52 protein-coding genes, 1 tRNA gene, 1 pseudogene and 1 riboswitch (1 of these 55 running past the window's edge) are annotated in these 57,671 nt (G+C 50.4%); of the genes and pseudogenes, 14 read left to right on the top strand and 40 right to left on the bottom strand.

The features are described from left to right. The 3 genes from AC0LWM_RS11920 to AC0LWM_RS11910 all read right to left on the bottom strand — a co-directional run. Positions 1-366, bottom strand: the 5' end (the start) of a protein-coding gene (locus tag AC0LWM_RS11920; RefSeq protein ID WP_474675163.1) for an N-acyl-D-glucosamine 2-epimerase. The gene continues 1,032 nt to the left of window position 1, outside the view; 366 of the gene's 1,398 nt are visible here — the first part of the coding sequence; the start codon lies at positions 364-366; the stop codon falls past the left edge of the window. 77 nt (positions 367-443) lie between these two features. After that, the gene (locus tag AC0LWM_RS11915) at positions 444-1,214 is read right to left on the bottom strand and encodes an endonuclease/exonuclease/phosphatase family protein (protein WP_474675162.1); all 771 of its coding nucleotides are present in this window, start codon (positions 1,212-1,214) and stop codon (positions 444-446) included. After that, a complete protein-coding gene (locus AC0LWM_RS11910; RefSeq protein ID WP_474675161.1) occupies positions 1,211-2,077 on the bottom strand; it encodes a metallophosphoesterase family protein in 867 nt (288 codons plus the stop codon). The genes AC0LWM_RS11915 and AC0LWM_RS11910 overlap by 4 nt, the downstream gene beginning before the upstream one ends. 187 nt (positions 2,078-2,264) lie before the next feature. On the opposite strand from AC0LWM_RS11910, the gene AC0LWM_RS11905 reads away from it, so the two are divergent. After that, entirely contained in the window at positions 2,265-3,839 is a 1,575-nt protein-coding gene (locus AC0LWM_RS11905; protein WP_474675160.1) for an FAD-dependent oxidoreductase, read from the top strand. 362 nt (positions 3,840-4,201) lie between these two features. Here AC0LWM_RS11905 and AC0LWM_RS11900 read toward each other — a convergent pair whose 3' ends face one another. From AC0LWM_RS11900 to AC0LWM_RS11830, 15 genes are all read right to left on the bottom strand, one after another. After that, the gene (locus tag AC0LWM_RS11900) at positions 4,202-5,167 is read right to left on the bottom strand and encodes a DUF4434 domain-containing protein (protein ID WP_474675159.1); all 966 of its coding nucleotides are present in this window, start codon (positions 5,165-5,167) and stop codon (positions 4,202-4,204) included. Positions 5,168-5,199: 32 nt separating this feature from the next. Then, positions 5,200-6,072 (bottom strand): metallophosphoesterase family protein, encoded by an 873-nt coding sequence (locus tag AC0LWM_RS11895; protein WP_474675158.1) that lies wholly within the window; start codon positions 6,070-6,072, stop codon positions 5,200-5,202. 26 nt (positions 6,073-6,098) lie between these two features. Then, positions 6,099-7,130, bottom strand: coding sequence for a phosphotransferase enzyme family protein (locus AC0LWM_RS11890; RefSeq protein WP_474675157.1), 1,032 nt, complete (start codon positions 7,128-7,130; stop codon positions 6,099-6,101). A 15-nt stretch (positions 7,131-7,145) separates the two neighbouring features. Next, positions 7,146-8,378: a right-handed parallel beta-helix repeat-containing protein gene (locus AC0LWM_RS11885; RefSeq protein WP_474675156.1), complete on the bottom strand. Its 1,233-nt coding sequence runs from the start codon at positions 8,376-8,378 to the stop codon at positions 7,146-7,148. A gap of 96 nt (positions 8,379-8,474) precedes the next feature. Next, complete coding sequence (locus tag AC0LWM_RS11880; RefSeq protein WP_474675155.1) at positions 8,475-9,455, bottom strand: carbohydrate ABC transporter permease; 981 nt, start codon at positions 9,453-9,455, stop codon at positions 8,475-8,477. A gap of 38 nt (positions 9,456-9,493) precedes the next feature. Further along, complete coding sequence (locus tag AC0LWM_RS11875) at positions 9,494-10,477, bottom strand: carbohydrate ABC transporter permease (protein ID WP_474675154.1); 984 nt, start codon at positions 10,475-10,477, stop codon at positions 9,494-9,496. A gap of 18 nt (positions 10,478-10,495) precedes the next feature. After that, positions 10,496-11,404: a carbohydrate ABC transporter permease gene (locus tag AC0LWM_RS11870; protein ID WP_474675153.1), complete on the bottom strand. Its 909-nt coding sequence runs from the start codon at positions 11,402-11,404 to the stop codon at positions 10,496-10,498. 5 nt (positions 11,405-11,409) lie between these two features. Then, a complete protein-coding gene (locus tag AC0LWM_RS11865) occupies positions 11,410-13,956 on the bottom strand; it encodes a DUF5696 domain-containing protein (RefSeq protein WP_474675152.1) in 2,547 nt (848 codons plus the stop codon). Between the two features lie 4 nt (positions 13,957-13,960). After that, a complete protein-coding gene (locus tag AC0LWM_RS11860; protein ID WP_474675151.1) occupies positions 13,961-16,021 on the bottom strand; it encodes a YIP1 family protein in 2,061 nt (686 codons plus the stop codon). 19 nt (positions 16,022-16,040) lie between these two features. After that, positions 16,041-16,913 (bottom strand): carbohydrate ABC transporter permease, encoded by an 873-nt coding sequence (locus AC0LWM_RS11855; RefSeq protein WP_474675403.1) that lies wholly within the window; start codon positions 16,911-16,913, stop codon positions 16,041-16,043. Between the two features lies 1 nt (position 16,914). Then, positions 16,915-17,787 carry a carbohydrate ABC transporter permease gene (locus AC0LWM_RS11850; RefSeq protein ID WP_474675402.1) on the bottom strand — a complete coding sequence of 291 codons (873 nt, stop codon included), beginning with the start codon at positions 17,785-17,787 and terminating at the stop codon, positions 16,915-16,917. Between the two features lie 96 nt (positions 17,788-17,883). Beyond that, positions 17,884-20,778, bottom strand: coding sequence for an extracellular solute-binding protein (locus tag AC0LWM_RS11845; RefSeq protein WP_474675150.1), 2,895 nt, complete (start codon positions 20,776-20,778; stop codon positions 17,884-17,886). A 172-nt stretch (positions 20,779-20,950) separates the two neighbouring features. Beyond that, positions 20,951-22,351, bottom strand: a complete 1,401-nt coding sequence (locus AC0LWM_RS11840) for an ABC transporter substrate-binding protein (RefSeq protein WP_474675149.1) — start codon at positions 22,349-22,351, stop codon at positions 20,951-20,953. 122 nt (positions 22,352-22,473) lie between these two features. Beyond that, positions 22,474-23,556, bottom strand: a complete 1,083-nt coding sequence (locus AC0LWM_RS11835; RefSeq protein WP_474675148.1) for a DUF4855 domain-containing protein — start codon at positions 23,554-23,556, stop codon at positions 22,474-22,476. Between the two features lie 90 nt (positions 23,557-23,646). Further along, entirely contained in the window at positions 23,647-24,363 is a 717-nt protein-coding gene (locus tag AC0LWM_RS11830; RefSeq protein WP_474675147.1) for an N-acetylmannosamine-6-phosphate 2-epimerase, read from the bottom strand. A 176-nt stretch (positions 24,364-24,539) separates the two neighbouring features. Between AC0LWM_RS11830 and AC0LWM_RS11825 the strand changes: the two genes are divergently transcribed. Together AC0LWM_RS11825 and AC0LWM_RS11820 are read left to right on the top strand one after the other, a co-directional pair. Beyond that, on the top strand, positions 24,540-25,976 hold the full coding sequence (locus tag AC0LWM_RS11825) for a DUF4127 family protein (protein WP_474675146.1): 1,437 nt from the start codon (positions 24,540-24,542) through the stop codon (positions 25,974-25,976). After that, positions 25,960-26,094, top strand: coding sequence for a hypothetical protein (locus AC0LWM_RS11820; RefSeq protein WP_474675145.1), 135 nt, complete (start codon positions 25,960-25,962; stop codon positions 26,092-26,094). The genes AC0LWM_RS11825 and AC0LWM_RS11820 overlap by 17 nt, the downstream gene beginning before the upstream one ends. On the opposite strand, the gene AC0LWM_RS11815 is transcribed toward AC0LWM_RS11820, so the two are convergent. The 6 genes from AC0LWM_RS11815 to AC0LWM_RS11790 form a co-directional block, all read right to left on the bottom strand. Next, complete coding sequence (locus tag AC0LWM_RS11815) at positions 26,084-26,245, bottom strand: hypothetical protein (RefSeq protein WP_474675144.1); 162 nt, start codon at positions 26,243-26,245, stop codon at positions 26,084-26,086. The genes AC0LWM_RS11820 and AC0LWM_RS11815 overlap by 11 nt on opposite strands. Positions 26,246-26,254: 9 nt before the next feature. Beyond that, complete coding sequence (locus tag AC0LWM_RS11810) at positions 26,255-26,713, bottom strand: cytidine deaminase (RefSeq protein ID WP_474675143.1); 459 nt, start codon at positions 26,711-26,713, stop codon at positions 26,255-26,257. A gap of 16 nt (positions 26,714-26,729) precedes the next feature. Next, positions 26,730-28,031, bottom strand: coding sequence for a pyrimidine-nucleoside phosphorylase (locus AC0LWM_RS11805; protein WP_474675142.1), 1,302 nt, complete (start codon positions 28,029-28,031; stop codon positions 26,730-26,732). Positions 28,032-28,044: 13 nt separating this feature from the next. Then, the gene (locus AC0LWM_RS11800; RefSeq protein ID WP_474675141.1) at positions 28,045-29,298 is read right to left on the bottom strand and encodes an outer membrane protein assembly factor BamB family protein; all 1,254 of its coding nucleotides are present in this window, start codon (positions 29,296-29,298) and stop codon (positions 28,045-28,047) included. Between the two features lie 155 nt (positions 29,299-29,453). Further along, complete coding sequence (locus AC0LWM_RS11795) at positions 29,454-30,197, bottom strand: DUF6612 family protein (RefSeq protein ID WP_474675140.1); 744 nt, start codon at positions 30,195-30,197, stop codon at positions 29,454-29,456. A gap of 90 nt (positions 30,198-30,287) precedes the next feature. Beyond that, complete coding sequence (locus AC0LWM_RS11790) at positions 30,288-31,226, bottom strand: hypothetical protein (RefSeq protein WP_474675139.1); 939 nt, start codon at positions 31,224-31,226, stop codon at positions 30,288-30,290. A 215-nt stretch (positions 31,227-31,441) separates the two neighbouring features. On the opposite strand from AC0LWM_RS11790, the gene AC0LWM_RS11785 reads away from it, so the two are divergent. The 4 genes from AC0LWM_RS11785 (at position 31,442) to AC0LWM_RS11770 (ending at position 34,731) form a co-directional block, all read left to right on the top strand. Continuing rightward, positions 31,442-32,317, top strand: a complete 876-nt coding sequence (locus AC0LWM_RS11785; protein WP_474675138.1) for an SMP-30/gluconolactonase/LRE family protein — start codon at positions 31,442-31,444, stop codon at positions 32,315-32,317. 247 nt (positions 32,318-32,564) lie between these two features. Further along, a complete protein-coding gene (locus AC0LWM_RS11780; RefSeq protein WP_474675137.1) occupies positions 32,565-33,002 on the top strand; it encodes an SRPBCC family protein in 438 nt (145 codons plus the stop codon). A gap of 1 nt (position 33,003) precedes the next feature. Further along, positions 33,004-33,369: an ArsR/SmtB family transcription factor gene (locus AC0LWM_RS11775; protein ID WP_474675136.1), complete on the top strand. Its 366-nt coding sequence runs from the start codon at positions 33,004-33,006 to the stop codon at positions 33,367-33,369. A gap of 111 nt (positions 33,370-33,480) precedes the next feature. Beyond that, on the top strand, positions 33,481-34,731 hold the full coding sequence (locus AC0LWM_RS11770; protein ID WP_474675135.1) for a M48 family metallopeptidase: 1,251 nt from the start codon (positions 33,481-33,483) through the stop codon (positions 34,729-34,731). Here the strand turns inward: AC0LWM_RS11770 and AC0LWM_RS11765 are convergent. Beyond that, positions 34,719-35,858: a cytochrome P450 gene (locus AC0LWM_RS11765; protein WP_474675134.1), complete on the bottom strand. Its 1,140-nt coding sequence runs from the start codon at positions 35,856-35,858 to the stop codon at positions 34,719-34,721. The genes AC0LWM_RS11770 and AC0LWM_RS11765 overlap by 13 nt on opposite strands. Before the next feature lie 170 nt (positions 35,859-36,028). On the opposite strand from AC0LWM_RS11765, the gene AC0LWM_RS11760 reads away from it, so the two are divergent. From AC0LWM_RS11760 to cdaS, 3 genes are all read left to right on the top strand, one after another. Next, entirely contained in the window at positions 36,029-36,163 is a 135-nt protein-coding gene (locus AC0LWM_RS11760; protein ID WP_474675133.1) for a hypothetical protein, read from the top strand. 172 nt (positions 36,164-36,335) lie between these two features. Beyond that, entirely contained in the window at positions 36,336-36,950 is a 615-nt protein-coding gene (wrbA, locus tag AC0LWM_RS11755) for an NAD(P)H:quinone oxidoreductase type IV (RefSeq protein ID WP_474675132.1), read from the top strand. A gap of 90 nt (positions 36,951-37,040) precedes the next feature. Beyond that, on the top strand, positions 37,041-37,724 hold the full coding sequence (gene cdaS / locus AC0LWM_RS11750) for a sporulation-specific diadenylate cyclase CdaS (protein ID WP_474675131.1): 684 nt from the start codon (positions 37,041-37,043) through the stop codon (positions 37,722-37,724). A gap of 65 nt (positions 37,725-37,789) precedes the next feature. On the opposite strand, the gene AC0LWM_RS11745 is transcribed toward cdaS, so the two are convergent. From AC0LWM_RS11745 to AC0LWM_RS11730, 4 genes are all read right to left on the bottom strand, one after another. Beyond that, positions 37,790-39,031, bottom strand: a complete 1,242-nt coding sequence (locus AC0LWM_RS11745; RefSeq protein ID WP_474675130.1) for an MFS transporter — start codon at positions 39,029-39,031, stop codon at positions 37,790-37,792. Positions 39,032-39,131: 100 nt separating this feature from the next. After that, complete coding sequence (locus tag AC0LWM_RS11740) at positions 39,132-40,562, bottom strand: NAD(P)/FAD-dependent oxidoreductase (protein ID WP_474675129.1); 1,431 nt, start codon at positions 40,560-40,562, stop codon at positions 39,132-39,134. Positions 40,563-40,668: 106 nt separating this feature from the next. After that, positions 40,669-40,768: riboswitch (purine riboswitch) on the bottom strand. A 173-nt stretch (positions 40,769-40,941) separates the two neighbouring features. Then, on the bottom strand, positions 40,942-41,484 hold the full coding sequence (locus AC0LWM_RS11735; RefSeq protein ID WP_474675128.1) for a hypothetical protein: 543 nt from the start codon (positions 41,482-41,484) through the stop codon (positions 40,942-40,944). Then, entirely contained in the window at positions 41,481-41,900 is a 420-nt protein-coding gene (locus AC0LWM_RS11730) for a MerR family transcriptional regulator (RefSeq protein WP_474675127.1), read from the bottom strand. The genes AC0LWM_RS11735 and AC0LWM_RS11730 overlap by 4 nt, the downstream gene beginning before the upstream one ends. Positions 41,901-42,106: 206 nt before the next feature. On the opposite strand from AC0LWM_RS11730, the gene AC0LWM_RS11725 reads away from it, so the two are divergent. The 3 genes from AC0LWM_RS11725 to AC0LWM_RS11715 all read left to right on the top strand — a co-directional run bounded on the left by AC0LWM_RS11725 (position 42,107) and on the right by AC0LWM_RS11715 (position 45,993). Continuing rightward, positions 42,107-43,891 (top strand): DEAD/DEAH box helicase, encoded by a 1,785-nt coding sequence (locus AC0LWM_RS11725; RefSeq protein ID WP_474675126.1) that lies wholly within the window; start codon positions 42,107-42,109, stop codon positions 43,889-43,891. Then, complete coding sequence (locus tag AC0LWM_RS11720; protein ID WP_474675125.1) at positions 43,888-44,892, top strand: YqhG family protein; 1,005 nt, start codon at positions 43,888-43,890, stop codon at positions 44,890-44,892. Before AC0LWM_RS11725 ends, AC0LWM_RS11720 begins: the two co-directional genes overlap by 4 nt. Before the next feature lie 150 nt (positions 44,893-45,042). Continuing rightward, positions 45,043-45,993 carry a hypothetical protein gene (locus AC0LWM_RS11715; protein WP_474675124.1) on the top strand — a complete coding sequence of 317 codons (951 nt, stop codon included), beginning with the start codon at positions 45,043-45,045 and terminating at the stop codon, positions 45,991-45,993. A gap of 14 nt (positions 45,994-46,007) precedes the next feature. Here AC0LWM_RS11715 and AC0LWM_RS11710 read toward each other — a convergent pair whose 3' ends face one another. Further along, positions 46,008-46,211: a YqzE family protein gene (locus AC0LWM_RS11710; RefSeq protein WP_474675123.1), complete on the bottom strand. Its 204-nt coding sequence runs from the start codon at positions 46,209-46,211 to the stop codon at positions 46,008-46,010. 119 nt (positions 46,212-46,330) lie between these two features. On the opposite strand from AC0LWM_RS11710, the gene AC0LWM_RS11705 reads away from it, so the two are divergent. After that, positions 46,331-47,023: an N-acetylmuramoyl-L-alanine amidase family protein gene (locus tag AC0LWM_RS11705; protein ID WP_474675122.1), complete on the top strand. Its 693-nt coding sequence runs from the start codon at positions 46,331-46,333 to the stop codon at positions 47,021-47,023. Here AC0LWM_RS11705 and AC0LWM_RS11700 read toward each other — a convergent pair. From AC0LWM_RS11700 to AC0LWM_RS11655, 10 genes and pseudogenes are all read right to left on the bottom strand, one after another. Beyond that, positions 47,006-47,836 carry a divergent polysaccharide deacetylase family protein gene (locus tag AC0LWM_RS11700; RefSeq protein ID WP_474675121.1) on the bottom strand — a complete coding sequence of 277 codons (831 nt, stop codon included), beginning with the start codon at positions 47,834-47,836 and terminating at the stop codon, positions 47,006-47,008. The genes AC0LWM_RS11705 and AC0LWM_RS11700 overlap by 18 nt on opposite strands. After that, the gene (locus AC0LWM_RS11695) at positions 47,833-49,035 is read right to left on the bottom strand and encodes a hypothetical protein (RefSeq protein ID WP_474675120.1); all 1,203 of its coding nucleotides are present in this window, start codon (positions 49,033-49,035) and stop codon (positions 47,833-47,835) included. Before AC0LWM_RS11695 ends, AC0LWM_RS11700 begins: the two co-directional genes overlap by 4 nt. Before the next feature lie 282 nt (positions 49,036-49,317). Next, positions 49,318-50,508 carry a Ger(x)C family spore germination protein gene (locus AC0LWM_RS11690; RefSeq protein WP_474675119.1) on the bottom strand — a complete coding sequence of 397 codons (1,191 nt, stop codon included), beginning with the start codon at positions 50,506-50,508 and terminating at the stop codon, positions 49,318-49,320. Next, positions 50,505-51,611 carry a GerAB/ArcD/ProY family transporter gene (locus tag AC0LWM_RS11685; protein ID WP_474675118.1) on the bottom strand — a complete coding sequence of 369 codons (1,107 nt, stop codon included), beginning with the start codon at positions 51,609-51,611 and terminating at the stop codon, positions 50,505-50,507. The genes AC0LWM_RS11690 and AC0LWM_RS11685 overlap by 4 nt, the downstream gene beginning before the upstream one ends. Then, positions 51,608-53,263, bottom strand: coding sequence for a spore germination protein (locus tag AC0LWM_RS11680; protein ID WP_474675117.1), 1,656 nt, complete (start codon positions 53,261-53,263; stop codon positions 51,608-51,610). Before AC0LWM_RS11680 ends, AC0LWM_RS11685 begins: the two co-directional genes overlap by 4 nt. 269 nt (positions 53,264-53,532) lie before the next feature. Beyond that, positions 53,533-53,619, bottom strand: a tRNA-Leu gene (locus tag AC0LWM_RS11675). An 86-nt stretch (positions 53,620-53,705) separates the two neighbouring features. Beyond that, positions 53,706-54,122 carry a hypothetical protein gene (locus AC0LWM_RS11670; RefSeq protein ID WP_474675116.1) on the bottom strand — a complete coding sequence of 139 codons (417 nt, stop codon included), beginning with the start codon at positions 54,120-54,122 and terminating at the stop codon, positions 53,706-53,708. Positions 54,123-54,242: 120 nt separating this feature from the next. Beyond that, positions 54,243-54,732 (bottom strand): annotated as a pseudogene (locus AC0LWM_RS11665) (methyltransferase). 3 nt (positions 54,733-54,735) lie between these two features. Next, the gene (locus AC0LWM_RS11660) at positions 54,736-56,130 is read right to left on the bottom strand and encodes an oligosaccharide flippase family protein (protein WP_474675115.1); all 1,395 of its coding nucleotides are present in this window, start codon (positions 56,128-56,130) and stop codon (positions 54,736-54,738) included. A 71-nt stretch (positions 56,131-56,201) separates the two neighbouring features. Then, a complete protein-coding gene (locus AC0LWM_RS11655; RefSeq protein ID WP_474675114.1) occupies positions 56,202-57,302 on the bottom strand; it encodes an amidase domain-containing protein in 1,101 nt (366 codons plus the stop codon). Between the last annotated feature and the right edge of the window lie 369 nt (positions 57,303-57,671).

The raw sequence follows: 57,671 nt of genomic DNA, 5'->3' as shown, positions 1-57,671 counted from the left end.
GAGGCGGGCAAGCGCAGCTTTTTTCCACGACACGTAACCCTCGCTGAATGGAGATAGCTTCCAAAATCCTTCATGCGTCGGCTTAATCAGCTCCATCTGCCATTCCGGCCATTCCTCGGGGAAACGGTCGACGGAATAGGTTCCGTTGCCTAGGACCATCGCCCACACCGCAATGCCTTTGGCTTGAAAGGCTTGGATCAGCTCTTTGTTCACGATGTTCTCGTTGACGACAAAATAACGTACGATCCGGTACCCGGCTAGTTCGATTTCTTCGACGATACTTTCAATCGACCGGTCCGAATAATAAGGGAATCCGGGATCAACCTGGATTGAAGGTCCAAGCAATGCGGAATTTCGAGTGATCATGTGCAATCTCACACCTCAAATTTATTGTTTAATCGGCAAGCCGTTGATTACGCTTTCATTTCGACGAGTTACTTTGTCTACGAACTCCATTCACACAGGATCGGATAATGGTCCGACAATCCTTCAACCTCGGCATCGCGAATGATGCGGGATTTAGCTCCTCTTTTCATAAGCGCGTCATTCACGAGAATATAGTCCAAACGAAGCTTAGCCGCGTGCATTGCATCTTGATTGAAAGCCGTAGGCACGGAATGCTCGAATCCGCCCGTACAGCTTGTATCGGCCAATCCCGCTCCAAGCAGAATATTCATCGGTGTATAATTGAAACTGCCGTTGTTCAAAAATTTGCGGGCCAGTTTTTCATTGCCGACCAGCGAATGATAAAGTCCGTCTTGCTCGTATACTGGGTGGTCGTAGGGCGATAAGGTGTTCAGATCCCCCATGACGACCAGCGGCTCGTCTATTCCCGCAACCCGCTGCGCAATCATCGCGGCTTCTTGCTCGCGTCTGACCGAATCGGCCGAAGACAGATGCGTAATCAAATAATGGATCCCGCCAATTCGCACATGCAGCAGTCCATGTTCAAACCCCGTATCCACATTGCCGAGCCATTCAATGGGTGAATCGGCCGTAACCCCGATTCGATATGGGCTTGTTTGCTTTTCGTATACAAAACAATACGAATGCCCCCACACCGCTGCTAGTTCAGCAAGCTGTTCCCCGCTCCAGCCGTTAAGTTCGTTAAATCCGGCGACGTTGCAGCTTTGCCCGGATAACCACTCGCCGATTCGCCTGAATCGGTCTTGGTCGTGGGCGCCATCCAACACGTTATATTGTATCGTTCTCAATTCCGGAACCTCCTGACGGCCTCCCGGTCTTGTTCCCTTCCCTGTACGAAAGATCGGCTGATATCGTACTTCGGTTCAAAGCTCAACGGTTCGCTTAAAGGGAAAGTTTGCAATCGAATCCCATCGTCCGTTACTTCGATCAGCTTATATTCGAAAGGGGTTTCCACGAACGAACTGCCGGAGACAAATATGCCTTCTTCGGTTTGCGCCATCGAATTGATATGGTTATGACCGGAAAGCACGCATTTTACCTGCGGATAGGCCCGTATCAATTCCAATACGTATTCCCGGAAATGTGCCGGCACATCATGGAAGACTCGTTCCAGCCCGGTTTGTTCGGTAGAGACGCCATAAATCGGATTATGGATAACGAGAATATGAACGCCTTCCGGGTCATTCTGCAATTCCTGTTCAATTCGCCGGAGCTGTCCCGGCGTCAAGTATGGCTCCTGGGAATGCCTCCAGACGTACTCGGCATCCGGCTCCCATTGATTCGGAACGACATGGACTCTGCACGAACCGCTTCGGATCGAGTATTGGGGCGAGTCACCGCCTGCGAAAAATCCAGGCGCTTGCTTCAGCCATATCTGCAAAGCGTCTTCCCGGTCCAAATCATGATTGCCGAGTGACAAATATACCGGAACGGGCAAGTTAAACAAACGTTTTGCTTCGTTAATCGATTCCGTGCAGCAACGGTCCACCATATCACCGCCGTGTATGACAAAGTCGATTTCGCCCTCTTGAATGATCCGTTTGATTCCTTCAAGCAGTTCCGCAATATGTTCCGGATAAGACGGCTGCTGATGAAACCCGACGGGATTTGCCCCGATATGAGTATCCGTTATGAATAAAAAACGAGTCATGTTCTCTCTCCTCCAACAAAGTTTGCCGTTTCGATATGAACATACAACCCCGGTATTCTAAATATAAATCAGTATTGAACAAATAGAAAGATATTTTTTTCTTTTTATACATCAAAAGTGGAGTAAATCATTTATTTGTGATACGATGATAGAAAACTAGAATCATAGTCGTAGAAAGGTGATGGGAATGGGCGAAAAGATGTTAACAGCGGACGTCATTATCGCAGGAGGGGGATTGGGTGGAAGCATGGCCGCTTTGGCCGCGGCTAAGATGGGTTTGCGCGTCATCATGACCGAAGAAACCGACTGGATTGGCGGACAAATGACGAGCCAGGCGGTACCTCCGGATGAACACCCATGGATCGAACAATTTGGATGCACGGCAACGTACCGCGAGTTCCGAGATCGTGTACGCCAATATTATAAAGATAATTATCCCTTGTTCGATGCGGCGAAGAACAACGAATTTCTGAATCCCGGAAACGGTTGGGTAAGCCGCTTGTGCCACGAGCCAAAAGTCGCGCTTCAAGTCATTGAAGACATGCTTGCGCCCTACATGAACAGCGGACGGATATCCGTACTCTATCACTGCAAGCCTCACTCAGCATCCACTAGCGGCGACCGGATAGAATCGATTGTCGTCAAGCATCTTCTAACTGGAGAACAGTTGACTTTAACGGGATCTTATTATTTGGATGCTACGGAATGCGGGGATTTATTGCCTCTGGCCGGAGCGGAATACGTAACGGGCGCGGAAGCCCGGAGCGAGACGGGCGAACCTCATGCGCTTGAACAAGCGGACCCGCTCGACATGCAATCGTTTACGCATGTTTTTGCACTGGAGTATTTAGAAAGCGGTTCCTTTACGATCGAGAAGCCGGAACAATACGATTATTGGCGGCAATTCGTCCCTGCATACACCACTCACCCGATCCTTAGCTGGTTTGTCGGCGATTCCAGCGGCAAAGTGCGCGAATTCATCTTTTTCCCGGACGGCAAGGATTGGATGGCTTTGTGGACGTATCGCAGAATTATCGATCGATCGCTCTTCGAGAACGGATTATATGAAGGTGATATTTCGCTCATCAACTGGGGTCAGAACGATTATTTCCTAGGGCCGATTTACGAGGTATCGGAGGAAGAAAGACAACGGCATTTGGAGGGTGCGAGACAACTCAGCTTATCGCTGGTTTACTGGCTCCAGACCGAAGCCCCTCGCCCTGACGGCGGACGAGGTTATCCGGGTTTGCGGCTCCGTAAAGACGTTCTCGGAACGGAAGACGGCCTTGCCAAGCATCCGTACATACGAGAATCGCGACGAATCAAAGCGGTGTATACCGTTACGGAAAACGACGTCAGCAAGGAAATTCGCGGAGACCAAGGGATTCGCGTGTACAATGACAGCGTAGGCGTGGGCAGTTATCATCTCGACCTCCATGTAACGACAAAGTCGAACCGGGGATTCTACATCCCGACCTATCCGTATGAAATCCCGCTTGGAGCGCTGCTGCCGGTTCGGATGAAAAACTTGCTTCCGGCTTGCAAAAACATCGGTACGACGCAAGTGACGAACGGTTGTTACCGGCTTCACCCGACGGAATGGAACATCGGCGAATCCGCCGGTTATTTGGCCGCCTATGCAATATTGAACAACGTAACGCCGCATGAGGTACGTGAAAATCCCGAACATCTCGAAGCCTATCAAGAAGTGCTGCAGCGTCAAGGCGTGCAAATTCATTGGCCCGAAGATTTGAATGTTTGATCTCATATGATTCGATAAGACACATAAGATACTTAAAATACACAAGATAAAGAACCGTAAGGAGCACGATGCTCTTTACGGTTTTTCTTTTAACTAAATATCATGAACTAAAAGAATGGAGTGAAAAGCAAAGCAAAAACGTTGAATCTGAATGAAAAATCATATAAAGTTGGCTCATTCCGCGTTCATTTCGGTGATTCTATACGAAAAATCATACGGATTACCAGGCGTGCCGTAAGATGACGCGGGCTGCATTTGAAGCTTGGCAGTAACCGGTCGGCGTTCATACGGCGTATTCACGACGGCATTCATACTGCTCACGATGAAAGTGCATTGAGCCTGGGAATGTTAGTTCACGACATTCAGTTATTGCTTATTAATCGTTTTTTCGCGCACGAAGTCAAATACTCCATGTATTGTGCATGATACTTGGGGTCCACTTGCTGCGGACTCGTATAATGGTTGTAGCTGAAACTGACGAATTTGCTTACAAAAGGTGCAACGTGCTGCATACAAGGGATAACGTCCGCAAAATCGGCCGGTACGAAACGTTTGCTGCCGTCAAGGCGGAAAGTTTCCGTATCGCTCCAGAATTGCATCTGCGGCCGCGCATTGCGAATCGCTTCGGCAGTTGCGTTGAACCAGGCATCAAGATGCTGCGGCTCCGCATGCCCGGCGCCTACTCCGTCCTGCAGCGCAAAGATATCGATCGGACTGCGGGAAAGGATATATTCCCACATCGCCTTCCACTCGGCAGGTTTTTGTCCGATTTCATTGTTGAAGAACGGGGCGATCATGATCGGCTTTCCGGGAGTCAGTGCCCGGATATGACCTCCCACCGTTTGGTAAAAGTCGACGGATCGCTGCCAATCGGTTTCCGTCAGCAAGTTGGCGTTATCCGCTTCGAAGCTTAAATACCAACCTGCAAAACAGTCGTACCCGCTATATTTGTCCCATAAATCGGTCGATAGGCGACAAGCGATGTCCGCCTCGTTCTTCATCCATTTCTCATCGGACGTATAGGTCACGAACCAATCGTGATTCAATTGCAGGCCGATGTAAATATCAAAGCCGTGCTTTTCCCCGAGCGTAAGCAGCTTCTGAACGACATCAATAGCAGCGGTTCGCCTGAAGCCGGGCAACCCTGTCGGATATGAGGCCGTAAAATGCTGACTATCGACGGACCATTGCAAAATGACGATGTGCATTCCAGCCGATTTCATCAGCTCGAATTCCCGCTCCCATTGTTCGTCCGCCCAACGTTCTCCAAGCCATGGCTGCAAAAACGTACCGGACAATACAGGTTGGGACTTTTGATCTTTGATCATGATACCACCTCCGCGATCATTATCTTTTATGATCAACTTGATGATCTCGATTGTCTTGATTGTCTAGGGTAATTCCGAACAAACTGTGCCTCTTCCAGCCACCTTTTCTCGTTATGCCTCCGGCCATACAGCTTCACTGCCGAATCCGATACTTCCACCAGCACGCTCTCGCTGATCGGTCCCGGCAGCGGCTCGTTGTTATCACTCCATGGGCTGCGAACCGAAGAACTGTTCATTGTCGCAAACCCTCTCTCGCAAAAAGTCGATTCGCTAAGCAGTTGAAAGTGCGAGTCGCCGGAAAATAAAATGACCTCCGGATATTCGTTAAGCAGCGATTCGAGCTCCTGATGCTGATAGACCGCCGGCAGCGTCTGGTGAATAAAAACAAAGATCGGCTTGGTTCCATCTCCGTCGCGCCGTTCTCGCAAAGCTTGACGCAGGAACGCAAACTGTTCGTCGCTGATCCAGGCATGCTCAACGACAAGAGGATTGGCATCGCGGTAATGCTCTCCGGCTAAGAAGATGAAATGATGATCATGAATCCATTCATCATAATAAGGGCGATCCAGATGAAACGCGTCCAGGAAAGTCCTTTTAGCTTGATCGGTTGACCATCCATTCGGGAACGAGTCTGTCGACCAGGCACGCCCCTCCTTATACCACATTTTATAATACTCGTGATTCCCGATCGTGACGTAGGTCGGCACTTTGGTATGTTCGGCGATTAAAGTCTTCAATAACGCATAGTCCTCCTCGAAGCCTTCGGTCAAATCGCCGTTGATCACGATCAAATCCGGTCCGTCAGACAAGCTCGCGTAATCTTGCAATGCGGCCACGAACCGCTCTATCGATTCTTCGTTCCACGTCTGCACGTGGATATCCGACATAACGGCAAAGCGAAACATGTACATAACACCTCTTTCCAATCATCTTATTGTATGCTTCTTAGCCAGCTGCACCATGTTCCGGCTTGGTCCGCCATCAATCGTAAGGCAGCAAGCGTCGCTTCCGTTTCGCGGATTCCTAGTTGCCGCTCCTCTTCATCCGATGCGACGATGCCGATCGAACGTTTCATGTTATATTCAAGCCATTCCAATCTTCCGGCAAAGTTTGCGTAGACCGCATCTTCCCAAGTCTCCGATATAGACCCGCCAGAGCCCAAATATCCTTGGATCACGGCTTCAAACGACTCGCGCTCAACTTGACCCGACGCAAGTCCACCCCAATTCAAGGCAAGGTCGACGAGATCCATCGCCGGATTCGTATAGCCGGCTGCTTCCCAATCGATGACTTGCGGAGTCCGTTCATCCCGCCACAACACGTTTTTCTGATCCATATCGCGATGACTCGCAACGAATCGGCCTTGAAGCGCTGCGATCGCTTCATTGCACCGCATCGTCCATTGTTCCAAATCCGGAACCGCCGCGGCAATCTCCTTGCTCCAAGAAACTCCCTCATCTGCACCTTGAGCGGCAAGGGATTCCCATGAGATGAGCGAGATTGCTCCCATCGAGCCTTTCGCTTCCGATGCTTCGACATCAAGCCGATGGATCCGAGCGACAAGCGAGCCGATTCGTCTGCATTGCTCCGGACTCGCGGCCACGGGCGGCAAGCTTATTCCTTCGACCCATTCGAAAACCATGAAGACGTCTCCGTCGATCGCATGCATGAACTCGCCATCTAGACGAATTGCGCAGACCGCAGGTATGCCCGCTTCATAAGCGGCCTGAGCGATCTTCTCCGACCGCCGGAAATTGTCGTAAACGCCCGGTCTGCTCATAATTTCCGGATTCATTCTTTTGACGGCATATTGGCCTTGCGTTGTGCCTACCCGGAACATCCGATGCAGCAGCCCGCCGAATACTTGCACAGGACCGGAAACCAAACTTCCAAGACCAAGCATGCTGCATAGTTCTTGAAACTTCCCTTCATCCGCGGAAGGTAAACCGTTTGTTTGGGTCATGATGCTAACTCTCCTTCAATTCATGATTTGATTGTCGTTTACGGTGACGGAGCCCCCATCGGACAACCGTAATAAATCCCCTCTCAGATGTCCGATCGTCGCCTGGTTGCCGGATATGTTCACCATGACCTTCTCTCTGCCGCCCGCGGACTCGGCACCGAAGCTGACGAGATGGTCGATGGAACCGGCTTGGATTATATTGTCGCGAATGATGACGCTGCCGTTCTGAAAATTGAAATAACAATGAATGGGATATGCATTCCCATGTTCCATGCCAAAATCTACGATTTGATTTCCCTCGATCAAATAATGATGGTAGAGCTCCGGAACGTTCGATTCTGCATACGGCCCAAAATCGATTCCGGTGATCCATGTATAAGGAGCCGGGAAGTTCGGCACTTCCCACTGCATGCCGGAAATGATGTTTCCGCGAATCGTGATGTTGCCCGTATTGCGTCCTTCGGCGTAAATACCGTACAACTTATTGGCGTGGCAAATGTTCCCCTCGATGATCGCGCCGATTCCGCTGTGAAGGTCGATCCCTTTACGACAGTTATACGACGCACGGTTTCCGATAATTTGAATTCGCAACGGCACTTCACTGCTGCTTCCGCAGCAGCCGTACCCTGTTCCGCCGTCCAGAGGGGATCCGTTATGTTCCAAGTCGCAATCCGTAATGCTGATTCCGTCGACGTTGCCGAAAGCGACGCCCGATACGCGGTTATGATGCAAGTAACATTGCCGAACCTTAAAACGTTTGGCATATTTCAGCGGCGAACCCGTAATCACTTCAATCCCGTTCGCGTTAAATCCGCTAATCTCCACATCTTCAACCAAGACGTCCTGGCAGAGCTGAAATCGCAAGGCGCTTATTTTGCCGGCGTAGCTTTCTCCCGGTTTCGGGAAGAACTGACCTTCATATTCCAGCTTGAGATGGCGAACCGCAATACCCGAAGCCCCTTCCCGGAAAACAAACAAGCTCGCCGATACTGAGCTGTCCTCTTCCCGTTGTTCGTAACGATAATGCAGCACCGATCCCCTGCCGCTGCCGATCAATTGAAAATTATCCTGCGGAATGTCCAAGCTTCCTGTAATCAGATACTTGCCCGGGGGGAAATAAAGCGTTCCGCCATGCGGCACGGAATGGATCGCAAGCTTGAACGCCTCCGTATCGTCCGATACCCCATTCCCCATGACCCCATAATCCCGGACATTCACGAACGAATGCCTCATCTTCTCATCATGCATCCTATTACCTCCTACCTGCAGTCAATAAATAAGTCCCTCCTGTGAAACAACGGGTCTTCCCGATGGTTGTTTATCACAAGAGGGACTTTAGTTCGATTAACCGACGATACCCGTCCGTTCCACGCTCTCGACAAAAAACCTTTGTGCGAACATATATAGAACGATGATCGGCGCGATCGCAAGCAGTGTCGCAGTTTGGACCAATATGGAAATGTAAGACATCTCGATCGTTACTCCGCTTCGGATGGACGGAATGAGAATGCTCAGCATTTTCGACAGCGTCGTCGAGTTCGCCATATACAAGTTCGTAAAGTAACTGTCATTCCATTGCCATACGAACGAAAATAACACGACCGTAACGACAGCAGGAATCGTACAGGGCAGAATCACTCGGAAAAATGTTTTCAAGATACCCGCCCCATCAACGTAGGCCGCTTCTTCCAATTCCTTCGGCAGCGCGCGGAAAAATTGCCTGAATATAAAAATGTACAATCCGTTTTTCATCCCCATCGCCAGTGCCGACGATAGGAAGAAGGGCCAGAACGTTTCCAGCAAGTTTACACCGTGTTGCCCGGTAAACAATTGGTACAAACCGAATACGTCAAAGAATCGGTAGTGCAAATACGTCGGCGCCATGATCGTTTGCGGCGGGATCACAATCGTAAATACGACAATCGCAAAGAATAGGCTCCTTCCTCTGAATTTCAGCCGGGCGAACCCGTAGCCGGCCAGCGCGCAGGAGATCAGCTGCAGGATCGTGGCGCCGGCGCTTAAGATGAACGTATTGGTAGCGGCCTCAACATATTGAAGCAGGTTCAGCGAAATTTTAATATTGTCCAGCGTAAAATGCCGCGGGATCCAGACGACCGAAGAATCGAATACGTCTTCGCGCGCTTTGAAAGCGATCGACAGCTTCAGCAGAAGCGGATACAGCACGATAAAACAGATGCCGATGACCAGTACGGCTCGGGTAATTACCCACAGCCATTCTTTCGCCCTATCTACCGGGCTGTGGCGTTCGCCCCAGCTCGAAAGCGCCGTAGACACCTTTTCCTCTATACCAAGACCGTTTTTCATAGCTATCCTCCTCTGGACGGCGTGTCCGGAAGGATACGTTATCCGACGACACCCGTCCGCTCGACGCTTTCGACGAAATATTTTTGTGCGAATAAATACAACAGGAATATCGGCGCGATCGCCAGGACGATGCCGGTATTCAGCAGCATGGAAGCATAGGAAAGGCCGCCGACATATTCCGGACGGACGAATGACGGCAGCATGGCCAGCATCCTAGACAGCGTCGTCGAATTGGACATGAAGATGTTGACGAAATAGCTGTCGTTCCATTGCCAGACGAACGAGAATAACAGAACGGTAACAATAGCCGGAACCGCATTCGGCAGCATGACCCGGGCGAACGATTTCAGAATGCCCGCGCCGTCGACATAAGCCGCTTCCTCCAATTCTTTCGGAAGGTTGCGGAAAAATTGGCGGAATATAAAGATGTAGAGACCGTTTTTCATCCCCATCGCTAGCGCGGATGATATAAAGGTCGGCCAATAGCTTTCGAGCAAATTAATGCCTCTCGTCCCGAACAACAGATTGATAATGCCAAATACGTCGAAGAAACGAAAATGCAAATAAGTGGAAGCCATAATCGTTTGCGGCGGTATGACGATCGTAAAGATGACAAGCCCAAAAAATATGCTGCTTCCCCTAAACTTTAATCGTGCAAATCCATAACCGGCGAGCGCGCATGAAATAAGCTGTAATATAGCCGCACCCGAGCTTAGAATAAGCGTGTTCGTGATTGCTTTGTAATAATCGAGTTTATCGATTACATAGATGAAATTATCCAGCGTCCAATTACGCGGGACGAAGATGACCGAGGAGTCGAAAATATCGATTTTATCTTTGAACGCGATCGATACTTTGGACATAATCGGATAGAGGATGATAAAACAAATTCCGAGAACTAGCACGGTGCGGACTATTAGCCATAACCAATGCTTCGCCTGTTCAACCGGACTGTTCTCTTCATACCATTTGCCCACGTAAAGAGCCGCATTCCGTCCGGCGGATTTAACATCCGTCTTCATTGGCTTCCCCTCCCCGTCCTAGTCATGATAAAATACCCGCTTGGATAATACATAGGTCGATACCGCAAGGATAATGGAAACGACGATGAAATAGATCCAGGACATCGCCGAGCTAAGACCAAAATTCAAATTCGTGAACGCAATGCTTTGCATGTACCCTGTCACTTTGTTGTTATAGAACGAATCGACGATGGAATAAATCGTATTCGTCAAGATGAGCGGCGTCATCAGCGGAAACGTAATTTTCCAGAACGCTTCGTAGCCGGTTGCGCCTTCCATCTTGGCCGCTTCGTAAAGCGAAGGCGATATCGATTGCAAGCCGGCCAAGAAAATAAGAATTTGTACGCCGGACGAGCTGATGATTTGGTAAATGCGATCGACGGCCCCGGTCAAATAATGAACGATATCAATGCTTAGCCCCGCCTCGATCAATAACGGCTCAAGCTCGATGCTTTTCATTCCCCCGAAGTTGCTTTCCACGTCCATGCTTGCGCCACCCATCATTTGCGCCAGGAAACTGCCGTTTCCGCTGCTGAGGTCGTTTATAATGCCGGAAGCAAGCACGACGGGAAGGAAGATGATCGCCCTTGCGATCATTCTTCCTCTGAACTTCTGCGTCAGCAGAGCCGCGGTGAATAAACTGAAGAAGATGATCAGCGGGACGTTAAGCACCATCTCCATAATCGCCTCGGTCATAATCCGGTTAAACCAAGGATCGATGAAAAATACGTTATTATAGTTTTCCCAGCCGATAAATTGCAGCTTGTAGCCATCGACCTCGATCGTCAGCTTGCTGAAGCTGAACCGGATCGATTGAAACAGCGGGACGGCCATCAGCAGAACGAAACCAAGAAACCATGGGGAGATGAATAAAAACCCAAACAGCTCTTTTTTCCGCTCCAAACTTACCGTGCGTTTTGTGGCCATTCGTTTCACCCTTCCACCTTGTAGTTTTCAGCTTCGATCGTAATCCCGTCAACGGTGGCCGATTCTTTGCTGTAATTGACATAAATCGTCTTTCCGTTCTCGAATGTCGTGCGATATACGCCTTCCGCCAATTTCTGATGCGAGGAAATCGTTTGCCCTTTCACTTGCTTAAGCACGCCGTTCACTTCCCGATATGCCTCAATGGCGTCTTTGTACCAGTACGTGTATTGGTTTGAATATAAGTCATCGAACTTCGTGTTTTTCAGCAGCTCCGCACCCGAGATAACCCAGCTGTAATATACGTTAGAGCCGGTTTCCAGCGATTTCAGCACGTTTCTTCTTAGGCCCTGGTCATCCTGGAGATTAAACGGCTTGCCCGCATATTCAACATAGCCATGCAGAACCATCTCGTAGAACGGGATAGATTCGTTAGCCAGTTGGAACTCGTTGCTGATTTGCGGTGCACCTAGCACATGTTTGGCATAAGGCAGCGCATATTCGTTGCCGCCGCTGACCATGACATTATTCGCTTGCTCTTGGATTCGCTTGAATTGGTCCCGAACGATCCGTTTAGCGTCCTCACGGGTGACTTCCTCGCCGTTGCGGAAATCGGACGAAAGATCTTCAGCCAGATCGCGGAGCGAAACCGCGCCGGGATTATATTTGGCATACGAATCCAGAAAATCTTCAACGACAGTGCCAAGCACGTTTGGCGATAAGGCATAGTGGGAAAATCGCTCGTAGTCCTTCACATACATGGCCGGATCGTAGCGATAGATCGCCGTATTCTTCCGAGAAAGCTGTTGCACCGAGTCCTTCGACGGATTGAACCGGCCACCGTATACGCGTTGAAAGGCGACATCAGGGTACAGTTGTCCGCCGGTTTTATTTAATCGCTCGGTTAAGGCAAGCCAATCGCTTTTGCTCCCCAATACGCCATCCAGACTCACGCCGGTCGGAATGTCGTGTCGCAGGCCGTCATTAAACCAGCCTTTATAGTTCAACTGAATATTGCTGATCTTGTCTTTGTTCAGATCGTCCAGCAGCTTGTTCGTTCCCTCGAAATCACTTAGCGGGATGAGCGCTTCGTACGGTACGCCGACAAAATTTTTCTGCTTCGTGACGCTGCCGGTCAATTCGAGATAAAACGGCGTGTCCCCTTCATGGGCTATCTTCTTCATGCCATAACGGCTCGCCAGATAATTCCGGTAAAGCTCCGCCATGCCGGAATAATTCGCCTTGTCGCCGTACAGGAACGAATAGCGGACCTGGAGTGGTCCCATATAACGCTGCTTTGGCGATTTAATCATCTGTTCTTCATTGGACAGCTTAACGCTGTCGCTAGGCACAATCGTAAACAAACCGTTGATCTGATTGTATTCGTTCTGTCTGCCGCTAATATCCGCGGAAATTTTGGCGAGCGCATCGCCTTCTTCGATAATCGAGAACATGGCGCGGTCGCCGTTCTTGATGCCGAATACCGGCAAACGCGACGTTTCATACGAAGTTTGCTTCAACTGCTTCGCAATGGCCTGATCTTCTCCGTATAGCGGAACTTGAATCGGCTGCGCCAGTTTTCTGCCGTTGTTCAAATAGACGAGGGAACCCGAACCGTCGGGCAGCAGCATGTATCCTTCATCCCGAGGACCTGCCGCGCCGAAATTTTCGAGCAGGCTGATCGTTTGAATCCGGTATGGCGCGTTCTCCTCGAGCTTCGTCGTATCGACCGAAGCGACCAGGCTTTCGCCGTCCAACGTATACTTCAAGCTCATCGTGAACTTCGCATTGCCGCTGCCGCTGCCTGCGACGCCGTTCTCTTTATTGTCGATCGCGAGATCCTCTTCCGTGTAGCCGGCTTTTTCGAACAGCTGGATTAACTGCTTTAACGCAGATTTAGGGATTTCCCGGCGCTCGTACAGATTCAAGGAATCAACCAGCTTATATCGGCTTTTAACCTTGCTCTTCTCATCGCCTTCCAGCTTGCTCAGCAGCTTTTCCTCGAACCTTTCTTTACTAATCTTTTCTGGAAGTACCTCGACGCCCTTCTCCGGATTACCGAAGTGGAAGGTGACGACAACGCTATCCTCGGTTTGCTGAACCTCGAATTGCTTGTAGACCACGCTGTCGTTGAAGCTGTCGTAATCCTTCGTATTCCCGTTCGGCAATAAGTAAACGAGCGAGAGCTGCGAAGCCAGCTTCCCTTTGATTTGCGCCGCGGCGATTTTGTCCTGATCACGGTCTTGCGGGTTGGAATGCCAGATTTGGCCGTTCCGTTTATCCAGAATCGCAAACTCGGCCGTATCGCGGTTCATGAAAAATAGCAGCTTCTCGTTTTCCATAAGCGCTTGCATTCCCGGAAGCCGTGCATCCGTTGTTGCGGACAGATTGCCGGTCGTTACTTTCAGGCCGGACATTTTGTCGCTAACCGGGACAAAGGCCGGGGCAGCCGACGGACTGAGCCCCAAATTGTTAATAAACAGCATCACGACGACGACTGCGGCGACCAGCATCAGGAATGAAACTATAAATTTGCGTTTTTTGTTACGAGTCATAGCGTCATCCCTCCCCGATCCGGAATATAATCTCTTTGTATATCGTCGAGCCGAACGAAATCATTTGCTGCAGCAGGCTGAAGAATAGCAAGCCGAGGAATAGGAATATCCCGATCACGACCATTGTGAGCAGCATCGTAAAGATCGTTTTCGAAACGGAATATTGATGCACGGTCTGCATGCCGACAAAGATTAACCAGCCTACCCAAATAAATGCGATGCTTTCGATCAAATTGTAAAAGGACGCTTCCTTGATCGTAAAAATGTTGGACAACACGATCAGAGGAACTTGCACGAGCACAAGTGGAATTAACGCATACGACGTGGCAATGATAATTTCCTTGAACTTGCCTTCGCCGTCCATCAATGTTGTAAGCGACCAGTTGGCGATGCACCAAAGGAAAAACGGCAGGACGATAAATTTCACTTCATCCAGGCTGTTAACCTCCAGATTGACGCTTGGGTTAAATATAAATCCGGACAACTGCTGCTTCAAAATATACAAAATACACAAGACGATCAAGATGAGCAAGGCAAGCGACAGCTTTCCCTTCTTCTCATACTTTACGTCCCAGAAGCCATTGAACGGATGGAAAATCGTCCCCCATGCCGTTCTTAACGCGCCCGGCTCCCCGCCTCTCGCCCGAACGAAACGGAACAAGGCGAACAAAGCGACGACGACGGCCAACGCGACAAGCGATATCGTCGTGAAATGACTCCACATAAAATCTTTGCGGTAACGTTCGAAGGCTCTGGAATAATAGTCGCGGTGCATGCCCAGCTCGAAGTCCGCCATCGCCGCAACGTTATCCCCGTTGCGCAGCTCCGCTTTCCCGACGCCTAGATAAGCGATCTCCAGATTGTTGTTCAGGCTCTTCGCCTCGAACCAAGCGGCGGTTGCTTTCTGCTCGTCGCCGAGATCGCTTTCGATGACCGCGGTGCGAATCGTTTCCCCGTAACGGGTCGGCTGAAAAACGACGAATTGGTTAAGCCCTTTATCCAGAACTAATATTTGATCTCCAAGCATATCGATTTCGGTCGGATTTTTGAAGTTGCCGACTTGTTCGCCGAGATGGCCGAACTGATACAGCAGCTTGCCGTCGCGATCGTACGTAAAGATGCGGCCGCGCTTGCTGTCGAGAATGCTGTACATGCCGTGCTGATCTACCGCGACGCTAATAATCATCGACGGTCCGCGGCGTGTCCCCGCGAATGTGAACCGGATGTCGCCCTTCGGCGGGAAATAACCTTCCCGTTTCAATACGTCCGCCCCCGAAGGATTCAGACGCCGAATCGGGGTATCGGAAAACTCTTCCGCGACCGTGGCATAGATGAAGCCGTCGGCATCGATATCGGCGTTACTGAATTCGATCGGAACGGTCAAATTCATTTGGTCCTTCTGGGCTTGCGTCGAAATTCGCTTCCAGAAGAGATCGATCGGGCTGATATGGACTTTATTGACGCCGATGAACCCGGTGAAATTGCCGCCGGAATCGAATTCCATAATGCCGTCGAACACGCCTTTGCCGACGACATAAATACGGCCGGCCGTATCTACGACGATTTTGGACGGCGTATATTTGAAATTGCTTCGCAGCGTATCCGATTTCGGCTCGCCGATTTCGCGAATGAATGTCCCGTCAAGCTGTAGGACGATTATTCGTTTGTTTCCCGTGTCGGCAATGTAGATATGATTATTTTTATCGATAAACATCCCTTGCGGGCCGTTTAGCGAATCTTCTTTGCCCTTGTTGCTGAACTTGCTGATCGTTCGAATGACGTTAAATTTGGAATCGAGACAGACGATCCGGTTATTCCCTGTGTCCACCACGTAAACGAAATTGTCCTTCGTCACGAAAATATCCTCGGGCGCGTTAAAGGACCCGATATTCAATTGCACCCCGTCGACTTGCCTTGCCGGCAAATACGGAAGCGGCGCCGGTTTCGTTTCGCTCCAGTACGAGTAGTTGTACCCTTCATAAGGTGCGGCTAACGCCGTATTTGCGGATCCGAATGCAATCGACAGGAGCAGGAAAAGCATAAGGGACTTCCATGTTTTTTTCACGATAGGCTTCTCCTTCCAATCAATCTTTCATGCCGGATGTGGACATCGTCTGGATGACTTTGCTTTGCGACAAGACAAATATCGTAATCGGCACCGAAATCATCAGTAATGTCGCCGCCATCGAAGGTCCGGTACGAATAATGCCGCCGGCCAGAATTTGGCTTAAGGCATAATCGATCGATTTCAGCTGTTCGCTGTAAATGAACATCGAACCTGCCGCCCCACCGGCGCTCCACAATCCTTGGAACGAAAAAATGATCAGCGTAAGCCAGGCGGGCTTGACGACAGGCATAACGATGCTCCAGAAGATGCGGAATTCGCCGCAGCCGTCGATTTGCGCCGCCTCCAGCAGCGCGTCCGGAATAACTTCCATGTATTGCTTCATCAAGTAAAGTCCCAAGGAAGAGCCAATGGCGGGTATGATGATCGCCATATATGTATCGACCATGCCAAGCCACGACATCGTCATGTAGTTCGTCACCTGCGTTACCGTAGCGGAGAACATAAGCGAGAGCATGACCATCGTGAACAGGATCAGCTTGCCCGGGAACTTCTTCTTGGCTAACGGGTAAGCCGCCAAGGAAGCGATAAGCACATGGCCTGTGGTGCCGATGATCGCAACAAAAAACGTGTTGAACAGATACCGAGAGAACGGTACCCAAGTACCCGACAGCAAGTAATATAGGTCGGTAAAGTTGCTGAGGGTGGGATTCTTCACCCAGAATTTCGGCGGAAACTGCAACAGTTCGTCAATTGGCTTAAACGCGTTGTTGATGACGAATATAAGCGGGAGCGCCATGAAAGATCCGATTGCCGCCAGAACAAGGATGAGCATCGCATCGCCCATAAAAGATCGGTTGATTCTGCGTTTCCGCAGCGCGAGCAGCTTCATGCTATTCACCGACCTTCCTGAGCAATTTCTGAACGACGAGGTTGGAGATCAGCATGATCGCGAAGAGCACGGTTGCAATCGACGAAGCGTAGCCCATCTCGAATCGAATCGTGCCGTAGTCCATCAGGTGGGTCACGATCGTATGGCCTGCATACGATATGCTCGGAAATCCGGCGAGTGTCGTCGCTACCTCGGACACGGCGAACGAGGCCGTGATCTGCATGACCGCGCCGAACATGAGCATCGGCCGCATCGAAGGGAGCGTAATAAACCACAGCTCCTGCCAACGGTTGCGGATGCCGTCGATCGCGCCTGCTTCGTACAGCGTTTTGTCCATACTCTGAAGTCCGGCGATGAAGGCCAGGAAACTTGTGCCGAGACTGAGCCACAGCTGGACGATGATGATAATCGGCATAATGTATTTTGTATCTTTCAGCCAAATGATCGGCTCCAAAATAAACCGCCATTTGATCAGGAACGAATTGACGTATCCATAGGAGTCGCCGCTGAACATCAACGTCCAGACGATGTAGGCGTTGCCCGATAACGCCGGAGCGTAAAAGACAAGCGTGGCAAATGCCCGCATTTTCGGCGACATTTCGTTGATGATCCAGGCGAGCACGAAACAAGCGATGTAACTGATCGGGCCGGTAATCGCGGCGAAGAGCAACGTGTTCTTCAAGGCGATCAGGAAGACGTCGTCGCGAACGAACAAACGAGCATAGTTTTGCAGCCCGACCCAATGAGGGAACTCCAACATGTTAAAATCGGTAAAGCTGACGAGCAGCGATAGAAATACCGGAACGACCGTAAACGTAATAAAGATGAGAAAATACGGAGCGAGCATGACATAAACGACCTTGTTCTTCTTCATGGCGTTTAACGTTTGGTTCAATCGCATACGGAACATTCCGTTTAGCTTGGCATCGGCAACCTTTTTACTAATCGGTAAAATACGGAGCCCTCCCTTCTATTTTGTCGGTAAATCAAATTCCTTCCGCTTGATGGTTATCTCTTCATTTATCGTGCGGACGTAGTTTTCGATTGTTTCCTTCGCTTCCCTGCCATCCCGGTAAACTTCATAAAAAGCGTTCTGTAGATGACGCGACAAGGAATATCCGCCCGGGACGTCCGGCGCGCCGACAACCCATTTCATTTCTTCCGCGAGTTGAGCGTAATCTCTAGCTGCCCAAGGCAGTCGGCTTAGTGTTTCAACGTTAGCTGCGGCATAACGAGCAGACTCCCCGAGAATCGCTTCCATTTCTCTTCCGAATGTCAGCTGCGCATTTGTATCGGTCCACCAATCGATAAATTTCCACGCCGCTTCCTTGTTCTTAGCGTTTTTAAACATGACGGTTCCGGATGCGGTCGATATTGCCTCCCGATGAATCGTCCCATCCGCCCCGCGTGTGCCCGGAACAGGAACGAATCCCCATTGGCCGCGAATTTCTGGGGCGAATATCGTCATGGAGTTGAATAACGTGTAATTGTCGATGCCAATCGGCATTTCCCCCGTACGGAATCGGTTCAGAAAGTTGTACTCGAGCGGCAGCTTGTAGTTCGTATACAGCTCGGTCCATTTGCGGAACGACTCGATTCCGACCTTGGTGTCGAGCGCCGTTGCAATGCCGTCGCCTTCGTAATATTGGCCGCCGTTCTGGTACAACATCATTTCGAATACCGGCGTAGCCGCCATGCCGATTTCCATCTTGTGCTTCTGCAGCTCCGGAATAATGTGATACAGATCTTCCCATGTTTCAGGAACTTTCAGGCCAAGTTGATTCAATATATCTTTGCGATAAAACATCATCGGAAACGATTGCGTCTCCGGTATCGCATATACGCCGCCGTTAAACTTGAATGAAGCGAAAGCGCTATCCTTGAACCGCTGCTTCACTTTATCGAAATTCGGCATTTGCGAAAGATCAACCAATGCGTTTCGCATTGCAAAATTGACAACGTCTCCGTTGGAGATGGCTACTTCAGGTCCTTTCCCTGCCAATGTCGCAGGTAAAACGACGTTCGCATTGACAAGCTGTAAATTGACGTGAATGCCGGTTTCCGGCGTAAACGTGGAATCGATCATTGAGCGCAGCAGCTGCGCCTGATCACGGCCGCCGGCGATCCATACCGTGATTTTGTCACCGTCAGCATTGCTGTTCCCAATGTTGTTGTACTCCTCCGAGAACGAGTACCAGAAGGAAGCGAGCTCATGGAACAATCTGCTGAAAAATCCGACATTGGCGTCAGGCGACTCGACGTTCGGCGATTTGATAAACATATAATCGAGCTCCAGCGGCTGTTGGTTGACGGTCAGCAGCCATGCGCCGAGCGAACTAACATTATCCTTGAACTTGCTTAGCCGCTCCGCGATCGTATGCGGGTTGTTGCCGAGGTCATCGAGCTGATAAGCGGTCGTGCGAAGAATCGTCGCATTTTCGCTTTTCCCGCCGACGAGACTATCCATCATTTCCGCCGCTTTGTTCAAATCTTTGCTATGCTGAATTAACTGCTGCTTCAAATCGGGAATCCGCTTCTCCAATTGGTAGTCGCGTAACTCGTCCGGTGATGTACCCGTGATCATGACGATCTTCAAGTAAAGCGAATTCAACTGTTGAATGCTGGATCGAACGAACCGAATGATGTCGGCCAACTCACCCATCGTAACTTCAAGCTTGATATCGTGCTGGCCTTTGGACAGATAGAACAAATCGGGTTCCGTATCGTCGTTTTTTTGCCCGGCAAGTCCGATTTGCCATGCGCCGTCATACGGGAATGCAACCGTTTCCGCATCCTCGAAAGGCACTTTGCCGTCGATAAACAATTTGCGTGTCACGTTGATGCCTCTTGCCATGTTCTGCTTATAACGAAATCCGATATGGTATAATCCGTCCTCCGGAATATCAACTTTAAAGTTCAGCCATTGGCCGGGGATTTTCCAGTTCGCGCCGCCGATCGTGTTCATTCGGATCTTAGAAACGTGATAAGGCTCCGTCGCCGGACTCGACCGATCGTTTAGCGGGTAGAGGGACGGGTTCGATTTGGCAGTTGCGTCTTCCCCTTGAATCTTGATGAGAATATCTTTAGTTTCTTTCCATTGATTCGTTTCATATTGTTTCTTCACTTCGTCGTAAGTCGGAATCTTCTCTTCCTGAAACAGCTTCAGCGAATCGATGATCATCGGCTCGCGAAGCGATACGAGTGCAATCTTATGGCTGCCCTTCGTCAAATAAAACGAAAACGAATCGCGATAATACCCTTCGGAATCTTTCAGCACCGTTTCTTGCCATTCCGGCTCCTCTACCTGCCTCGGCCGTAAATCGTTTCCATTGTTGTCCTGCTCGACCTTGGACAGTTCATTGCGCCATACCCGCGAAAATACGAGCCGCCTCGCTTCCTCGAACGGAGCCTGACCGTCGATTTGCACTTCACGCTCGATCGGGGAGCTGTTCCCTTCTACCGGAAAATAGCGAATCCCGATATGGTACAATCCTTCCTCGGCAACATCCACGTTCCAATAGATCGAACCGCTGTCTTCGGTCCGAACGACCGGACTTGAGGCGTTCTCGTAGGAATCAAGAACCGTCGCGGTCATCCCTTCGGTCCCGGCGAACGATTCGGCTTCCACGATGGCGGAGGTATCGGGGCGAGGCGCATTCGAGTATCGGGCAATATACTGTTCATAGCGAAGAAGCGAAGATGGATCAGCCGCCCCCAACGCATTCGCATTCGTTTCCAATCCTTGCTTCGATCCGTTCTCATCGCCGAACGTACGATTTGCAGGAAACAAGGCAAATGAAGTCAATAGGCAAACAAGACTAAGGCCGACTGCAATCTGTTTTCTGAAGCGCAATATGTAATGCACGCGAACCCCCCATTCCCTCGAAAAATAGCAAAAGATACTCATATACTATAAAATAGAAAAACGTCTTACGACGTCTTGTCTTCAAAACTTCCGCTTGTGCGTTGTGTCATGAATTAGAAAGGGGGCTCCGAACAAGTCGGATGTCGGACCCCCCGCTGGAATCAATGTGTCGCTACTTAGCAGCTGTATTGAGAGCTTGATCGATTTGAGACTGAATGTTTTGTTTTACCTTTTCGAGCTCGGATTCCGGATTGAGGCCTTTATTCGTAATACCCCAAACGACGTCACCGAATGTTCCGTTTCCAGGGAAGTAGATCTTCGAGACTGTCTCTGTTGCTTTCATCATGCTGTCAACATCTGCCACGTCGGCGACCTTCTGCTCTTCGAATAATGCGCGTTTGTTTTGATCAAGCTTATCCCACAGAATCAGTTCCTGCCAAATTTGCGCCGTTTCTTTCGGATGCTTCGCGTTGGTCGGCATATAATACATCGTGAAGTTTTCATTTGCGTTATGATAATTATCGCCCGCGCTTGGACCTTTAGGGAACGAAACAAAACCTTGTTCGTCCGTCATATCTTTCCGTTCTTTGCCTTCCCATAGCTCGCCTGACACCATTGCAGCCTTGCCGCTGCTGAAGATTTTTTGCGATTCGGCGTGGTCGTTGAAATCGCCCTTGTTCGGTGCGGCCACCTTGCTCTTGTTATACAAATCGTCCACGAAATGAAGCGCTTCAAGCAGCTTTGGATCATCGCCATCGAACTTATATTTGCCGTCAACGTAGTCGATAATTTTAGCGCCGTTGGACGATGCAAGCAAGCGGGCTAGGATCGGGGCATGGTTTGTTAAGCCCCATTGATCGATCGTGCCGTCGCCATTTGTATCCTTGGTTGCCTTCTTAGCGATTTCGAGGAATTTATCCCATGTCCATTGTCCGCTTTGCTCAAGCTCGTGCAAATCCGGCAAGCCTTCGCGTTTGAACAACGTCTTATTGTAATAAATGCCTACGCCGACGTTGGTGTATTCTTTGAAGCCATACATTTTGCCGTTGATTTTACCCCAATCTTGAATGCCTTTCGGCCATTTCGGATCATTGAAGTCGAAGAATTCGTCGACTGGACGCAGCAGCCCTTGGTTGATCAACGGATAAGAGAAGTACAAGTCCATCAATGTGATGTCTGCAACCGGATCACCGGAAAGACCGGCTTTCAGGATCATTTCATTCGGTTGACCCCAAGGTACAACTTCCCATTTGATTTTGACATTGTATTTCTGTTCAACCTCTTTAATTTTATCCAGTCTCGCTTGACCCTCATCAGTTGCATCCGTAGGCACGTCTTCTTTAACCCACGTCAGAATCGTCATCGTTTCGCCTTTCATGTCGATCGCAGGCGGTTCCGGTTCTTGCTTCGGTTCTTCTTTAGGCTCTTCCTTCGGTTCTTCTTTCGTATCGTCAGGCTTTTCTGTTTGTGCGTTTTCACCGCTCTTCGGCGTATCGGTTGAGCTGGAGCAAGCGGCAACAAAAATGAGTGTAAAGGCTACCAGAAGTAATGCAATCGCTTTCATCTTCTTCATAAAACGAACCCTCCCAATTAATTGATGTAACAATCAATCCAGAAATCTAATACTTCATGAAGAATAAGCCAGCTTACATATAACACCCCCTTAAAATATTCAAAACAGATTCGTGTACTCCCTTAATCGGTTCCGGCTTTTTCGTAAGTGCCTTGAATGAACCTGCAGGTCCAGTCATAAATTTCTCTCTTGGCCGGATCGTTGCTTGCTGCGGCGGATGCTAACAGTTTAACGTCTTGGTAATATCCTCTGAATACGTTTCCAGCAAAACCGTAGCTGACTCCGCCATCCAAATAATTGATATATTTCTGACGGTATGACCCGTCGGATTCAAAAACCCGGTAATCCACTTCCATCTCCACGCCCATTCCGGACTTACTAGCTAATGCGGCTGTTTCTTCGATGCGCGATGCATCCGTTGCCGTAAAAAAGTGATTCGGCTGCAATACGGCGGCATCAAACCCAAGCTCTTTCCACTTCCAGAACAGGGACGCATTAAAGTACGGAATCCAGAAAAATTTTAAATGTAACTCGTGAACCATGGATGAGGTATGTTGTATTAATTCTTCTTCATGCGGAACGGATTGGTTAACCGTTTCATTCATCCAATAGAGTCCCGATAAAGATAAGCGGCTGTAAGCGGCTTCATTCCAGCGTTTCATTAGCTCATCGATGTACCATCGAAGCGCTTTCTTTTTATTCGCATGCGCTGCATCCGGATTGACGACGGAATGATCGAAAATTAAGGACTCGCCGTTCACTTCGCCGAATTCCGCTTGATTCGGAGCGGGATAAGGGATCATCAAGACCACTTTCATCTTGTAATCTTGATCTCCCAGCGCTTCCCCAACTTCGATAATCGCGCGATTCAATTCGGATAAATCGCCGTCTTCCGCGAACGATTTGTCTAAGTACCAGAGCCAATCCTCCAAATCGGTAGGATGCTCGGATTCCTCGTATCCATGGAATTTATTGGACCATTTGGCCAGAAACAAACCGCCGTCGAAAAGCCATTCCTTAGGTTTCAGTTCTTCGTCAACGTAGCTGACGTAAGGAATAAACGTTTCTTTCTTCCATACGCCAGCGTTGCTTTCATAATGCCCGTTATAGAATAAAATAAGATTTCGGATGCCATCCGTATGTACGCCCGGATGCATGAACTGCCCGAGCCCTTCTTCCGTATGTTCCATGTTTAAATTTGACATAATCCATATCACCTTCTCATAGTGTGATGAAAATGGCATGCAACCTACTAGGCGAAAGTCAAATTTCCACGTGCTTTTTGATCCGTGATATTACATGGCTTTGTTCGGAACTTGCTGTTGCTTTTGTTGGATCGCCTCTACGAATCGCTTCGTAATTTCTTGCGGGCGTGTTATCGCCGTACCGATGACAACGGCGTGAGCGCCGGCCTCGAAACAGCGCAGGCATTCTTCCACCGTCCAAATTCGGCCTTCGGCCAAAACAGGAGTTCTTCTTAATGAAGCCAATTGCCGGACCAGCTCAATGTCTGGACCTGCTTGTTGCAGACTATACGGCGTATATCCGGACATCGTTGTCGATACGATATCCGCGCCCAGATCCATCGCTCGTACACCTTCGTCAAAGGTAGAAATGTCTGCTACAATAAGAGTCGAAGGAAACCGCTGCCGAATCTGTTCATAATAATCATCAAAATAAAGTCCGTTCGGTCTTTGCAGACGGGTGGCATCCACAGCGACAAAATCTGCTCCCGCGGACACGATGTCTTCGACTTCCTGCAATGTTGGCGTGATATACACATCACAGTTCGGGTAGTTGCGTTTGTATAAGCCAATGACTGGCAATGAGCATCTTTTCTTTATCTCTTCGACATCTTTGGGGGTATTCGCGCGAATCGCTACGGCCCCGCCTTCTTCGGCAGCCGTGGCCATCGCCCCCATAATCTCGGAGCCGAATAGCGGCTCATGCTCAAGTGCTTGGCACGATACGACGCACCCGTTCTTGATCTTGTCGATGAGTGCGTGCTTCATCTTATCCGCTCCTCTATATTCCTTGTTATCCGTCCTCGAGATCATCATAACACCGGATCGATCAAAATAAAAGATATTTTTTCTATTTTTTAAAAATAAATTAGATTTATTCTCCTTTTTCACTATGCTATAATAGTTACGATTTGTTACAGAACTATAAAAACGGAGGGATTCCTATGAGTTCGATCATCTATCTTCCATTAGACGAACGCCCCTGCAACCTGCAATATCCGACGCAGCTCGCGCATCTGGCCAGCTTGCCGCTGAAAGTGCCGCCGCTGAATTTGCTCGGCGACAAGAAGAAACCCGCCGATTGCCAAGGGCTTAAGGCATGGCTTAGGGATCAAACTGAAGCTACGGACAAATTGATCGTTTCCATCGATATGCTCGTGTACGGCGGCATCGTTCCTTCGCGGCTGCACCATCTGACGAAAGAAGAATGCAGCGCGCGGTTAAATGTGTTGCGAGAGTTGAAGGAACAACATCCTGAGCTATCAATCTATGCTTTTAATCTGATTATGAGAACGCCTTCATACAATAGCGACGACGAGGAACCTGCTTATTACAACGACCATGGCATACATATTTACCGCTACTCCTGGTTAAGCGACAAGCGGGAGCGCGAGCAGCTGACGCCTGAGGATCAGGCGGAATGGGAAAGTCTTCAGTCGATTATACCAGCCGAAGTGCTGGAAGAACATCTGCATCGCCGGAGTGTAAACGCATACGTCAACGAATGCGGCGTGCGGCTAGTAGATGAAGGCATCCTCGACGTGCTGGTCATTCCGCTCGACGACAACGCCGAATACGGCTTTACCGCGGCGGAGCAGCGCAAGGTGCTGTTCCTGGCCGACGAGTTGAACGTGCTCGATCGCGTACATATTTATCCAGGCGCAGACGAGATCGGCTGCACGCTGATGGCCCGCGTTTTCTGCGAGACGCACCAATACCGTCCGGAGCTATTCCTCCGGTATTCGTCGACACGTGGTCCTGCCATCATTCCGTGTCTCGAAGACCGCAGCCTGCACGAAAGCATCAAATCGCACGTCACGGCAGCCGGCGCCGTCATCGGCGATTCGTCGTCCGAAGCGGACTTCGTGCTGATGGTCAATTCGCCGGCGGCCGGACAATACGACGTGGCCGATTCCTCGGGACCGCTGCGAGACCGGCACCGCTCGTACTTCTCGGAAGTGAACCTGCGCGAGTTCGCCAGCGTCCTCGATCACTATGCAGCCAAAGGCAAGATGGTCGCCCTGGCCGACGTATCCACGCTGAACGGCAGCGATCAATCGCTGATGCGTCTGCTTTCGAAGAAAGGGCTGCTGCCTCGGTTATCGGCTTATGCCGGCTGGAACACGTCGGGCAATACGCTTGGCACCGTCATCGCGCACGCGATCATCGAATCGTATTACTTCCAAAGGCCGGAACTGGACAACGCGGAACGCCGTCAGCGCAGCCGGGAATTTCTGCTGGAGCGGCTCGTCGAGGATTGGGGCTATCAAGCGATCGTCAGACGAAACGTGCTCGAACAGCATTTGCCGGAGCTTGGCGCCAAATTTCGACGTTTCGATGGCCTACGATCAGGTTGTCGATCTCGTGGAAACGAAACTTAACGCATTCATTCATACGTACCTGCAGGACTTCGGGCCGGAACGGATTGCCCTTCGCAATGTGCGGATGCCGTGGAGAAGGATGTTCGAGGTTGGCTTGCAAGTCGAGATTACCGGTTAAAACAAACGCCGCGATCATGAAGCTGTTGCTTCGTGATCGCGGCGTTTTTGCGCGGATACTCGGGGAATTGCCTTGTCCGGCTACGCATCAGGCTCAGGCCCTTGCGCGCTTCGCGGCGCTGCATGATGTCCGCCGAACGTTTGAGCCGCACGACCCCCAACTACGTCGTGCTCGCCAAATCTTCCGGCGAAAATGCGCCAGGCAGCAAGTCTCTGACCGTAATACGCTGCACGTCGCCATTCAGATTCGTCATCACCACGATCATGTCCGGGCTGCACAGCTCGGATATGACTTGGCGGCAAGCCCCGCAGGGCGGAACCGGTCTTGCCGTATCGGCAACGACCGCAAGCGCGGCGAACTCCGATTCGCCTTCGGAATACGCCTTGAACAGCGCGGTCCGTTCGGCGCAGTTGCACATGGAATAAGCGGCGTTTTCGATATTGCAGCCGAGATACACTTTGCCGCTGCGTCCCAGGAGTGCGGCGCCGACATTAAACCGCGAATAAGGGACATATGCCCTTTCCCGTCCTCGTTTGGCGTCTTCGATTAATTGCTGTTCGTCGAACTCCACTTTATTCGCGTTATTGTTCGCACGATCTGCATCGTCGTTCGGATTCATCAGCCATGCACTCCCCTTATTGAATTTGCTCGTAAATAAGCGGCGGTGGCTCCACCGGCTTCGGCGACAGCGTGTACGCGGCGCGGACGATCGCCGTGACGTCGTCGACGCTGTCGCGGTTGCTGTACAACGTCAGCAGCGGCTCGCCTTTGGCGACGCGGTCGCCGACCTTCGCGCGCAGCTCGAGGCCGACGGCCAGGTCGATCGACGATTCCTTGGTCGCTCGGCCTGCGCCGAGCAGCATCGCCGCCGTGCCGATGCGGTCGGCGACGATGCCGCTGACGTAGCCGCCCTCGGGCGCCGGCACGTCGATGGCGAAGCGCGCCTGCGGCAGCCGCTCCGGCGCGTCGACGACGGCGGCGTCGCCGCCTTGCGCGGCCACGAAGGCGCGGAACGTCGCGAGCGCTTCGCCGCTTGCGACGGCCGCCTCGAGCATGCCGCGCGCCTCGGGCAAGCTGCTCGCTCGTCCGGCGAGCAGCGCCATGTGGCTGCCTAGCGTCAGGCACAGCTCGCGCAGATCGCGCGGTCCGGCGCCGCGCAGCGTGTCGATCGCTTCGCGCACCTCCAGCGCATTGCCGACGGTGAGCCCAAGCGGCTGGCTCATGTCGGAGATGACGGCGATCGTGCGGCGGCCGACCCGGTTGCCGATGTCGACCATCGTGCGCGCCAGCTCCCGGGCATCGTCCAGCTTCTTCATGAACGCGCCCGCGCCGGTCTTGACGTCAAGCACGATCGCATCCGCGCCGGAGGCGATCTTCTTGCTCATGATCGAGCTTGCGATCAGCGGGATCGACTCCACCGTCGCCGTCACGTCGCGAAGCGCATACAGCTTCTTGTCCGCCGGCGTTAAATTGCCGCTTTGCCCGACGACGGCAATCCGGTTCGTATTGACCAATTCGAGAAAGCGCTTGTTTTCGATTTCGACATGGAATCCGGGAATCGACTCTAACTTATCGACGGTTCCGCCCGTGTGGCCTAAGCCCCGACCCGACATCTTCGCCACCGGTACCCCGAGCGCGGCGACCATCGGCGCAACGATCAGCGTTGTTTTATCGCCGACACCGCCCGTGCTGTGCTTGTCCACTTTGATCCCCGAAATGCCGGACAAGTCGATCGTTTCTCCCGATTCGACCATCGCCATCGTCAGCTGTGCCCGCTCCTCCGGCGTCATGCCTTGAAAATAGACCGCCATCGCCCAAGCCGACATCTGGTAATCGGGAATTTCACCGCGTGTATATCCAAGCACGGCAAAATAAATTTCCTCCCGCGACAGCTCCCCGCCGTTGCGTTTTTTCTCAATGACGTCAACCATCCTCATTCGGCATCACCCTTTATTTTGCAATTTTTCCCGCACGGCTGACCGGCGAAATTCGGACTAACCCGATCTTTTCGTTGGCCGTATAAACGGCTTGATCCGCTCCAACGACGAGATGCCCGTAATTTCCGCGGACGATGAGGATGAATCGCTCATTTCCATCCGGATCGAGCGAATAGACCGACCCTCCATTGTCCAGAAAATATACGTTGCCCGCCTGATCGGACTGCAAGCTGTACGCTTCCCGGTATCCTGGAAAACGAATCTTGTACTGCCATAGCTTTATCCCGCTTTTGTCCGTTTTGGCGATACCGTCAAAGCTGCCTTTCACTTCGTTCATGGTGTAAAAACCGCCTTTGCCGTCACCCGCAAAATCGCTTTTCCGAAGCACCTGTCGCCAATCTTGATCAGGTAACGCAGCGCCGGTTTCGCCGTCCAGGACGACGATGCGGTTGCCAAACACCGCCGCGACATCGTTTCCGTTGTCCGCCGAATAGAGATTCCAAAACCGCGTTTGATCGAGCTCACGCTGCCACTTGATTTTTCCATTCCGATCCAATGCATATAACATATCGCTTGTCCCTACAAAAATATGCCCTGCTTTATCGGCCATCATTCGAAGGACATTCGGAAACGATAAAGTGAATCCGGGTTCTTGTTCCATCATTAAAATATCGCGGTTGATCCAGTTGATCTTGCCGCCCGGAGCGATCGAAATAATCCCGTCTTCCGCGAGCGTAATTAAATTTCCTCGGTCGTCGCCAACCGCAAACGAAAAGAAGATATCCTTATGTTCCGTAAACGAATACTGCCATTTCAATTCGCCTTTCGAATCAAACGCCAATACCTTTCCTGGCTTATTATCCTCCATAAAGGAATAACCCGCGCTTTTATAGGTAAAAATCGTCCCATCTGCGCCCAAGATTAAACTATACCAACCCGGCTCGGCATACGAATGTTCCCACAGCTTTTTGCCTTTTGCATTGACCGCAATAATTTTATTTTGATTGGTGACGTAAATGGTTCCGTCATCTCCGACAACCATGCCGATCGGATCCGAAATACGGACCTGCCAGTCGATTTGGAACTTGTCGCTGCCTCGCAAGCTGACCGGCATCCCGGTAAAATTGTACTCCTTCGTTAAATCCGCCCGGTTCGAAGGAATTTGGTACATCGAAGCCTTCACCGTGCTTGCTTCAACCGGCGAATTCACTCCCATTCCGAGTAGCAACGACGCGATCGTTGCCGTAATAACCCATTTCGCTCTCATGTAACATCTCCATTGATCTACAATAAGTACTTTACACATTATACCATCTTAACCGATTCGATTGAAATCATCAGTTAGGCTTAGTTGATATGGCTATCGATTAAAAAAATGGCTGGGCAGCGTATTCCATCTGCTCAACCATTTGCTTTTTACTATTATTTCGCTACCTTCGGCGCTTTGATTTCTTTCACTTTATTGTAAGAAGTATAGTTATAAGTCATTTCGGTTTTCATCGTTTGGCCCATCGCGGTCATCTCGGAAATCATGTTCATTTTTTTAGGAAGCGACGTTTTTGTATCTACCGTAAACTTCATCTGCAGCTTTTTGGTTACTGTATCCTCGGCTCCCGCCAAGAACAATTTGTTGTATTTGGCCGGATTGATCGTGATCGTAATTTCCTGATCGGTCCCGTTTTTCTTTACTTCCGTTTTGTCGATAACCTGTTTGAATTGCTTGTTGAAGATATCCTCCGATCCGGATTGCGCTGCACTTTCGATCGTGCCGGCCGGTGCAACGATCCAATCTTGGCCCGGCATCTTCATATACATTTTGTCGCCCACTTGAACCACTTCGGTAGATACGGTCTCCTTGCCGACCTGTACCGTCGTTTTCATCGAAAAAGCTTCCTTCGGCTTGATGATCATATCGCCTTCCATCGTCATCACCGTTTTTTGCCCGGCTGCCGTGATCGTCGATTTAGCCGTGTAGGAATAGCTGTTGACTTTGGCAAAAGCCGTCATCAGTTTGTCATATGCAGCCACCGCGGTCGACGAAGGCGCCGTTGCCGCCGGTTTCTTCGCTTCCGCCGCGGATACCGCGCTTGCGCCGATCCCGATGGAACCTACGCTAATCGTTAATGCCAAGCCTGTTGTTGCTAATTTCCGCATCATTTTTTTCATGATCCAACATCCATCCTCTTTTGATATTATGTAAATCTATGGACATAGAAAGCCTCCTCCGACAAAGAGGCGAATCTAGAGGTTTATACCTTACGCGCCTTCGATGAGTGATTTGTATTGCCGATCCAGATCGCCAAGCCGATTTTCTACGTTATTCAGTTCCTGGCTCAGCCGTTCCACCATCGTGTCGATTTCTTTTCTTTTCGATACGACCTGCTCCAGCGAATTCGTGATTTTGCCTTGCACCATCCAGTCGGCAATGAGGCCATCGAAGAAAAAGTCCGAAAATTTTAAAAATCCGCCGATTTCAAAATCTACCGAAACCGCCATCTGTACATCCTTCAATTCTCTGGCGAACTGTCGCAAGTAATGCTGAACTTTATGAATTTGTTCCTTCGCATCGTCGATCCGGTCGTGCTTGATCATCGTGGAGATGAAACCGCCGCCGAGCATATCGTAGGTGCCCCAGTTTTTGGCCGATTGCAAATATTGCTCCGCTTGTTCAAGCGCCTCCAAAACGACATCACCCGCCTCGAACGCTTCCTTCAATTCTTTACGCAGGATGGCAGCGGACGCCTTTTGCTCGGATAAAGCCTGCAGCTGTTGGCTCGTTGCCGCATCATGACGCTGGATGTAGCTTTCCTTCGCCTTGAGAAACCGCTCGTATTCCATATCGACGTTGATCACATCGCCCAGCTTTACCTTGTATTTCTCGATTTCCAGCTTTAGATTGTGCTTTGCCGCGACCGCCTCGTCGTATCGCAGCTTTGCGGCCAACGCTTCTTCGTTTTCCTCTTTCAATTTCTCCGATTTGCTTCCGATCATCGTGTAAAACAAATTCGCGATCGATAACCCTTGCAGCTGCGCCACGTCGTGTTCTTCGGATCGTAGCCTCTCCTCTAGCTCATCGGCGCTGCGTTCGGCCGCGGCAAGCTCCTTCTCCAGCTCCTCCAGCCGAAGCTCCCACTTCATCTTATTACGCTCCATCTCCTTCAGGCGCAATAGCTCATCCTGAAACCACCGGTCCATGTCCCCACTCCCTACAACCTCGTCATCATATATTCCGTAATACGGCGTCATTCCGAATCCGTTTCACAATTATGCCGATCGAGCCGTCTTTTTGATATGGTTTTCATTACCATAATAGACGCGGTTCACCGCGATTTGTTTCGTATAAAAATAACATCATGTATAATGGATGTTGGGATGAATAACCATTCTTACGAACATTGGGGGTTTCGCAAATGAATCCAGTGAAACTGGTCGTTGATCAAAAAGCGAATCTTGGCGAAGGTCCGAGCTGGGACGATCGCCATCAAGTCCTGTATTGGGCCGATATCAACGGTCAAAAGCTGCATACTTACAACCCGGCCACAAACGAAAATTCAACCGTCGACGTTGGGCAACGGATCGGCGCGGTGGCACCTCGCAGGTCGGGTGGCGTTGTGATGGCGCTGCAAAACGGTTTTTATACGTATGATTTTGCGAGCCAAGAACTGACCTTTATCGGCGATCCGGAAGCGGACAAGCCTCGCAACCGGTTTAATGACGGCAAATGCGATGCGGCCGGACGCTTCTGGGCAGGTACGATGTCGCTTGACGAATCGGAGCCTTCCGGTGCGCTGTATTGTCTGGACACCGATCTCACGATCCGCAAAGTGCTGGACAACATCACCGTTTCGAACGGCATCGCATGGAATGCGGACAACACGGTTATGTATTATATCGACTCTAGCACGAAATTAGTTAAAGCGTATGATTATGACTTATCCACCGGCTCGATGAGCAACCCGCGGGTCGTCGTTGATTTGACCGACACCGAGGTGTATCCTGACGGGATGACCTCGGATGAAGAAGGCATGATCTGGGTCGCCTTGTGGGACGGATACAGCGTGAAACGCTGGAATCCCGAGACCGGAGAGCTGCTCGCAACGGTCGACGTGCCTGCCGCCCGCTCTTCTTCCTGCGTATTCGGCGGTGCAGACTTAGAAGATCTGTATATTACTTCGGCAAGAGTCGGAATTTCGGAAGAAAAGCTGGCCGAACAGCCGCTTGCGGGTGGGTTGTTCTCCGTAAAAACAAACGTCAGAGGCGTCCCGACCTACGCGTTTGGCGGATAAACGATTATGCATGGTACTCCTTTCCAGAGGAGTATGTCTTGACGCGAAACCAAATGGTTTCGTATAATCAATTGCGAAACCATTTGGTTTCGAATCAGAGATAGCATCTAACGAACTTCTGTTGAAATAGACAGTTCCAAGGTCAAATCCGACATCAACCGGATTCTTTGGCGAGATTGGTGCAAAATATTACACCATAGAGAAGTTCAATTAACGATGCGAATATTTCATAGGAGGCAAGAATAAGATGGACAAAAACACGAATAATACTGCCGGCAACGCACTGCCGGACATCCGCCAAACCCAAATGCTGAACGCGCCGATCGCAAAAGTGTGGGAAGCGGTCTCCTCGTCCGAGGGCATTGCGGCATGGTTCATGCCGAACAATTTTCAGCCGATTCTCGGCCATGAGTTCGTATTGCACGCAGGTCCGTTCGGCGATTCCCCTTGCAAAGTAACGGAGCTTGATCCCCCGAACCGCCTTGCTTTTCGTTGGGGCAAAGATTGGACGCTCGCGTTCGAATTAAAGGAAGTGGACGGTAAAACGGAATTTACGCTTATCCACTCCGGCTGGGATGCGGACAAGGTTACGGAATTCGGTCAACCGCACGAGATGGTGCGTGGCCATATGAACGAAGGCTGGTCAGGCATCGGACAAAAGCTCGCTCAATATATCGAGGCTTAAAATGGATGCTGCCGCTCCGAAGTACGACGTATTTCAAGCGATTGCAGATCCTACGCGCCGCAGCCTGCTAAGCCTGCTCGTCGATCAGGAAATGCCCGTAACCGTCATCAGCGGCCATTTCCCGATGAGCCGGACCGCCGTTTCCAAACATTTGCGCATATTATCCGACGCTGGACTCGTGAAGGAAAGAAAGGTCGGCAGAGAAACGCGGTACCGTCTGGAGCCTGAACCGCTTCTTGAGCTAAAGCGCTGGCTTGCCTTTTACGAACGGTATTGGGAGAATAAAATGGTTGCGCTGCAGCGTTATGTGGAAGGCGACGGCTCTGAACCTGCCGCCGGCCAGACGAAGCTGGAGGTCGTTGAATAGGGTTGGTTTGAGCTGGGCTTAGGGCTGGGCTGAACTTGGCTGAACTTGGCTGAACTGGAGCTGCGGTTTGGCCCCGGCCGCACCCTGCGGCACGATGAAGGAGGCCATTCGATGAAGCGATTTTATTTGAACTATACGTCGATATTCGTTATATTCGCGGCCGTGATGGCATTGTACGTGTTTCGCGGCAATTATTTTGCGGTTGATCCGCAATATGCCGGTACGATCATCGACCCGCATACATACATGACCCCCGGACAAATCAACAATGCGCAGACGTTAGCCCGCATCGGATCCTGGTTGTTTTTCCTGATGCCGTTTATACAAATCGGCGCGTTGATCGCCTTATTCGGCTTCTCTTCGCGGCTTCGCAATCGGGTGGAAAGCTGGTTTTCCGGCTCGTTCTGGAGATTGCCGGTTTACTGGTTCTTGTTCTTTCTGCTCACAGAGGCACTCATGCTGCCGCTGAATTACGCTCTTCTCCAGATTGACCGGCATTACGGCGTATCCAACGAATCTACTGCCTTATGGCTCACGGATCAGCTTAAGAGCTTCGGCATCGGCTGGTTATCCGGATGGATCATGTTGGCGGTTATGCTCTGGCTCGTACGCAAAAGCCCGCGCCGCGCTTGGCTGTCCATCTGGCTCATCTCCATCCCGTTCACCCTCTTCCTCACTTTTATCCAACCTGTTGTGCTGGACCCGCTGTTCAATGATTACGTTCCGCTGCAAGACGAAGCTCTCAAAAAAGATATCCTTGAATTGGCCGACAAGGCCGGGGTACCTGCCGATCAAGTGTACCAGGTCAATATGTCGGAACGGACGAATGCATTAAACGCATACGTTAGCGGTATCGGCAGCAATGCGCGAATCGTCCTTTGGGATACGACGCTTCGAGCGTTGCAGAAGGACGAAATTCTCACAGTCATGGCGCACGAAATCGGCCACTATGCGGAAAAGCATATTTATTGGGGCATCGCATTCGGCATAGTCATCAGCTTTGGAGTCATTTGGGGTTCGTTTCATTTGTATCGGTACGGAATCCGACGCTGGGGGCCGAAATTCGGATTTCGCGGTATGAGCGATTTTGCGGCTTTGCCGCTGCTGCTCGTCATCGTCACTTGTGCCGGCTTCGTCACAACGCCAATACAGAATGCTTTTTCACGAATTCTCGAGCACCGGGCCGACGTCTATGCAATGAACATGACGAACGACGGCGACGCTGCGATTCGCGGCTTTCAGAAAATCGCCAAAGAGAGCCTCGCTGCCGTTACGCAGCCGAAGCTTGTCTATTGGTTTCTTGGTTCGCATCCGACAATCGTTGAGCGGATGGCGTTCTTCCGGCAATATCAGCGGCGGTGATACGTCATCGGAAGCTGCTTCACCCCGAAAATAAAGGAGCTGCTCAGTCTCTCGAGCGGTAAATTGCGATCGCGCCGGATATGCCGGAACTTCTCCAGCAGTACGCCGAGCGCGATTTTCGCTTCAAGACGGGCAAGCGGGGCTCCCAGACAAAAATGGATGCCGTGGCCAAAAGCGACATGCGGGTTCGGGCTGCGAGTCATATCGAACAACTCCGGGTTGTCGAACTGGTCGCCGTCGTGGTTGGCCGACCCAAGCCATACGTTAACCCACTGTCCAGCCGTCATTTGATGTCCGTTATAAACGACGTCTTTCTTCACCTTGCGCGGCATCGACTGTACGGGCGAGCAATAACGCAGCACTTCTTCGATCATATGCGGCAATTGTGCCGGATCATCTGCGAGCCGGGCATATAGCTCCGGCGACTGCTCTAGACATAGAAGGGAAGAAGAAAGCAAATTGGTCGTCGTCTCATTCCCCGCGACTAGCAGCAAAATACAAAATCCGATCAACTCGACATCATTCAATTTTTCGCCTTCTGCTTGTGCTTGAACCAAAGCGCTGATCAGATCGTCCTTCGGTTCGCGGCGCCGCTCCTCTGCGATCGCGCCGAAATAATCGGTCATTTCCCGTTGGCACCATTTGAATTTCTCGTAATCGTCCCCGACAAGGGCATCCGACCAAGCTTTGAACCGATCCCGATGTTCCGCAGGCACGCCGAGCATTTCCGCAATGACGATGATCGGCAGCGGAATAGAGAACTGATGGACGAAGTCCAATCGTCCCTCCTCTTCGCTCCCCTCCAGCAACGATTCGGCGATTGCGCGGATTTTTGGACCTATTGCTTCGATGGTTCGCGGCGTAAAAGCTTGCATAACAATCGATCGCATTTGTTTATGCTTCGGCGGGTCGATTCGCAAAATACTTGCCTCGATCGGTTCCTCGGATGTCGGATTCGAATTAAACTGCGAAGAGAAATGCTCGTGGTCGCTCATAATTTTTTTTACGTCTTCGTATTTAAACACATCCCACGAGTTATATTCCGCGTTGAATGCCATCGGATGCTCCTCGCGCATTTTTTTATACCACGATAACGGCAACAGTTCACTTGAGATTAACCAATCCATTTGAAACACCGCCTTATTTATTGTACTGACCAGTCAGTTCAATATTATCGGAATGGAAATCAATTGTCAATAAGTAACTTCTTAATAAATGAGCTCTATTCAATCGCCTAAGCATTGTACAGCTATGTATGGGCGCAGTTCTGGGTACATTAATACCGGAGGTGATCATCATGGCAGGCAGAAACAATAAACCCGATAACGATGGGCCGGCAGCTTCTCCTTCCCGTCTCGATCAGTTCGGCGCCAAGGAATCGGAATCGGCAGGTCATCGGCCGAAGAAAAACGCGGGTCGCGATCGCTGCTAAAGACGAGCTAACCGTGAATAGCATCTTATCATTGTAATTGGTCGCAAAGAAAAGCGTGAAGCTTACGCCTTTCTTTGCCTACATAACCGCTCGTTGAAGACAGAATAAACCTACGGAAGACTGGAAATAACAAGGAAGATCGATTTCAAATACCGATAAAGGAGCCAGCCGCATGTCTAATATTAAATTAGCGATTGTTTATTACAGCAGCACGGGTACGAATTACAAATTGGCTCAAATGGCTGAAACGGCAGCTAAAGCGGCAGGCGCCGAAGTGAAGGTGCTCAAGGTACAAGAGCTTGCGCCGGAATCGGTCATCGCTTCCAATCCCGCCTGGAAAGCGCATGTCGATGCTACGCAGAACGTACCCGTCGTGACGACGGGCGATATCGAATGGGCGGATGCCATCCTGTTCAGCACGCCAACCCGGTTCGGCAATGTCGCTTCGCAAATGAAGCAGTTCCTGGACACGACCGGCGGCATCTGGTTTCATGGCAAAACGGTCAACAAAGTCGTCAGCGCGATGACTTCAGCGCAAAATTCGCATGGCGGCCAGGAAGCAACCGTACTGTCCCTCTATACGAGCATGTACCATTGGGGGGCAATCGTCGTAGCTCCGGGCTATACGGATCAATCCATTTACGCTGCAGGCGGTAATCCTTACGGGACAAGCGTTTCCGTCGATCAGGACGGCAATATGAAAGAAGATGTGCAAGGAGCGGTCGCCCATCAGACGAAACGGCTCATTACCGTTGCGGAATGGGTAAAAAAAGGAATGCAAGCTTAAGCAACATCGCGATGAGGCCTTTGCCGCGAAAACGCGACGAAGGCCTATTGCACGAATAATATATTTGACGGTAAAGGGCAGGGTTGAGAAATGAACCGAAAAAACTGTGACGTTTCCCCCGTTAAGGAGCAGCTGAAGCAACATTTAAGCCATATTGCCGACCAAGTTCAAGACAGTTTAAGCGTGATCGACAACGAAAACCAATGTTTGTTAAGCCATTTTGACAATATTCACGCTATGTTCAAAAAAGTCCAATCCATCGCGGCTTCGTTTTATTTGCAATGCTACCTCAGCTCTTTTACATCCAAGTATTTGGACTTGTCCGTAACCGTCCAGCACCTTGCCGAACGCAGGCACGGCGCGCTAATCATCATTCAAAGGAACGATCATCTTGAGTCTTATATTCATTCCGGCATTTCGCTCGAAGCGACATTAACTTATTCGCTCTTGGAGTCTATCTTCTATCCCGGCAATCCGCTTCATGACGGTGCCGTCTTGATCCAATCCGATCGGATCGTTTCGGCGGCCAACGTCCTGCCCGTGTCCAACGCCGAAGTGGAGGATAAGAAGATCGGGATGCGGCACCGGGCGGCGATTGGCCTCACGGAACAAACGGATGCCCTCGTGCTGGTCGTCTCGGAGGAAACCGGGCAAGCGTCGTTTGCGTATAAAGGCGCGCTCCACCCGATTAACGGTGTGGATCCGAACGATTCGCCCATCATCGACTCAGAGCCGCTGCACGGCGGCACGATCGATCTGAGTCTTTTGAATTAAGCTTATGTACAAAAACGGAGCTTCGCCAAATAGCGAGCTCCGTTTCTTATTAGACATCGATTCGATTAGGATTGGGCAGGATCTGCCTTTTGCACCGGGGCTTGATATTGGAATATCGGAACCATGATCAATGCGCCGATTACAAACAATACCGCGGCTGCCTGATACATCGCGACGAGCGAGAACTGCGACATGAGCCAACCCGACACGCTCATCGTGACAACCATTGATCCCATGAACAGCGGGTTAAGCAGGCCGTTTACGCGTCCGACGAACCGTTCTTCGGTATTTTTCAAGATCATCGTGTTGATGCCGATTTGAATGCACGGCAACACCAATCCGCTGAAAAATTGAGCGACTAGCGTCAGCCAAACCGCTGTGGAAAATCCGGAGATGCTCATCGTCACAACGTCAACGGCCATGCCGAAGGCAAGCAGCTTCTGCGGCGCAACCTTCTTCGCGAAGCCCATCGCGAGACCGCCTCCGACGATCATGGCAATACCGCTTGTCATCATGAGCCATTGGAAGTCCTCCTTCGGCAAGCCAAGACGGTCCGTGACCAGAAAAATGCCGAGCGGCTGAATCAGCCCTAGGCCAAGACCGGCAGCGGCGAAACAACCGCCAAGCGTCGAGAGCAATTTGCTCGACCGGACGTACCGGTACCCTTCGGCGAGTTCTCCCCAGAAGGATGCTCCTTCTTTCCTATCCGTTTCCACGCGATCTTTCGGCAGCAGCAGCAGAACCGCGGCGGATAACAGAAACGCGATGCCCGAGATGGCGATCGAATAATCGATGCCGTATCTTTGGAATACGAACGTTCCGATAACCGGACCAAGAATCATAAATACCGCGAACAAGGTTTGATAAATCGACATTCCCGCCTGGATCAAATGCTCGGGCACGTGAAGCTTAAACAGCTTCATCCCGGACGGCTGCGAGAACTGCGACAAAATCGCCGACACAAGCGTGGCGAAAAATACCGCTTTCCATGAGCCGAACACGAGCGTAAATAACACGGCGAACATCGATACGGCACTTAACACGTCGCACCAGACCATCGTCCGTTTCGGACGCCAGCGGTCGGCGAACGTTCCGCCGATAAACGAAAATATAAAGATCGGCGCGAATTCGGCGAACGAGATCATCGAAACGGCGAACGAATCGCCTTTCGTTTGCTCCATGACGAATAACAAAATGCCGTAATTGCGCACCCAGATGCCGATTTGCAGCAGCAGTCCGGACATCAAGATCGTCTGAACGAACTTGTTGCCGAACAAACCGGACATGCTCGAAGACTTTGCAGACATGATTTCTTTCTCTCCCTTTTTCTAACAATCTATATACAAGAATACATGTTCTCGTCTCTGGATGCAACCCTTATATTTAGTTATAGTCAAAGTTTATTGCTTATAACCGTTCGATCACGTTTCTCGCGATCCATACGCCGGCCGCGCCCGCTTGCGCAAGTCCGCGCGTGATTCCCGCTCCGTCGCCGCCGCAGAACAAACCGGAAATTTCCGACTCGAACGATTCCGTCAGCTTCGGACGAGCCGAATAGAATTTCGCCTCGACTCCGTAGAACAGCGTATGCTCGGACGCAATGCCGGGCGTCACTTTCTCCAGCGCCTCCACCATTTCGATCAGGCTTTTCATCGTATTGTACGGAAGCACGAGACCAAGGTCGCCTGGCACGGCTTCCTTTAACGTCGGCTCCAGAAATCCTTCCTTCACCCTGTCGACGGTCGAACGCCGTCCGCGGATAATATCGCCGTATTTCTGCACGATAACGCCGCCGTTCGATAAATCATTCGCCCGCTTGCAAATTTCCCGCGCATATTCGTTCGGCTTGTCAAACGGCTCCGTAAATTTGTGCGATACGAGCAAAGCAAAGTTCGTGTTGCGTGACCCGAGCGCCGGGTCCTTATACGAGTGGCCGTTCGCGGCCATAACGCCGCTATGATTTTCGACGACGACGTGACCCGATGGATTGCTGCAGAACGTCCGAACTCTCGTACCGACCGACGTATTGAAAATAAACTTGCCTTCGTACAAGTGCTCGTTTATTTCCCGCATGACTACATCCGACGTTTCCACGCGCACGCCGATGTCCACTTGGTTGTTGTACATTTTCAGCCGGCGCTTCTTCAGAATGTCCGTCAGCCATGCCGAACCGTCGCGTCCCGGAGCGATCATGACATGGTCGCTTTCGAATACGGCGCCGCTTTTCAGCACGATGCCTTTCACGACGTGACGGCCTTCCGTTTTCTCCGTTATGATGTCCTCGACTTCCGTTTTGAACGACATATCGATTTTGTCCGTCAGGTATTCATAAATCGATTGCAAAATTTCAAGGTTTTGCTCCGTCCCCAGATGGCGGACTTGAGCCCGCAGCAGCTTTAATCCCGCGGCATACCCGCGCCGTTCGATATCGCGGATCGCCTCGGTCGTCGGATCGGTAATGTTCTGCGTCGCCCCATGCTTCAAGTTGATGTCGTCGACATAATGAATCAGCTCCAGCACTTTGGAAGGCGCGAGATATTCCGTCATCCAACCTCCGAATTCGGTCGTAATGTTGAATTTGCCGTCGCTGTAAGCCCCGGCCCCGCCGAACCCGCTCGTGATCGAACAGGCCGGCAAGCAGCCGGCGAAATCCTTTTTGCCTGCCGGCGGTGGACATAGCTTGATTTTTCCCTCCAGAATCGGACAATTCCGTTTATAAATATCGTGCCCCTTGTCGATGAGCAGCACTTTCGCTTGCGGTCGTTTCAAAGTCATTTCATAACAAGCGAAAATTCCAGCCGGGCCTGCGCCTACTACAATCAGATCGTATTTGCTCATTTTCGAGATCATCCTCCACATTATCCTTGGTCATTGTTGACAGATTCGCTCGCCGTTTTGCGCTGCCGATAACCCGGAAAGCAAAAAACCCCAGCTTCCGACGGGTGCAGCGATGCAGCCCGTTCGTAGCCAGGAATTTCGGTTCCTTGTAGAGACCCCCAAACCGATCACATTGAGGATATACGAACAGTGTAACGTATTCGATTGGTTCAATCCTTCTCCATATTACACGGAGCATGTTGGACTGTCAATCGGCAATGTTCGGATTTTCAATGTTATTTTTATAAGGTTATTAAGAACTCATTGAGACAACCCGCAAAAACCCTTCTGTTTTAGCGACTCGAAAACACGAACGTTCGGAAAATAGACTTCAATCCATCTACGCTCGCAGCATGTTTTTCGGATGATTCACACCATCAATCCGATATTTCTTCTCCCACGCCGACATTTCTTTGTGCTCCAGGAACACAGGCGGGATCCGCTCGAATTCCCAGCGCTCGGAAGCGGCCGTACGCATCGCGGTTACGCGCCGAACGACATCTTCATCCACGACGATATACGCCATGTCGTCTTCGCCTGCAAGGACCAAAGGAACCGTTCGCTCGTACTTTTTAAGCGCTCCGCTCCCATCCCGATATTCCAGAACGGCGGAAATTTCCCTCAGCCCGCCAGGCACGGCGCCCAGCGTGAACATTTCGATAACGATATCTTTGTCCAGAAGCGGAGCCTCCAGCCGGATCGTTCCGTCCCGATCTTCCGGATAACCGTTTAAGTTAAGCACCCGCAGGACGCCCTCGGGCAAATGAATCGAAACTTGAACGAAATCGGCCATCTCCGGCATCGAATCGACGAACCGCAGCCACAAATGATTCAGCCCCTCCTCGTTTTCCATCGCGCTTTTGGCTAATTTCAACTCGATCATCGTATTTTCTCCTCTTTGATCAATTTCGAAACCGTTTGGATCACCTTTTCTTGCAGCTCCGCCGATATGCGCGGACTCAGCGTGATGAACACATCCTCGCTCACCTGATGCGTTTCGTTACGCAAAAACACTTGATTTTGCACCATCGATAACTTATTGCCGATCCGGATAATTTCCTCCATCGGCAAGTCTTTCAGCATGTCCTGGATCGATGCCAGCGTCTCGCCCGTTTTCGACAGCGTCATGACAGCGCGGTAATAATGCAGATGCTCATCCGTGTATACCCGTTTATTGCCGACCGTCACAAGCGGCGGAACGATGCCGATTTGCGAATAATATCGCACGGTCCGCACATTCATCTCAGGATCGTCATGCTGCAGAAGCTCTGTTACTTGCTGAGCCGTGTACGTATTCAAAACGCTTCATCTCCTTTACAGTAAAATGACTATATGACAGCATACTGTACCATTTACAGTTTACTGTTATTATATGCATCATCCGCTCCGAAATCAACCTGCCCGGTTAAAATGATCATGCGCCGGCGTCGGGTATCGCGGTTATGAACGATCGTCTTTTCGTCCATACTAAAGGATGGAGAATCATACCAGAAGGAGGCATTCGCATGCGCAACATCGACAATCCGAGCGACATCCGTCCGCTGGACGATCTGCTGCACATTCATTACGATCGCAGCTGGTTTACGCAGATGGAAAGTCGAATGGCCAAAAACGGGCCATGGGATGACTGGACGTTGTACCAGCTCGCTTATGAAGCCGAGCAATCGAAGCTGGTGCACCGCTTCGACGACCTGCAATGCCTGAGTCATATTCCGCAGCTTACGCCGCTGCCCCACCAAATCGATACCGCCAAAAAAGTATTGTTCGAAATGCGCGGTAGAGCCATTCTGGCCGATGAAGTCGGGTTAGGCAAAACGATCGAAGCGGGACTGATCCTGAAAGAATATTTGGTTCGCGGCCTCATCCGCAAAATATTGATTCTTGTTCCGGCTTCCCTTGTCTTGCAATGGGTTCGGGAGCTGAATCAGAAATTCGGCATATCCGCCGTCGCGCAGAAAAAGGAATATATGTGGCAATACGACGTCGTCGTCGCCTCTATGGATACGGCCAAACGCGATCCCCATCGGGAAACGCTGCTGAACATGGAATACGACATGCTCATCGTCGATGAAGCGCATAAGCTGAAGAACAAAAAAACGACGAACTATCAATTCATCAACATCTTGAAAAAAAAATACTGTCTCCTGCTCACCGCGACTCCGGTGCAAAACGACTTGAGCGAGCTGTACAACCTCATTACGCTGCTCAAGCCGGGACAGCTCGGCGGGCAAGGCAGCTTCGCCGCCAATTTTGTCGTGGACAAACGAATTCCGAAAAACGAGTCCCAGCTGCAGGAGGAATTAGCCAAGGTCATGATCCGCAACAGGCGCGGCGAAGGGGATATCCGCTTCACGAAACGTATCGTGAAGAACATTCCGCTTACGCTATCGGATGAGGAACTAGGCTTATACGAAGGCGTTACGGACTTTGTCAGACAGCGCTACAATGAAGCCGCGGGAGATCTGAACAATATTTTGTCGCTTGTCACGCTGCAGCGTGAAGTTTGCTCCAGCCGGGATGCCGTTTTCTTGACGCTTGTCAATCTGTTCAAAAAAACAAGCGAGGATTCCCCCATTCGTTCGAAAATTTGGGCGCTCGTCGAAAAAATCCGCCCGATCAAGGCGAATACGAAAGCGGAAAAAACGATGGAGCTCATCCGTTCCATCGGGGGCAAGGTGATTGTCTTCACCGAATATCGCGCAACGCAGGAATATTTGCTGCAATATTTCAAGGAGCACAAGTTGATCGCCGTTCCGTACCGGGGCGGCATGAATCGCGGCAAAAAAGATTGGATGATGGATTTATTCCGTAATCGCGCCCAGGTGATGGTCGCGACCGAAGCCGGCGGCGAAGGCATCAACCTCCAATTTTGCCACAACATCATCAACTTTGACCTGCCGTGGAACCCGATGCGCGTTGAGCAAAGAATCGGGCGGGTTCATCGTCTCGGCCAAACCGAGGACGTTCAGATTTACAATTTGTCGACGAAAGGCACGATCGAAGAGCATATTCTCAATCTGCTGCATGAAAAAATCAATATGTTCGAGATGGTGATCGGGCGGCTCGACGTCATTTTGGAACGATTCGAAAAATCGGGATCGCTCGAAAAAAATATATACAAAATTATGCTGGAATCGAAAAATGACGCCGACATTCGCAATCGGCTAGATCATCTGGGCACCTCATTAGCTTCGATCAAAGACGAGGTCGAGCACGAAACCGATGATCCGGACATGGCGATCGGCACCATTCTGGATGCGGTAGGACAATCAGTCGAGGTGAGGCCATGAACGGAAAACAAGTACAAAAATACGTGCTTCGCTATTTGGAAGCGACGGATTGTCACATTATCGAGAAGCAGCCTTCTTTCGTGACCGTTAAGCTATCTCCGCAGGCGGACCGCGCATTGACGAACCGATCCTATTACTGGAGTTTTGTCGAGCGTACCGGCGTTCCCCCGGAAACGATGACCTTCAAGTTTATATTCGACCGGGCCGAAATGACCGCATCGAGCCAAGCCGCAACCAAGCCCCCCGGTCCGAGGGCGGCAAGTCCGGCAAGTCCCGGCGGACCAACCTCCGCTGCTGCCGGCTCCCAAACTACGGATGGCGCGCAGGACAGCATCCTCGGCCGTTATTTCGGCGTTACACCGGCAGCTCCGGCCTATGCCGGCCGCATTCCGCAGGACGATGTCACATACGGCAGCAGCAGGCTGGAGCAAATTTTTCAAGCCGCCAAGGCCGGAGGCAGCTTCGTGATGCTGTTCGAGGAACCGAAGTCGCTGCAGCGTGGAGATAAGCAATCGTACCCTTACGGCACATGGCTCGGCATCAATTACAAAGTGGAATTTCAATGCGACATGAAACGCGACGAAATGCATTCCCTGGCGATATCACTTGTTACCGGCGACATCGTCGAACAGTTTCACGACCGCATTCTGATGAAAAAAATGACGCCGCGCCTTCCGGTGAACGTTTATGTCACCCGCACGTTATTAACACTTCCGCGTGCGATGGCGAAGCTGGAAGCCCATTTGGAGAAGAAGCTGGCCGCATATGACCGAACATGGGCTCGAGAAGCCCAAGAAAGATTGAACGACGAGCTTCATCGTATCGATGCATACTACACCGAGCTTATCCAATCGTCGGAAGAAGGCAAAAAAGCGGAGGTCGAGGAACAATTCAACAATCGGAAAGCCGAGATCGAATGGCAATACAAGCCAAGAATCGCCGTTTCCGCCGCAGGGTGCGGAATTTTTCATTTATGTCCCGATCCGTTCGCGGGCAACTGACGAAACTCGCTAAAAGACCGCAAAATAACAAGCAAATATTTACCCTGCGCGACGACATGGAATTACAACCTTTTTCTAGTCTATTCGCTACAATGAGTTCAGAGATTGATAGATATACCCCGAGACCATTAAAAAAAAAGCAGGTGTGCCATGTACAAAATAATCGTCGGCTTTATCGCCATTCTCTTCGTTGTATCGGGCGTCGGTTCTCATACAATCGGAGCGACAAAGGCAATTGGGATGACGTCCGTCGCAAAAACAGAAACAAACTCCCCCTCTCCTTCTTCTACTCAGGCTGAAGAAACAAGCGACGGCAAACGCCATGATTTCATTGATCAATGGATTCAGGAACTGGCCAAACAGTCGGAATTCGCGGGTTGGAAGGAAGCGAAATGGGATGAGTATCCGCTTGGTCCCGGTACGCACGGATGGGTCGTCATCATAAGCAAAAACGATCAAGAAATCGGTTATTTGATTGTGAGCGCAACGCCTCAAGGCGAGCTGCAATTAACCGAATACGGAACAGGCGCAAGTCCGATTTTTAGTCTCAAAACGCTGTATCAAGGCATGGTACAGCAAGAACTCATCTCCGATCATGTATCTTTTGATTCGTTCATGAAGCGTAAGGACATTCGTCTGGAGCGAATATACATTCATGCGCTTATGGCTTTTTGGAAAGTATCCATAGGCACGGAAGACCCGTTTATTCTACATGCCAAAACGGTCGAACTTCTCCCCGTACACGTACAGCAAATTCCGCAAGCGATTTCAAGCTTCGTTTGGTCTGCAAATCCAGTTACAACCCCGTTGCCGGTTCAGCAATCACGCAGCCTTCCTTCGTTCGATCCGCTTGAACGCTTCGTATGGTTGTCGCAAAAACCTGTCTCCGTTACGAAGGCGGAACAGCTTCTTACGGCGATCGATAAAAGGAAAAAAATTACGTTTACAGCCGAGATGTTCGATAACACCGTATTGTTTCCGTTGCCTATCATCGGTTATACAATCCGGCAAGGCTGCGATCCTTATATCGCGGCCGACGAAGACGGAATTCGGTACATTCCTTTTCGCCAGCTCCAAGGCATCGGCAAATTTTATTATTAAAGCAAGAACACCCCCTAAGAAGTCGGGGGTGTTTCGTTATTTTTATTGCGGCGCCCGTTTAACCAAATCTGTACGCCGAAGGGCACGACACCGAACCAGCGGACCATCCAATGCTCCTTAACGACTACGGGCCGCTCCTGGCGCTCCGGTTTTGGCGTATCGATATACGTAACGACACGTTGCGTAATATATTTGACCAACTCATCGCTTTTTGCCATTAATCGATCCCTCCCCCTCATAGTTTGCCCCCATCCCCGTAGATTAAACGTCCGCCAGACGCATGATTACCGCCGAAATTTGACATTATAATACGTAGACTGCATTAGGGGGAGGACATATGAAACGTTTCGCTATCGCCATCATCGTCATGCTGCTAGCGGGCTCTTATTGGGTCCATGGCGCCGAAGCCAAAATCGCTGCGGCAACCGATTTTGACCCGCTCCTGCACACCGAAATCATCATCGATGCCGGGCATGGAGGAATAGACGGCGGGGCGCATTATGGTACTTTGCTGGAGAAAACGATCAATCTCGACGTCTCCAAAAAATTGTATGAACTGCTCAAAAGCCGAAAATACAATGTCGTTTTGAACAGGGACGGCGACTATGCTTTGAGCGATGAAAACCGCTGGCTGAAGTCCAAATCAAGACATACCCGAGATTTGGCCCACCGAAAGCAGCTTTCGGTGGAGATTCCTTCACAGGTACTTATCAGCCTGCACGTGAACTGGGCCAAAGACAAGACCGAGCGAGGGCCGCTTGTTTTTTACCAGCGGCACGATCTAAGCTACATACTCGCTCACCAGATTCAAGAAACGTTGAATGTGATGCAAGGGACATCGACTCAGCCAAGGTCCGGTAAAAAATATTATTTACTAAGGTATGCCGAATGTCCCGCCGTCATCGTGGAGATGGGTTTCCTGAGCAACTACAAGGACCGGGCGATGCTGACCGATCCGAGCAAACAAGACGAAATTGCACGGGCCGTCGCCTCCGGCGTCCAGAACTATTTGTTAATGCTGAAGCAATGATGGCAGCTGCGAAGCTTTCACGAGCTTCGCTTCTTTCTGCAGCGCGGGAATCGATTCGCGGATGATCGCCGCTGTTTTTTTGCCCGCGGGCCCGACATGTCCAATCGCTACATAATAAGGGTGCTTGCCAAGGTTGCTCTGCAGCAGCCGCATTTGCTTGGATATATGCGCCGTCGTGTATACATCGTCAAAGAACAGCCGGTTTTCAATGACGGGTACGCCGAGCTCGCGGGCAATGGACGATACGACGGATTTATGAGTTGTTTTGCTGTCCAAAAACATCAGTCCGCGTTCCTTGCACACCGATAAAACAACTCGCATGATCCGCTGATCTACCGTAATCTTGGAGCCCATATGATTGTTCATGCCGACTGCATGAGGCACTTGATCAATCGCTTCGTTTACTCGTTTACGGATTTCTTCGTCCGATAAATCCGACGTGATGGCGCCCGGCCCGAGCCAGCTTCGCTTTCCTCTTACCGGCTCCATCGGCATATGGACGAAGATGTCGTGCCCTTTGCTGAATGCGAGCTCCGCGTCCTTCTTCGTGGAGGGAAGGAACGGCATGATAGCTGCCGTAATCGGAACAGGCATATTCAACATCTCCTCCGTGCCGACCATATTGTTGCCGAAGTCGTCAATGACAATCGCGAGCGGCTTTAGCTGTGAACTTGAATCGGCCGCTTTCCCGGAATCGCGGCTTGTCCCGCGACCGACATCCTGCTTCACCACCGTCGCGTGCGACTGTGGCGTTAAACCTAACAAAGCCAATAGCACCATGATCATCGTTAAGGAATAGCCGATTTTTCTCATTCTTTTCGCGCTCCTCCTCGTTTGGACAGGATGGAAATGTAATGAATTTTCCAGCCCTTCGTCACACTGTCATTTTTCAAATGAAATTCGTACGTTACAACGTCTTCGCCCGATCCTTCGCGAAATACCTTAACTCTTACGGGCAGCTGCAGTTCCGTCTGTTCCTCTGTAATCGTGATTTTCGGATCTTTATCGATCTTGCGAACGGAGGTGATTGTCATCATGTTGTCGGCAAAATAATCCGATTGACCGGCATGCGGCGACGCTCCGTCGAACAATGCCCGGATCCATTGCTTTTCATGATGCTGCAAAGCAATCAGGAACATGTCGACGATTTCTTGGGGTGTCGCCTCAGCAAGCTTCTCATCGAATAAGCCCGCAGCTTTATGGAGCATTAGCTGATGCGTGAAATCGACCTTCCCTGATCGGTGGGTCGTGCTGTCTTGGAAATGAATGCAGAAATGTCCGGAAAAATTGTTGTCCGGAATTCCATCTCCCCCATGCGGCATGCCGTGCATCGAAGCTGCCAGTGTATAACCGTCTTTCCTGACAAGTACGGCCTTACGATTCCAGCTCCACTTGCCTTCATATATTTGCTTCATCAATACCGTATCCGCTTTGGTTACCGGCTGCACATCGGCATGGCTGCTCCCTGCCCGCCGCTGAACCCGAAACTCAATGCCGGTTTCCAGATCGAGCACCGTAAAATACGACTTTCGCGGCAAGATGTTTCGGGCATCCTTCCAAGACACTTTGGCGCCATAATGCGCACTTCGAAGCGCTTCGAACAAAATGGAGAACCAGCCTTCCAGCCTCGGGCTCAATGCTACCGTATCGCCCTGCAGCGTATCGACCAGCATTGCGTTTTTGCGATCGTAAGCCCATGTCCGTTTAATGCCTTTCATTTCAGCGGTTACGTAGCTGTCGGAGGTGAAATACGGTTTCTTTAAGCCCGTGCTCGGAAGCTTGCGCAGCTCCTTGGCTACCTTCGCCGAATCGACGTCCAGCGTCGTGCGCAGCTTGGCGTCGGGCGATACCGCCACTTCAAGGCGGATCAAATGACGATCGTCATGAGCTGCCGCGGCATCCTCTTCCGCCGGTATATCATGATTGTTTATTGCGGCCGCTTCAACCGTTCCAGGGCATAACAGTTGATAAATAATGAGCATCCATGCAATGCAAACGGCAATTCGCTTCATGGCTGTACCTCCGCGCTTTATGCGAGCTACTTACATTTTTCGATTCCGGCCTTTGAAATATGTAGTCCGAGACAAACCAAAAACGACCATCGCATCACAAAACCCCCATTCCGCATTTTGCATAACAGGGGTAAGCTCGTTTGATATCGCTCCTATCACTATTCGCTCTGGTTTTTTTTCCAAGGGGGTGCCCCTTTCCGATTCAACATCCGGTTGATTCTGTATATCGCATACGGAACGATTCCGGCCGACAACGCCCATAGCCATATGTTCCACCCCATATTACGGCTCGCTCTCTCCTTTCACCGTTTCGGTCAGAGTACCCGATCCCATAATTTCCGCATTAACCTTCACCTTGATTTCGCTTTTGGCGAATTCGTTTTTTCCGCCGTCCCAATCGCTGCGTATTCGCTTCCAAAGCTTATACCGCTTTCTTTTTAGCTCTTTGTTGAACCCGAGCACATCGGACCGCATCACATTCTGAGCTTTGTTCAACGTATGCTTGATGATTTTGGCCAATTCGCGTTCCGCGCCGCGCTTTACATCGTCAATCGTTTTTCGATTGGAAAAATCGAACATCCCGTCAACCTCTCTAATACTTCCATTTGTTCGTACGAAAATCGTAAACTTCATATGTCCCTCGCCTGCTTCGTCGATATGGATCGTTCGGCTCGTTTTATTAACCTCGTATACCACATGCCCACCTTCCATCGATATATCGACAAGCCCGTTCCGGTATTTTCCTTTCATCAAATTCAATATTTCGATATCCTTTTCTTGCAGTAATCCGGCGAACCGATACGTCTTTCCGTTGTATACCGCAGCTTTGTCGATCTTGACATCGTTTCCGGTTTTTTCGGCGAACGGCAGCGCGATCGAATTGCCCGCCAGCAGCTCTTCGCGGATTTCTCCCAACCGGTAATAATCCTCGTTCAGCATTTTTGATGTCATCAAATAATTGTTTAATTCCGAACGCAAATAAAGCACCGGCAGCTTGTCCGTTTTCGGCTGAATGTCGAGAATGGACCTCGCTTCTCCTTTGGCGACGATCACTTTGATGCTTTGGCGTATTTCTTGGCTGCGAATAAAATAATCGATCAGCTTCGGCAGCTCTTCGGCCATGCTTTGCGACAGTACGATCATTTGAAGCTGCTGCATATACGGCGTACGGCTCGTCTTCGTCCCGACCCTCCGAATCGCCTCTACGATCGTCGCTCCTTCCGCCGTTACGTTCGTATACGCGGTCGGCTCCGCCTGCTTGCCTTCGGCACCTGACGCTCCCCCGCCCCCTCCTTTCGAATCTTTCATGCCCGCGGGAATGACGATTTGAAGCGTCGCCTTATACTTGCTTTTGTCCGGCTTGTCGAGCGCAACGCCAACGACGAACCCGCGGTTTTCAATTTCAACGCGATCCCAGCAGCCGGTCGCAAACAGCAATGAAGAAGCAATCAAGAGTGTGCCGAGCCGTCTCATTGCCGTTTCACCCCGCTCCTCTTGAACTTCGCCAGCAACAAATACAGAACCGGCAGTACGGCAAAAAACAATGCGCCATAACCCGCAAGCCGAAAGATCCTCTCAAGCTGCACATTATTTTTCGGCAGCATCGAGACAATAAAAATAACCGGGGCAAGCCAGCAAACCCAAACGATTTTTTTCGATTTCGGAAATACCCACCCCAAGTTGATCAGCATGCAGTCGAAATAAATCGTTGTCGTATTGAAAATCGTCATGATCCAAACCGTAAAAAAGAGCGATTCGAACCTCTCAAAAAAACCGCCGGGAATTTCCACCGTTTTCGCCAGCTCCATCGTCGGAAACGTCATCGTGGCAACCCCTTCCCTTGAAAATACGGCAACGTCAAAGAAATATACAACGAGCGACAGCACAAACGGGATTGATATTCCTGCCGCTAGCGCACGGGACATTTTCCGAGGTTCGTTCATGAGGTGGGAATAAAACAGCATTACGTTAAAGCCAATGAACGGAATAAACGAAACTTGCATGCCTTGCAAAATGCCCTGCCAGCTCGTCACGAATATCGGCTCTATATTGTCCATTTCCAATTTTCCGATATCGAGCGCAAATACGACCACCAACATCGAAAGGATCGGCAGGAAAAACAAAGTATTCAGCCGGATGAGCCCGCTTCGCGACCCGGAAACCGCATAGACGACAACGAGCAGAAACAAAAGTGTAATCACTTCAATCGGCGTTTGGTTAAACATGAGCATTTTGGTGATCGTGGCGATTGCGCGGATCTCGAAAGCAACGACCATAGCATAAATCGGCACGGCTAATAGACAAATCATATAGGTGACCGGCTTTGAGATCAGCTTCCCGCTATATTCAAAAAAGTTCATATTCGGGTAATATGCTGTTATTTTTCCTAGCATCCACCCCAAGGCTAAGGCCAAACAACCGTTCAGCGTAATGGAAATAAGGCCGTCTAGCGATTCCGTCGCCTTGGCCAACATTCTTGGGAAAACAAGCGGACCGATACTCGTCATAACCGATGCGGCCATAAGGACAACTTCTTTGTAACCGATCTGCTGATCGGCATATGGGAAAGCTTTCATTCTGTATCACCCGTTTTGTCGATTCGCTGTTTGTCTTCCGGCAGCAGCATATTCGGTCGTTGCTCCATCATGGTGGATGGAGCAAGGAAGAAGCTATCCTTCAAATCTTCGGAAAATACCGGCGTAATCGGAGCAAGATAAGGCATTCCGAACGTCCGCATGTTGACCAGATGAACGCAGATTGCAATAAATGCCAAAATAATGCCGTACAGTCCAAGGAAAGAAGCCATCAGCATAACGATGAACCGCAAGATTCGCAGCGATATGGCAAAGCTATAAGAAGGCAAAGAAAAGGAAGAAATCGCCGTAATCGCCACGACGATCACCATGATCGGACCGACAACGCCGGCGGCTACGGCCGCTTCGCCGATGACTAGCCCTCCGACGATGCCGACTGTCTGGCCGATCGGTTTCGGCAGCCGCAAGCCCGCCTCGCGCAATATTTCCATCGTCAGCTCCATGATGAACGCTTCGACCACGGCGGGAAAAGGCACTCCTTCTCGGTTGCCGGCGATAGAAAAGGCGAGATTTGTCGGGATCATGCCTTGATGATATTCAACCAACGCAATATAAATGGCCGGCAGAAACAAGGAGATAAATGCCGCGAAATACCGCAGCAGCCGGATGAGGGAGCCGATCAAAAATCGTTCGTTGTAGTCCTCCGGGCTTTGGAATACCGCCGTGAAACCGGCGGGGGCGACCAGAACGAACGGCGTGCCGTCAATCAAGACCGCTACTCTGCCCTGGATGAGCGCCGCGGATACTTTGTCCGGCCGTTCCGTGTGCTGCACTTGCGGGAACGGAGACAAGAAGCTGTCTTGAATCCATTGCTCGATCATGCCCGACTCGGGGACGTCGTCGACATCGATCGAATGCAGGCGCCGTCTCACTTCAAAAACCAATCCTGGGTTTACAATGCCTTCAACGTAGCTGAGGACAATGTCGGTATGCGAACGACGTCCGATCTTGAACGACTCGAATCGCAAATTCGGGTCGCTGATCCTGCGGCGAATGAGCGACGTATTGACGCGGTAATTTTCCGTGAACCCTTCACGCGAACCGCGAACCAACGCTTCCGTATCCGGCTCCTCCACCCCGCGCCCCGGCCAGCTTCTGCTGCCGATCATGAGCGTGCGCAATACGCCGTGCACGAATAAGGCTGTATCGCCGAACAAGATGGAGCTGACGATTTCGTCGAATCTGTCCGATTCCGAAACGGAAGTAGTGGAGATAAATCCTGTTTTTAACCGGTTAAAAACTTGTTCACAAGCGCCTGCCCCCGCATTGCCCGCAAACAGCTGGATATTTTGAATGATGTTATCGCTGATCATCGCTTTGTCGGCCAGGCCGTCGATAAACATGACCGTGCATAGCGGTCCGTCCTCGCCAACCGTAAATTGCCTTGTGACCAAATCCGTCGGATGCATCAACTTTTGCTGAATAGCCTCTATCGTTTCTTCCGCACTGGAAAAGGTAGGAGAGTCCGAATTTTGCTGTGCCGCATCGGCTGCTTTCCAAGTACCGTTGACACCGTTTCGGGTTGAAAAGGAACCGTTCCGATTTGCAACATTCGGGCTCCCATACGTACCCGCAGCGGCTTGGGTCCGATCTTTGCCTGATCGAAATAATTTACGAAGAAACAGATCCAACAACAGTGAGCACCCCCAAATCAACGGACGTTTATCTGGGTAGTATATCCAAAGGAGGAAAAACCATGTATAGGATATCGAAAAACAAAAAAGGCTCCAGCTCTTGCGCTGAAACCTCAGATGTTGGTGCGGTCGAGAGGACTCGAACCTCCACTTGCGAAGCAGAATTACACCACTAGAACCATAGCTCCGCTCGTATTTTTTATGTATGATCATCAGAGTTTCCCTATAACGAACAAAGGATCCAGCTCATGTGCTGAATCCTTTGATACTGGTGCGGTCGAGAGGACTCGAACCTCCACGGCTGTTACACCACTAGAACCTGAATCTAGCGCGTCTGCCAATTCCGCCACGACCGCATTTTGTTTTGTCGACGTTTTTTCATGTCAACGAAATATAATTTATCATGGATCACTATCGCTTGTCAATAAAATTTTAATATTTTTTATGAACCTTCAAGCGCCTTATATTGCACTCGGATCTGCTCCAGCAATTTTTCATTGTTCAAGTAATAATGCTTCCCCATCGTATTATTCGTAAACCCAAGCTTGAGAGCCTCCCCTTCATAAAGCGAAACGGAATATAAAAAACCGGCCCTGCCTTCTTGATTCGGATCAGGAACGAATTCCATCGACTTGATAAGCTCTATCCATTGCCGAACCTTATCTTTGTCGGATAAAATCCGAAGTTCCCCTGTCTCGCCGCTTCGGATTTTGACGAGCGTGACATTCGTGGTATCGCCTGGATAAAAGTTTTGAAGCTGCTTCGTCGATAGATCAGGAATTGTTTCTTCCTTGGCACATCCGGTTCCAATGGCTAAAATGACTCCGATCAGCATCGATAGCATCACAATTTTTCGCATACAATCCCTCACTCTTATTATTGGAAAATACTGTCCTCCAACTAACGAATGATTCACCCATAATGTTGCAGACAAGAAACAGGCTGCAGCTAGAAGCCACAGCCCTGCCTATGCACGGTTCTATAAACGAGTCTTAACCGCCCTCGTCGCGATAAAAGAAGGAATATAAGCATCAAGCGGTCTGCTGCCGCCATACGTATCCTCATAAAATCCCGCGATGACAAAACCGGCGTCGATCTGCCCCTGGATCTGATCCTCTAAAGAATGCCCAAACTCCAGAGCTCTTCCGTTTTCCATGTGAAGCCGCAGCTGATTCTCGCCGAGGCTCGTCAAATCGGAATAAGGAATCGCATATTTCACGTCAAGAATGCCGCGATCCTCCTGTTCAGGGTCAAATATATACAGCAACGGATTCACGAAACCTGCAATCATCGTTCCACCGGGTTTCAGTACCCGGCATGCTTCCTGCCATGCATGAGCTCGGCACCGGCTTAATCGGAGTCAGGACGATGCTCCAATTGCCTTCTCTTGCTTGTTCGATCGTTTCCCGGCTAACCGGCTTCGTCCACTCGTTGCCCGCTTCCACCTGCTCATTCCAGACATCAATTATATTTTACTGAAGGGCATAAAGAAAAACGACCACCGCAAGAACAATCGAGCTCATCCAAAACGTGACCGCGGGAAAAGCGCCCCTGCTTCGTTTTTGCAGAACAATGGCATTCCATGCAAACGATATTAATTCCAAGACCAATACGCTTATTGCGGCACCGGCGTATCCGAATCCCGGTATTGCGGTCAAATAATAAGAAGCGGTGGCCGAACCGGTAAGGCCCAGAAGCAAACCGGCCAATGGTGCCCTTTTTTGATCGGATGCCCATAATATCGTCGTCGTGATTTCCCGCATGCCGGCAATCAGCGGAGCGAAAGACATATAACGGATGGCTTCGGCCGCCCCGATACTGCCAAATATGAGAATGGATAGTTCATCCGCGTGAAATAAGAGCACCAACATGGAGCCGATACCCCAGAATAAACCGATTTTTAATGATAAATTAGAACGTTCTGCAAAATCCCTATTCTTTTTATTTTGCCAATCCGCCGCTAATTTCGAGGCAATCGTATACGATAATGCAGCAGTAAGAATCGTAGGCATATATACAATAGTCGAAGCCATTCCGGAAATTTCTCCGAAAACCGCGATAGCCTTCGATTGACTAAGACCGGACGCCTGAAGACGGCTAGGGATGATTAAAGCATCCAGAAAATCCGATGCGGGGACAATCAGACGCGTTAATGCAATGGAAAAGGAGGATTTCATAAACAAAAATATTCCAGGCCCAAGGATTAGCCAGCGAATAGAATTAGCGTGAGTTCCTTTGTCGATGGCAAGCACGAAATTTTTGCTATAGCGCAAAATCCATAAAAACCATAATGCGGTACAAGCGCCTGTAAAAGCACCGAAAACAGCCCCGCCTGCAGCAGCATGAATGCCGTATTTCATCCATACTACGACCAGCAAAAGCATTGTGCCGGCACGAACCGTTTGTTCAATAAGTTCGGAAGCCGATACATATCCGTACAATTCGATGCCTTGCAAAAAACCTCGATATAACTGCAGCAGAGGGACGATAAGAAGCGCGGGCGTAAGACAGCGGATGGGGAAAGTCAAACTGCGATCTCCGAGAACATGCGCAATTTGGGGCGCTAACGCGTAAAAAAGTACTGCGGATATAGCCCCCAAAATGAAGAATGGCATAACCGAACCTTTTAAAAATTGCCATCCCCGCCTTCTGTCTTTGGCGGTCATTAGCGCAAGTGAGGTCGGGAAACCGCCGGAGATGAGCGTAAGCGCAAAGCCATAGATGGAATATACAATTTGATAGATACCTGTTCCTTCCGAACCGAGCAGCCGGAACAAAGGAATACGAACAACGAGGCCGATCGCTTTAACTAGAAAAATAGCGCCGGTACGCAGCGCCGTTTGTTTAATAAAGGCGGGAAGGTTCATATTTTCACCTCAAATAACCTTGTCCTAATGATTATATGAACAAAGTATTTGAGGTAGACTTCCCGTTTCTTTTAATCGTTGATATGAAATAAGAGATACTTCGTGTTTTTGTCCCAGCCAAGGTCAAACGGTACGCGATACCGATCTGCGGTATGGGAATTGACCAAAGGATACCCATTCGCATCCTGCCCTACGACGATTGAGAAATGGTCGGTATCTCCATCCAGCATATAACCGATCACATCGCCTGGCAGTAATTTTGCGATCGCGCCATCAGGATGCTTTTCGCTTGACCGGGTAATTTCCGCAAAAGTTCCTTTTGCAATTAAGCGCCCGTATCCGGAGTAACGCAAGAAACGTTCGAATGCATCCGTTTGTACCCATGCACGGCTTCCACTTCTCCATATGCTCGTCATCCGCAACCCGCCCCCTTCCTTAGCATCGCCAAGGACCTGGGACGTAAAATTCGTACAGTCTCCGCCAAGTGGCGTATAGTCCCTATACTTGCGGTTATAGCGATTATTATTCCCGGCTCCCCAGGCCAGACCTGCATACATATTGGCATAAGCTACCGCACGCTCCCGATTGTATCTTCCTTTCCCTTGTATCGTGTATTTAGCGGCGGAAGGATGAGGAAAGGTTGCTGGGGAATCCGGTATTAAATCCAGGTTCTCCTCAAGTGGATCCAAATACCATTCCTTCTTTACGACCCACCTGTCGCTATCCTTTTTTAAGGTAAGGGCATGTCTCGTGCCGAGTCCAAACGATTGAGGGGGCAGAGACATCATTTTGTAGTCATACGATATTTTCGTAGATTGGACCAAGGATACCCTGGCAAGGTTCCCTTCTTTTTTGAGACGGGTGATGCGAATGTTGGGTTCGGCCGCAACAAGACGTATTCCGCGTTTCTCCGCCCATAAATTGATGTATTTTGAACGTTTTACTTCCATTTGATAAGCGTAACGGCTTCCGCTGTCAGTCAGGGTGTAATGCTTCTCAATGGATTCCTCAAGTCTATGAACAAGGAAGTTGTTGCGATCCTTGAACAATTGGGACAAGTAAGCAATGATTTCGTCTTGGTCATGATCTTGCTTCAAAGAAAATGAGTAAGCATTCACTGGCGTTAATCCGATGATGAACGACATTCCGACTAATAGCAATAAGCGCAACATTGCCGCAAAAATCCCCCTTGATCAATATCCCATACATAGCCAAAGCATTAATTTTATTGGTCAACTTCCGCATATTATATCCACAACAACAAAACCTATGCGGTTGGTAAAAATGAACAAAAATATCAATCAGGTACTAGATTTCCGGATTGAAGAGGAACAAAGGGTCCAGCTCATGTGCTGAATCCTTTGATATTGGTGCGGTCGAGAGGACTCGAACCTCCACTTGCGAAGCAGAATTACACCACTAGAACCAGTAACTCGCCTTTTCGCTTTATAAACGAACAAAGGATCCAGCTCATGTGCTGAATCCTTTGATGCTGGTGCGGTCGAGAGGACTCGAACCTCCACTTGCGAAGCAGAATTACA

It is taken from the genome of Paenibacillus sp. sgz302148 (assembly GCF_056120465.1).
The sequence above is the reverse complement of the archived record's forward strand: the minus strand, read 5'-3'. Positions and strand labels throughout refer to the sequence as shown.

Coding starts and splice junctions, on each gene's coding strand:
- AC0LWM_RS11910 (WP_474675161.1), bottom strand. CDS start 2,077: ATGACTCGTTTTTTATTCATAACGGATACTCATATCGGGGCAAATCCC.
- AC0LWM_RS11905 (WP_474675160.1), top strand. CDS start 2,265: ATGGGCGAAAAGATGTTAACAGCGGACGTCATTATCGCAGGAGGGGGA.
- AC0LWM_RS11900 (WP_474675159.1), bottom strand. CDS start 5,167: ATGATCAAAGATCAAAAGTCCCAACCTGTATTGTCCGGTACGTTTTTG.
- AC0LWM_RS11895 (WP_474675158.1), bottom strand. CDS start 6,072: ATGTTTCGCTTTGCCGTTATGTCGGATATCCACGTGCAGACGTGGAAC.
- AC0LWM_RS11890 (WP_474675157.1), bottom strand. CDS start 7,130: ATGACCCAAACAAACGGTTTACCTTCCGCGGATGAAGGGAAGTTTCAA.
- AC0LWM_RS11885 (WP_474675156.1), bottom strand. CDS start 8,378: ATGCATGATGAGAAGATGAGGCATTCGTTCGTGAATGTCCGGGATTAT.
- AC0LWM_RS11880 (WP_474675155.1), bottom strand. CDS start 9,455: ATGAAAAACGGTCTTGGTATAGAGGAAAAGGTGTCTACGGCGCTTTCG.
- AC0LWM_RS11875 (WP_474675154.1), bottom strand. CDS start 10,477: ATGAAGACGGATGTTAAATCCGCCGGACGGAATGCGGCTCTTTACGTG.
- AC0LWM_RS11870 (WP_474675153.1), bottom strand. CDS start 11,404: ATGGCCACAAAACGCACGGTAAGTTTGGAGCGGAAAAAAGAGCTGTTT.
- AC0LWM_RS11865 (WP_474675152.1), bottom strand. CDS start 13,956: ATGACTCGTAACAAAAAACGCAAATTTATAGTTTCATTCCTGATGCTG.
- AC0LWM_RS11855 (WP_474675403.1), bottom strand. CDS start 16,913: ATGAAGCTGCTCGCGCTGCGGAAACGCAGAATCAACCGATCTTTTATG.
- AC0LWM_RS11850 (WP_474675402.1), bottom strand. CDS start 17,787: ATGAAGAAGAACAAGGTCGTTTATGTCATGCTCGCTCCGTATTTTCTC.
- AC0LWM_RS11840 (WP_474675149.1), bottom strand. CDS start 22,351: ATGAAGAAGATGAAAGCGATTGCATTACTTCTGGTAGCCTTTACACTC.
- AC0LWM_RS11835 (WP_474675148.1), bottom strand. CDS start 23,556: ATGTCAAATTTAAACATGGAACATACGGAAGAAGGGCTCGGGCAGTTC.
- AC0LWM_RS11830 (WP_474675147.1), bottom strand. CDS start 24,363: ATGAAGCACGCACTCATCGACAAGATCAAGAACGGGTGCGTCGTATCG.
- AC0LWM_RS11825 (WP_474675146.1), top strand. CDS start 24,540: ATGAGTTCGATCATCTATCTTCCATTAGACGAACGCCCCTGCAACCTG.
- AC0LWM_RS11810 (WP_474675143.1), bottom strand. CDS start 26,713: ATGAATCCGAACGACGATGCAGATCGTGCGAACAATAACGCGAATAAA.
- AC0LWM_RS11805 (WP_474675142.1), bottom strand. CDS start 28,031: ATGAGGATGGTTGACGTCATTGAGAAAAAACGCAACGGCGGGGAGCTG.
- AC0LWM_RS11800 (WP_474675141.1), bottom strand. CDS start 29,298: ATGAGAGCGAAATGGGTTATTACGGCAACGATCGCGTCGTTGCTACTC.
- AC0LWM_RS11795 (WP_474675140.1), bottom strand. CDS start 30,197: ATGAAAAAAATGATGCGGAAATTAGCAACAACAGGCTTGGCATTAACG.
- AC0LWM_RS11790 (WP_474675139.1), bottom strand. CDS start 31,226: ATGGACCGGTGGTTTCAGGATGAGCTATTGCGCCTGAAGGAGATGGAG.
- AC0LWM_RS11785 (WP_474675138.1), top strand. CDS start 31,442: ATGAATCCAGTGAAACTGGTCGTTGATCAAAAAGCGAATCTTGGCGAA.
- AC0LWM_RS11780 (WP_474675137.1), top strand. CDS start 32,565: ATGGACAAAAACACGAATAATACTGCCGGCAACGCACTGCCGGACATC.
- AC0LWM_RS11775 (WP_474675136.1), top strand. CDS start 33,004: ATGGATGCTGCCGCTCCGAAGTACGACGTATTTCAAGCGATTGCAGAT.
- AC0LWM_RS11770 (WP_474675135.1), top strand. CDS start 33,481: ATGAAGCGATTTTATTTGAACTATACGTCGATATTCGTTATATTCGCG.
- AC0LWM_RS11765 (WP_474675134.1), bottom strand. CDS start 35,858: ATGGATTGGTTAATCTCAAGTGAACTGTTGCCGTTATCGTGGTATAAA.
- AC0LWM_RS11760 (WP_474675133.1), top strand. CDS start 36,029: ATGGCAGGCAGAAACAATAAACCCGATAACGATGGGCCGGCAGCTTCT.
- wrbA (WP_474675132.1), top strand. CDS start 36,336: ATGTCTAATATTAAATTAGCGATTGTTTATTACAGCAGCACGGGTACG.
- cdaS (WP_474675131.1), top strand. CDS start 37,041: ATGAACCGAAAAAACTGTGACGTTTCCCCCGTTAAGGAGCAGCTGAAG.
- AC0LWM_RS11745 (WP_474675130.1), bottom strand. CDS start 39,031: ATGTCTGCAAAGTCTTCGAGCATGTCCGGTTTGTTCGGCAACAAGTTC.
- AC0LWM_RS11740 (WP_474675129.1), bottom strand. CDS start 40,562: ATGAGCAAATACGATCTGATTGTAGTAGGCGCAGGCCCGGCTGGAATT.
- AC0LWM_RS11735 (WP_474675128.1), bottom strand. CDS start 41,484: ATGATCGAGTTGAAATTAGCCAAAAGCGCGATGGAAAACGAGGAGGGG.
- AC0LWM_RS11725 (WP_474675126.1), top strand. CDS start 42,107: ATGCGCAACATCGACAATCCGAGCGACATCCGTCCGCTGGACGATCTG.
- AC0LWM_RS11720 (WP_474675125.1), top strand. CDS start 43,888: ATGAACGGAAAACAAGTACAAAAATACGTGCTTCGCTATTTGGAAGCG.
- AC0LWM_RS11715 (WP_474675124.1), top strand. CDS start 45,043: ATGTACAAAATAATCGTCGGCTTTATCGCCATTCTCTTCGTTGTATCG.
- AC0LWM_RS11710 (WP_474675123.1), bottom strand. CDS start 46,211: ATGGCAAAAAGCGATGAGTTGGTCAAATATATTACGCAACGTGTCGTT.
- AC0LWM_RS11705 (WP_474675122.1), top strand. CDS start 46,331: ATGAAACGTTTCGCTATCGCCATCATCGTCATGCTGCTAGCGGGCTCT.
- AC0LWM_RS11700 (WP_474675121.1), bottom strand. CDS start 47,836: ATGAGAAAAATCGGCTATTCCTTAACGATGATCATGGTGCTATTGGCT.
- AC0LWM_RS11695 (WP_474675120.1), bottom strand. CDS start 49,035: ATGAAGCGAATTGCCGTTTGCATTGCATGGATGCTCATTATTTATCAA.
- AC0LWM_RS11690 (WP_474675119.1), bottom strand. CDS start 50,508: ATGAGACGGCTCGGCACACTCTTGATTGCTTCTTCATTGCTGTTTGCG.
- AC0LWM_RS11685 (WP_474675118.1), bottom strand. CDS start 51,611: ATGAAAGCTTTCCCATATGCCGATCAGCAGATCGGTTACAAAGAAGTT.
- AC0LWM_RS11670 (WP_474675116.1), bottom strand. CDS start 54,122: ATGCGAAAAATTGTGATGCTATCGATGCTGATCGGAGTCATTTTAGCC.
- AC0LWM_RS11660 (WP_474675115.1), bottom strand. CDS start 56,130: ATGAACCTTCCCGCCTTTATTAAACAAACGGCGCTGCGTACCGGCGCT.
- AC0LWM_RS11655 (WP_474675114.1), bottom strand. CDS start 57,302: ATGTTGCGCTTATTGCTATTAGTCGGAATGTCGTTCATCATCGGATTA.